The 57,671-nt window shown below is 73.1% G+C and carries 43 protein-coding genes, 1 pseudogene and 1 riboswitch; of the genes and pseudogenes, 20 read left to right on the top strand and 24 right to left on the bottom strand.

Features of this window, described 5'->3' with window-relative positions; genetic code table 11:
• Positions 1-87 precede the first annotated feature (87 nt).
• Positions 88-786 carry a hypothetical protein gene (locus ACIBJE_RS03135; protein WP_396742162.1) on the top strand — a complete coding sequence of 233 codons (699 nt, stop codon included), beginning with the start codon at positions 88-90 and terminating at the stop codon, positions 784-786.
• A 136-nt stretch (positions 787-922) separates the two neighbouring features.
• Here the strand turns inward: ACIBJE_RS03135 and ACIBJE_RS03130 are convergent, their stop codons facing one another.
• The 4 genes from ACIBJE_RS03130 to ACIBJE_RS03115 form a co-directional block, all read right to left on the bottom strand.
• Complete coding sequence (locus ACIBJE_RS03130) at positions 923-1,345, bottom strand: hypothetical protein (protein ID WP_396742160.1); 423 nt, start codon at positions 1,343-1,345, stop codon at positions 923-925.
• 52 nt (positions 1,346-1,397) lie between these two features.
• On the bottom strand, positions 1,398-1,823 hold the full coding sequence (locus tag ACIBJE_RS03125) for a hypothetical protein (RefSeq protein WP_396742158.1): 426 nt from the start codon (positions 1,821-1,823) through the stop codon (positions 1,398-1,400).
• Between the two features lie 143 nt (positions 1,824-1,966).
• Complete coding sequence (locus ACIBJE_RS03120) at positions 1,967-4,000, bottom strand: family 10 glycosylhydrolase (RefSeq protein ID WP_396742156.1); 2,034 nt, start codon at positions 3,998-4,000, stop codon at positions 1,967-1,969.
• A 79-nt stretch (positions 4,001-4,079) separates the two neighbouring features.
• The gene (locus ACIBJE_RS03115) at positions 4,080-5,126 is read right to left on the bottom strand and encodes an App1 family protein (protein ID WP_396742154.1); all 1,047 of its coding nucleotides are present in this window, start codon (positions 5,124-5,126) and stop codon (positions 4,080-4,082) included.
• 137 nt (positions 5,127-5,263) lie between these two features.
• Between ACIBJE_RS03115 and ACIBJE_RS03110 the strand changes: the two genes are divergently transcribed.
• The 4 genes from ACIBJE_RS03110 to ACIBJE_RS03095 all read left to right on the top strand — a co-directional run bounded on the left by ACIBJE_RS03110 (position 5,264) and on the right by ACIBJE_RS03095 (position 9,918).
• Entirely contained in the window at positions 5,264-6,859 is a 1,596-nt protein-coding gene (locus ACIBJE_RS03110) for an ArnT family glycosyltransferase (protein WP_396742152.1), read from the top strand.
• Between the two features lie 57 nt (positions 6,860-6,916).
• Positions 6,917-7,714 (top strand): peroxide stress protein YaaA, encoded by a 798-nt coding sequence (yaaA, locus tag ACIBJE_RS03105; protein WP_396742150.1) that lies wholly within the window; start codon positions 6,917-6,919, stop codon positions 7,712-7,714.
• 153 nt (positions 7,715-7,867) lie between these two features.
• On the top strand, positions 7,868-8,542 hold the full coding sequence (locus ACIBJE_RS03100) for a hypothetical protein (RefSeq protein ID WP_396742148.1): 675 nt from the start codon (positions 7,868-7,870) through the stop codon (positions 8,540-8,542).
• A 413-nt stretch (positions 8,543-8,955) separates the two neighbouring features.
• Positions 8,956-9,918: a TAXI family TRAP transporter solute-binding subunit gene (locus ACIBJE_RS03095; protein WP_396742146.1), complete on the top strand. Its 963-nt coding sequence runs from the start codon at positions 8,956-8,958 to the stop codon at positions 9,916-9,918.
• A gap of 80 nt (positions 9,919-9,998) precedes the next feature.
• On the opposite strand, the gene ACIBJE_RS03090 is transcribed toward ACIBJE_RS03095, so the two are convergent.
• Entirely contained in the window at positions 9,999-11,516 is a 1,518-nt protein-coding gene (locus tag ACIBJE_RS03090; RefSeq protein WP_396742144.1) for an ATP-binding protein, read from the bottom strand.
• 7 nt (positions 11,517-11,523) lie between these two features.
• Positions 11,524-12,180: a response regulator transcription factor gene (locus ACIBJE_RS03085; RefSeq protein WP_396742247.1), complete on the bottom strand. Its 657-nt coding sequence runs from the start codon at positions 12,178-12,180 to the stop codon at positions 11,524-11,526.
• Positions 12,181-12,493: 313 nt separating this feature from the next.
• Here ACIBJE_RS03085 and ACIBJE_RS03080 point away from each other — a divergent pair, with 313 nt between their 5' ends.
• A complete protein-coding gene (locus ACIBJE_RS03080; protein WP_396742142.1) occupies positions 12,494-13,027 on the top strand; it encodes an acyltransferase in 534 nt (177 codons plus the stop codon).
• Between the two features lie 126 nt (positions 13,028-13,153).
• On the opposite strand, the gene ACIBJE_RS03075 is transcribed toward ACIBJE_RS03080, so the two are convergent.
• From ACIBJE_RS03075 to ACIBJE_RS03065, 3 genes are read right to left on the bottom strand one after another with little or no spacing between them, the layout of a single operon-like run.
• Positions 13,154-14,437, bottom strand: coding sequence for a nucleotide sugar dehydrogenase (locus ACIBJE_RS03075; RefSeq protein WP_396742140.1), 1,284 nt, complete (start codon positions 14,435-14,437; stop codon positions 13,154-13,156).
• Between the two features lie 5 nt (positions 14,438-14,442).
• Entirely contained in the window at positions 14,443-15,999 is a 1,557-nt protein-coding gene (locus ACIBJE_RS03070) for a glycosyltransferase family 2 protein (protein WP_396742138.1), read from the bottom strand.
• On the bottom strand, positions 15,996-17,582 hold the full coding sequence (locus ACIBJE_RS03065; RefSeq protein WP_396742137.1) for a glycosyltransferase family 4 protein: 1,587 nt from the start codon (positions 17,580-17,582) through the stop codon (positions 15,996-15,998). The genes ACIBJE_RS03070 and ACIBJE_RS03065 overlap by 4 nt, the downstream gene beginning before the upstream one ends.
• A 298-nt stretch (positions 17,583-17,880) precedes the next feature.
• Between ACIBJE_RS03065 and ACIBJE_RS03060 the strand changes: the two genes are divergently transcribed.
• Positions 17,881-19,077, top strand: coding sequence for a hypothetical protein (locus tag ACIBJE_RS03060; RefSeq protein ID WP_396742135.1), 1,197 nt, complete (start codon positions 17,881-17,883; stop codon positions 19,075-19,077).
• Between the two features lie 154 nt (positions 19,078-19,231).
• Here the strand turns inward: ACIBJE_RS03060 and ACIBJE_RS03055 are convergent, their stop codons facing one another.
• The 4 genes from ACIBJE_RS03055 to ACIBJE_RS03040 all read right to left on the bottom strand — a co-directional run bounded on the left by ACIBJE_RS03055 (position 19,232) and on the right by ACIBJE_RS03040 (position 25,949).
• Positions 19,232-21,094: a hypothetical protein gene (locus ACIBJE_RS03055; RefSeq protein WP_396742133.1), complete on the bottom strand. Its 1,863-nt coding sequence runs from the start codon at positions 21,092-21,094 to the stop codon at positions 19,232-19,234.
• Positions 21,095-21,179: 85 nt separating this feature from the next.
• On the bottom strand, positions 21,180-22,436 hold the full coding sequence (locus ACIBJE_RS03050) for a nucleotide sugar dehydrogenase (protein WP_396742131.1): 1,257 nt from the start codon (positions 22,434-22,436) through the stop codon (positions 21,180-21,182).
• 140 nt (positions 22,437-22,576) lie between these two features.
• Positions 22,577-24,187 carry a glycosyltransferase gene (locus ACIBJE_RS03045; protein WP_396742129.1) on the bottom strand — a complete coding sequence of 537 codons (1,611 nt, stop codon included), beginning with the start codon at positions 24,185-24,187 and terminating at the stop codon, positions 22,577-22,579.
• 82 nt (positions 24,188-24,269) lie between these two features.
• Positions 24,270-25,949 carry a glycosyltransferase family 1 protein gene (locus tag ACIBJE_RS03040; RefSeq protein WP_396742127.1) on the bottom strand — a complete coding sequence of 560 codons (1,680 nt, stop codon included), beginning with the start codon at positions 25,947-25,949 and terminating at the stop codon, positions 24,270-24,272.
• 409 nt (positions 25,950-26,358) lie between these two features.
• Between ACIBJE_RS03040 and wecB the strand changes: the two genes are divergently transcribed.
• From wecB to ACIBJE_RS03025, 3 genes are read left to right on the top strand one after another with little or no spacing between them, the layout of a single operon-like run.
• Positions 26,359-27,462, top strand: coding sequence for a non-hydrolyzing UDP-N-acetylglucosamine 2-epimerase (gene wecB, locus ACIBJE_RS03035; RefSeq protein WP_396742125.1), 1,104 nt, complete (start codon positions 26,359-26,361; stop codon positions 27,460-27,462).
• The gene (locus tag ACIBJE_RS03030; RefSeq protein ID WP_396742123.1) at positions 27,459-28,895 is read left to right on the top strand and encodes a glycosyl transferase; all 1,437 of its coding nucleotides are present in this window, start codon (positions 27,459-27,461) and stop codon (positions 28,893-28,895) included. The genes wecB and ACIBJE_RS03030 overlap by 4 nt, the downstream gene beginning before the upstream one ends.
• Positions 28,895-31,012 (top strand): glycosyltransferase, encoded by a 2,118-nt coding sequence (locus ACIBJE_RS03025; protein ID WP_396742121.1) that lies wholly within the window; start codon positions 28,895-28,897, stop codon positions 31,010-31,012. The genes ACIBJE_RS03030 and ACIBJE_RS03025 overlap by 1 nt, the downstream gene beginning before the upstream one ends.
• A 72-nt stretch (positions 31,013-31,084) precedes the next feature.
• Here the strand turns inward: ACIBJE_RS03025 and ACIBJE_RS03020 are convergent, their stop codons facing one another.
• From ACIBJE_RS03020 to ACIBJE_RS03005, 4 genes are all read right to left on the bottom strand, one after another.
• Complete coding sequence (locus ACIBJE_RS03020; protein ID WP_396742119.1) at positions 31,085-32,680, bottom strand: glycosyltransferase family 4 protein; 1,596 nt, start codon at positions 32,678-32,680, stop codon at positions 31,085-31,087.
• A 138-nt stretch (positions 32,681-32,818) separates the two neighbouring features.
• Positions 32,819-33,835: a Gfo/Idh/MocA family protein gene (locus ACIBJE_RS03015; RefSeq protein ID WP_396742117.1), complete on the bottom strand. Its 1,017-nt coding sequence runs from the start codon at positions 33,833-33,835 to the stop codon at positions 32,819-32,821.
• 37 nt (positions 33,836-33,872) lie between these two features.
• The gene (locus ACIBJE_RS03010) at positions 33,873-34,982 is read right to left on the bottom strand and encodes a DegT/DnrJ/EryC1/StrS family aminotransferase (RefSeq protein ID WP_396742116.1); all 1,110 of its coding nucleotides are present in this window, start codon (positions 34,980-34,982) and stop codon (positions 33,873-33,875) included.
• 83 nt (positions 34,983-35,065) lie between these two features.
• A complete protein-coding gene (locus tag ACIBJE_RS03005) occupies positions 35,066-35,701 on the bottom strand; it encodes a TetR/AcrR family transcriptional regulator (RefSeq protein WP_396742245.1) in 636 nt (211 codons plus the stop codon).
• A 190-nt stretch (positions 35,702-35,891) separates the two neighbouring features.
• Between ACIBJE_RS03005 and ACIBJE_RS03000 the strand changes: the two genes are divergently transcribed.
• The 4 genes from ACIBJE_RS03000 to ACIBJE_RS02985 all read left to right on the top strand — a co-directional run bounded on the left by ACIBJE_RS03000 (position 35,892) and on the right by ACIBJE_RS02985 (position 40,994).
• Positions 35,892-36,788: an ABC transporter permease gene (locus tag ACIBJE_RS03000; RefSeq protein ID WP_396742114.1), complete on the top strand. Its 897-nt coding sequence runs from the start codon at positions 35,892-35,894 to the stop codon at positions 36,786-36,788.
• Positions 36,781-37,590 carry an ABC transporter ATP-binding protein gene (locus ACIBJE_RS02995; protein ID WP_396742112.1) on the top strand — a complete coding sequence of 270 codons (810 nt, stop codon included), beginning with the start codon at positions 36,781-36,783 and terminating at the stop codon, positions 37,588-37,590. Before ACIBJE_RS03000 ends, ACIBJE_RS02995 begins: the two co-directional genes overlap by 8 nt.
• Positions 37,591-37,718: 128 nt before the next feature.
• A complete protein-coding gene (locus tag ACIBJE_RS02990) occupies positions 37,719-39,245 on the top strand; it encodes an SDR family NAD(P)-dependent oxidoreductase (protein WP_396742110.1) in 1,527 nt (508 codons plus the stop codon).
• 45 nt (positions 39,246-39,290) lie between these two features.
• Positions 39,291-40,994 (top strand): CDP-glycerol glycerophosphotransferase family protein, encoded by a 1,704-nt coding sequence (locus ACIBJE_RS02985; RefSeq protein ID WP_396742108.1) that lies wholly within the window; start codon positions 39,291-39,293, stop codon positions 40,992-40,994.
• A 110-nt stretch (positions 40,995-41,104) separates the two neighbouring features.
• Here ACIBJE_RS02985 and ACIBJE_RS02980 read toward each other — a convergent pair whose 3' ends face one another.
• The 4 genes from ACIBJE_RS02980 to ACIBJE_RS02965 all read right to left on the bottom strand — a co-directional run bounded on the left by ACIBJE_RS02980 (position 41,105) and on the right by ACIBJE_RS02965 (position 44,989).
• Positions 41,105-41,956 carry a C39 family peptidase gene (locus ACIBJE_RS02980; RefSeq protein WP_396742106.1) on the bottom strand — a complete coding sequence of 284 codons (852 nt, stop codon included), beginning with the start codon at positions 41,954-41,956 and terminating at the stop codon, positions 41,105-41,107.
• 195 nt (positions 41,957-42,151) lie between these two features.
• A riboswitch (cyclic di-AMP (ydaO/yuaA leader) is annotated at positions 42,152-42,291 on the bottom strand.
• Between the two features lie 330 nt (positions 42,292-42,621).
• Entirely contained in the window at positions 42,622-43,398 is a 777-nt protein-coding gene (locus ACIBJE_RS02975; protein WP_396742104.1) for a hypothetical protein, read from the bottom strand.
• 159 nt (positions 43,399-43,557) lie between these two features.
• A complete protein-coding gene (locus tag ACIBJE_RS02970; RefSeq protein ID WP_396742102.1) occupies positions 43,558-43,698 on the bottom strand; it encodes a hypothetical protein in 141 nt (46 codons plus the stop codon).
• Between the two features lie 10 nt (positions 43,699-43,708).
• Complete coding sequence (locus ACIBJE_RS02965) at positions 43,709-44,989, bottom strand: acyltransferase family protein (protein WP_396742100.1); 1,281 nt, start codon at positions 44,987-44,989, stop codon at positions 43,709-43,711.
• Positions 44,990-45,188: 199 nt separating this feature from the next.
• Here ACIBJE_RS02965 and ACIBJE_RS02960 point away from each other — a divergent pair, with 199 nt between their 5' ends.
• Entirely contained in the window at positions 45,189-45,797 is a 609-nt protein-coding gene (locus ACIBJE_RS02960) for an alpha-ketoglutarate-dependent dioxygenase AlkB (protein ID WP_396742243.1), read from the top strand.
• A 135-nt stretch (positions 45,798-45,932) separates the two neighbouring features.
• Entirely contained in the window at positions 45,933-47,252 is a 1,320-nt protein-coding gene (locus ACIBJE_RS02955) for a uracil-xanthine permease family protein (RefSeq protein ID WP_396742098.1), read from the top strand.
• Between the two features lie 57 nt (positions 47,253-47,309).
• Here ACIBJE_RS02955 and ACIBJE_RS02950 read toward each other — a convergent pair whose 3' ends face one another.
• Together ACIBJE_RS02950 and ACIBJE_RS02945 are read right to left on the bottom strand one after the other, a co-directional pair.
• Positions 47,310-49,799, bottom strand: coding sequence for a DNA topoisomerase (ATP-hydrolyzing) subunit A (locus ACIBJE_RS02950; RefSeq protein WP_396742097.1), 2,490 nt, complete (start codon positions 49,797-49,799; stop codon positions 47,310-47,312).
• 29 nt (positions 49,800-49,828) lie between these two features.
• A pseudogene (locus tag ACIBJE_RS02945) lies at positions 49,829-52,099 on the bottom strand (type IIA DNA topoisomerase subunit B).
• Between the two features lie 101 nt (positions 52,100-52,200).
• Here ACIBJE_RS02945 and ACIBJE_RS02940 point away from each other — a divergent pair.
• Positions 52,201-53,457 (top strand): hypothetical protein, encoded by a 1,257-nt coding sequence (locus ACIBJE_RS02940; RefSeq protein WP_396742095.1) that lies wholly within the window; start codon positions 52,201-52,203, stop codon positions 53,455-53,457.
• A 75-nt stretch (positions 53,458-53,532) separates the two neighbouring features.
• Here ACIBJE_RS02940 and ACIBJE_RS02935 read toward each other — a convergent pair whose 3' ends face one another.
• Positions 53,533-53,964, bottom strand: a complete 432-nt coding sequence (locus tag ACIBJE_RS02935; RefSeq protein ID WP_396742093.1) for an RrF2 family transcriptional regulator — start codon at positions 53,962-53,964, stop codon at positions 53,533-53,535.
• Positions 53,965-54,088: 124 nt separating this feature from the next.
• Between ACIBJE_RS02935 and ACIBJE_RS02930 the strand changes: the two genes are divergently transcribed.
• The 3 genes from ACIBJE_RS02930 (at position 54,089) to ACIBJE_RS02920 (ending at position 57,552) form a co-directional block, all read left to right on the top strand.
• On the top strand, positions 54,089-55,345 hold the full coding sequence (locus ACIBJE_RS02930) for a globin domain-containing protein (RefSeq protein WP_396742091.1): 1,257 nt from the start codon (positions 54,089-54,091) through the stop codon (positions 55,343-55,345).
• A 227-nt stretch (positions 55,346-55,572) separates the two neighbouring features.
• Positions 55,573-56,790, top strand: coding sequence for a glycosyltransferase (locus ACIBJE_RS02925; RefSeq protein ID WP_396742089.1), 1,218 nt, complete (start codon positions 55,573-55,575; stop codon positions 56,788-56,790).
• 117 nt (positions 56,791-56,907) lie between these two features.
• On the top strand, positions 56,908-57,552 hold the full coding sequence (locus tag ACIBJE_RS02920; protein WP_396742087.1) for a hypothetical protein: 645 nt from the start codon (positions 56,908-56,910) through the stop codon (positions 57,550-57,552).
• The last annotated feature ends 119 nt before the right edge of the window (positions 57,553-57,671 follow it).

Here is a 57,671-nt window from a genome sequence, read left to right as displayed (position 1 = left end):
TGTCTCGTGGATCAGTGCGAGCCGAGGCGACGTCTGGGCCCGCCGCAGGCCGCGCACTAATCTGCATAGATGGGCATAAGGTCGTGGGTGCGGCGTCGGCGTGTGCTGCGGAGGTTCAAGCCGTGGACGCGGCCGGGGTCGATGGCCGGGGACAAGGCCGAGCAGGGCATCGAGCTCTTGACCCGAACCCTCGGCCCCTGGCACACCGACACCGTGGACGCCCGCAGGAAGCTGCGGTTCTGGCTGCTGAAGGAGGGCGACCCGGCCGCCGCGATCCGCCTCGCCCAGACGGAGGTCGCCGACCGGACGGCGGCACTTGGCGCGGACCATCCCGACACCCTGGCCGCTCGCTGGGAACTGATCTCCCTCGCTCCGAAGACTCTCGGCTGGCCCACAGTGATCGCCGAGACCCGGCGTCTCGCCGATGACAGGGCCCGGGTGCTCGGCCCGTACCATCGCGACACGCTCCTCGCGCGGCGCTCGGTCGGCTACTCGCTGAGGGACAGCGGGGCGAGCGCCGAGGCGATTCAGGTGTTCACCGATGTCCTCGCCGAACTGGAGGCCCTGGAGCGGCCCTCGGAGGAGCAACTGCGCGAGACCTGGCAGGGCCTGGCCTACGCGCTGGAGCGTCACGGCGACGTCAAGCGTGCTCTCTTCTTCGTGGAGAAGGAACTCGCCGCCGAGCGGCGCACCGTCTACCCCGAGGACGAGAACCTCGGACAGCACCACCTGAAGATGCTGCTGGAATGGCGCGACCGGTTGCGCGGCAAGCAGGCCGCGCGCTAGGTCCTCCCTCCCGCCACTGGTCACCCGGCAGGACTGCACCGGCAGCAGCGGCGGCAGCACAGCCGGTCGCGACTCGTCAGATCCCCTCGTGCCACACGCACCTGACGAGCGAGATCCATGATCCGCGAGGCGGAACCTAGCGACGACGGTGGGTGGATTTCTGGCGGGTGCGAGGTCGGGATCGGGTCAGGTTTGCCAGGCTCTGCACCGGATGGTCGAGATCGGCCTGGGTGAGGACAGGGCGCTCCAGCCGGTTCGACAGCCATCGGCGCTGATAGTCGTTCAGGTCGTTGACGAACACCACGGCGTCGACGTCCCTGCTCGAGCAGGTGGCAGCGATCTCCTCCAGCTTTCCCCGACGGACGAGGAAACGGCGCGACAGTGGGGTCGTCATCAGCCGGACGCCGCCGTCGGAGACACCTCTGCGCTGAGCGTACCGACCCAGGACCTGTCCTCCCAGCGCCGTCACCCGCGCTTCCAGGGCGTCAAGCCGGGCCTGGTAGTCACGGTCCTTCGCGGAGAACAAGCCCACCAGGACCACGGACTGGAGGACGGTCACGTGGACAGCATCCCAGGTGCGCGAAGTTCTTCCACGGATCTCGCCTCGTACGTCACTCGTCAGACACCGAAGACTGGCGCGCACCGGCCCGCGCACACGCTTCGCCGATCTGGCGCACCGTGTCGTCCCGGTAGGGCGTTACCGGCTCTTCCGACGACCAGATGAAGGCCGGGCCGGTCGGCAGAACAATCCGCACGGAGACGGTGCGCCCGGACATCGTCCTGATCCTGATCCCCGCCCGGCCCACCGGCTCGACGGTGGCGACGTCCCGCAGGTCGACCCACCGTCGCAGCACCGCACGCTCGCCGAACCCGGGGACTTTCAGGAGCCGTACCGGGGCGAACAGCAGTCGGACGTCGGTGAGGACGAGCAGCACGCCGACGAGGGCCAGACGGGTGCCTGGAACGGGGAAGTAGGCCCGCTGGGTGAAGAGCGGCCGTTCCCAGGTGAACAGGGGCGGCATGGCGTACGTCGGCACGGACCTCACCTTCCTCGACCGGCCGTCGCCGGCCACGCTTCCGCATCCGGGCCACTTCCCCGTGGTCGCCGCAACGGTATCGCCGAGCCGGTCGCCGATTCGCGTCCCCGCCCGTTTCCGGGTACGACCTGGTACCTGGACGGTCAGAGGCGGGTGATGCGGATGGCATCGGCGACGACGTAGCCGGTGGTGGCGGTCCACCGGCTCACCCCGACCACCTGGCGGGTGCCTGCAGCCAGGGAGTAGTTGCCGAGCGTCCGCCACTGGCCGCCGCCGCTGCGCTGGTCGACGGTGACCGTGACGTTCCCGGTGCTGGTCGCCACCAGGTGCGGGGTGGCGCTGTTGTAGCCGGGGTCGGCCGGGTACCAGACCTCCACCCGGTAGGTGCCGGCGGCCGGGATCGCCGCGCTGAACCAGGCCACGTCGCTGACCGACTGCGGGTTGGCGAACCGGTAGTTGGTGCCGTGCCGGGTGGTCAGGAAGGCCGAGGTGCCCCAGTTGGCGCTGGCGGTGAAGCCGCCGGTGGTGGCGTTGTCGGCGATCACGCTGAAGGTGCCGCTGCCGTCGCCGGGCACCGTCCGGGCCGCGCTCGGCGCGCTCTCGTGGTGCAGCCGGTGCACCGCGGTGACCAGGTACCGGTAGGTGCTGCCGGCCGCCGCCGTGGCGTCGAGATAGGTGCCGGTGGCCCCGTTGGCACGGACGGTGGCCAGCAGGTGCCGGCCGTCGGTCAGGGCGCAGGCGTCCACCGGTCCGTCGCCGGGCAGCCGGTACACCGCGTACCCGGTGGTCGTGCCCGTGGTCGGGCGCTGCCAGGTCAGGGTGACCCCACCGCTTCCCCGCGTCGCGGCGGTCAGGGTGGGCGCGCCGGGCGCGGACCCACCCCGGGCCAGCGGTACGGGCAGCAGCGCCGGACGGCTGTAGTGGTCGGCGACCACCCGGGCCATCGCGCCGATCCGGTTGGCGCGGACGTCCTTGGCGCTGAAGTGGATGTCGCCGACCACCTGCGGGTGGCTGCGGTTGAGCGTGAAGTGGCCGGTCAGCTCGCCGACCTTCTGCCAGGCCGGGTCCTGGCCGGACGCGCCGGACCGGTAGGTGGCCTGCCCGACGACGAGTTGCACGTTCGTCCCGGTGGTCACCTGTGACCACCAGCGCACGAGTTCGGCGTAGTCGGCGGCGGGGTGCCCGATGTGCCAGTAGATCTGCGGGGCGATGTAGTCGACCCAGTTCTGCTTGACCCAGCGCCGGGTGTCGGCGTAGATCGCGTCGTAGGACTGGAGGCCGGTGGTGCGCGAGCCGAGCGGGTCGGTGCCGGCGTTGCGCCAGATGCCGAACGGGCTGATCCCGAAGGAGACCCAGGACTTCGCGGCGTGGATCTTCTGGCTCATCTCCTGCACCAACAGGTTGACGTTGTTGCGCCGCCAGTCGTGGATGCTGCTGAACCCGGCGCCGTACTGGGCGAAGGTGTCCTGGTCGGGGAAGCTCACCCCGCTCACCGGGTACGGGTAGAAGTAGTCGTCCCAGTGCACGCCGTCGATGTCGTAGCGGCGGACGGCGTCCATCATGGCGTCCTGCACGAAGGCCCGTACCGCCGGAATGCCCGGGTTGTAGTAGAGCTGGCCGCCGTAGCTCTCCACCCAACTCGGGTTGCGCCGGGCCGGGTGGGTGCTCACCAGCCGGCTCGGGTCGTTGTGGTTGGCGACCCGGTACGGGTTGAACCAGGCGTGGAACTCCAGGTTGCGGGCGTGCGCCTCGGCGACCATGAACGCGAGGGGGTCGTAGCCCGGGTCCCGGCCCTGGGTGCCGGTGAGCCAGTGCGACCACGGCTCGTGCGGCGACGGCCAGAAGGCGTCGGCGGTGGGCCGGATCTGCACGACGACCGCGTTCATCCGGTTGCGGACGGCCAGGTCGAGCCAGGACCGGTACTCGGCCTGCTGGTTGGCGACGCTCAGCCCGGTGCGGCTGGGCCAGTCCACGTTGGCGACACTGGCGATCCACATGCCCCGGAACTGCCGCTTCGGGGTGGCCGGGTCGGCCGGGCAGGCCGCCTGCACGGCCACCGGGACCGCAGCGGTCGGCGTGGACGACGGCTGGGGTGCCTGCGTGAGCAGACCCGCGCCGACGAGCAGCGCCGCCACCAGCGTGGTACGGACGAGGGTCGGGATGCGCACAGCCGCCATGAAGAAGATGTTCATCTATGCGGCGAGCTCGCGCAAGTATCCTTCAGTGTCGATGACACCGCCGAACGTGACGGGCCGCTCAGACCAGGCCGGTCTGGCGGAGCAGCTTCCACAGCCCCGCGCCGTCCGGGGCGGAGAGCCACTTCTGCCCCACCGGCCCGGACGACGACTCGTGCCCGGCCAGCGGCGCCGGGAGCGTACCGGCGAGCACCGACTGGGTCGGCGAGAGGCGGCGGATCGCCACGGCCGCCACGTTGCCCGGGTGGCCGGCGGCGAACTCCCGGTAGATCTCCTGGTCGTGTTGGCCGTCGTCGCCGACCAGCAGCCACTTGACGTCGGGGAACTCGGTTGCCAGCCGGGCCAGGGTGGCGCGCTTGTGCTCCCGCCCGCTGCGGAACCACCGGTCGTGGGTGGGACCCCAGTCGGTGAGCAGCAGCGGTCCGGCCGGGTAGAGGTGCCGGGAGAGGAACCGGGTCAACGTCGGCGCGACGTTCCACGCGCCGGTCGAGAGGTAGAAGACCGGCGCGCCGGGGTGTGCGGTGACCAGGCGTTCGTAGAGCACCGCCATGCCGGGCACCGCGTTGCGGGCGTGCTCGTCGAGGACGAAGGTGTTCCACGCGGCGAGCAGCGGTCGGGGCAGCGCGGTGACCATCACGGTGTCGTCGATGTCGGAGAGGATCCCGAACCGGACCTGTGGGTCGAGGATGCGCACCGGCGCCTCCACCGGCTCGGCGTCGGCCATGGTCAGCCGCACCGACCCCCACCCCGGGGGCAGGTCGGCCTTCACCACCGTGTTGACGAAGCCGCTGCGGTCGGCACACGCCTCGTGGCGGACTCCGCCGGCCTCGATCGTGACGGTCACCCGCTTCGCCGGCAGCGTGGTGAAGCTGCGCCAGCCGCGTACCTTCTCCAGCCGGCCCTTCTTGCGGTTGTCGGCCCGGCCGAGCAGCACCCGGCACATCACCCGCACCCAGCCCGGGGCGCCGTACCCGGTGTAGGCGATGATGTTGGTCTGCCAGCCGGTGCGACGCAGCCGGCGCTCCACCAGCCGGTGCACGGCGTCTTCGATCCGGGCGGCGCGGTGCAGGCTGGGTACGGCGAGCTGGCCGGCGGGAGGCGTGGACACGCTGACACCCTGCCACACCCGCCGTCAACCGGCCACGCGAGCGATCAACCGCGCCCCCACCTGCGCCGATCCGCCTCCCCCGCCCCGGCTCCCGTGAAACACTTTCCGTCGCAGGGCGGCGACGGGGGCGTTCGGCGATGGCGACAGGCGTACGACGGTGGGTTCCGGCGCTGGACCGGCCGGCCCTGGTCGCCCTCCTGCTCGGCACCGCCGGGGTGGTCTACCGGCTGGTGCTGACCCTGCACACCGTTCCCGCCGGCAACAGCGACGAGGCGACCTTCGGGCTGGTCGCACTGCACGTCGCGCAGGGACGCGCGCACCCGGTCTTCCTCTACGGGCAGCGGTACATGGGAGTGCTCGAGTCGTACCTCGCCGCACCCCTGGTCGCCGTGGCCGGGCCGTCCTGGGTGGCGCTGCGGCTGCCCCTGCTGGCGCTCTACGCCCTGTTCGTCTGGCTGATGTACCGGTTGACCCGCCGGGCCTTCTCGCCCTGGTTCGCGGTGCTGGTGGTCGGTCTGCTGGCGCTCGGCACGGAACGGGTGGTCCGGGACCAGATGACCGCAGTGGGTGGGCGGCCCGAGGTGAAGGTGGCGGTGGCGGCGATGCTGCTGGTCGCGGTCGGGCTCGCCGAGCGCACGGTCCGGCACCGCCGGCTGGCCGTGGGTCTGTTCGGGCTGCTGGCCGGGGTGGCCACCTGGTCGGACTGGCTGATCGTGCCGTACCTGGCGGTGGCCGGTCTGGCGCTGGTGTACGCGCTGCGCCGGGAGCTGTTCGGGTGGGCGGCGCTGCTGCTGGTGGCCGGTTTCGCCGTCGGGGTGTTCCCGATGCTCTGGGACAACCTCACCGCCCCACCGGGGCAGGGTTCGCTGTCGGTGTTCCGCCAGGTCGACGCGACCGGCGGTCCCCCCGGCCCGCTGGTCGGGCGGGTCGTCGGCGGGTTCACCGAGGGGGTGCCGCTGGCCAGCGGGCTCTGCCCGGCGGGGGGCTGCGCCCGCTGGCAGGAGTGGTTCGGGGTGCTCTACCCGGTGCTGCTCACGCTCGCCGCCGGGCTCGCGCTCGCCGCGCTGCGCCGCCGGGCCACCCACCCGGTCCGGCCGGTCGTGTGGCTCGCCCTGGTCGCCGGGGCGGCGTTGACCCTCGTCGGGTACGTGCGCAGCCCGCTGGCCGCCGCCGACCCGCTGTCCAGCGCCCGGTACCTGTCGGTGCTCCAACTGTCGCTGCCGGCGGTGCTCTGGCCGCTGTGGGTGGCGGCGGTGGCCTGCTGGCGGGGCACGGCGGGGGCGGCCGGGCGGCTCGCCGGGGCCACCGCCACCGCCGTACTGGCCGCGCTGACCGCCACCGCGCTGGTGGCGACCGGCCTGTTCGCCGTCGGCACCGCCGGCATCCGCGCCGAGGAACGCCAGGCCCGCCGGATCGCCGAGGTGCTGCGCGCCACCGGCCCCCGCCACGTGTACGGCGACTACTGGACCTGCCACCGGCTGACCTTCACCACCGCCGAGGAGGTGCTCTGCGCGGTGCTCGACGACCGGCTGCACCCGGGGCAGAACCGCTACCCGGCGTACTGGCGGGCGGTGGCGCGCGCCGAGCGGCCCGGGTACGTGCTGCGGGCCGGCTCGGCGGCCGAGCGACGGCTGACCGAACTGCTCGCCGGGGACGACATCCCGGCCACGGTCACCGAGGTCGGCGACTACCGGGTGTACCACCCCACCACCGCCGTCCGCCCCTGGCGGTGAGCGCCCAGATAGGCTCGCCCGGCCAGCGTCCCACCGGCCCGTGAGGGGTGCCTCCCGATGCTCATCCTGTTGCCGCCCTCCGAGCGCAAGGCCGACGTCCGCGCCGGGCGGCGGCTCGACCTGACCCGCCTCAGCCTGCCCGAGCTGAACCCGGCCCGGGAACGGGTGCTGGACGCGCTGGTCGCCGTCGCCACCACGCCGGACAACGACGTCGTGCGGGAGGTGGTGCTCACCAGCGCCCAGCGGGAGGACATCGCCCGGAACGCGCGGCTGCGCCGGGCCGCCACCGCCCCGGCTGCGTCGCTCTACACCGGGGTGCTCTACGAGGCGCTGGACCTGGCCACGCTCCCCGCGCCGGCCCTGCGGGCGGCCCGCCGGCAGGTGCTGGTCGCCTCCGGGCTCTGGGGCGCGGTACGCCTCACCGACCGCATCCCGCCGTACCGCTGCCCGATGCCGCTGACCCTGCCCGGCCCGGGGGCGCTGGGCGCGTACTGGAAGCGGGCGCTGGCACCGGTGATGGAGTCGGCGGCGGCCGACGGCCCGGTCCTCGACCTGCGCTCCGCCGCGTACGCCGCCACCTGGACGCCCCGGGGCGAGGTGGCCGGGCGGACGGTGACCGTGCGGGTGCTGCACGAGCGGGAGGTCGACGGGGTGGTGACCCGTTCCGTGGTCAGCCACTTCAACAAGGCGACCAAGGGCCGGCTGGTCCGTGACCTGCTCACCGCCGGGATCCGCCCGCGTGGCGCGGACGAGTTGGTGACCGCCCTGCGCGACCTGAAGTACACGGTGCTGGAGGAGGAGCCCGTCGCGCCCGGCCGGCCACGCCGCGTCGACGTGGTGGTCACCCGGCTCTGACCGGCGACGCCCCGCGACCCGGACGGGTCGCCGGTGGGTGCGTCCGGGGGCACGGCAACGCAAATTTTGCTCAAGGCTTGCGCCGATCGGTACCGCGCGGGCCCCGCACCGTCCACGGTAGGGATACCCCGACGAGTGGAGGAGCGGTCCCCGATGGAAACCACCCTGCTCGACCGGCCCCGGACCACGGCGCACCCACCGCCGTTGGACTGGCCGACCGTGGCCGACGCCTTCGAGGTCGCCTGCCTGCTGCGCTGCATGCCCCTGCCGGCGGGTCCCCGAGGCCGGCATGCCGGTGAGCCGTACCGGAGCACTGTCGAGTTCAACCGCGAGGACGCGGCGCTGCGCATGCGGCAGTTGCTCGGCCGGCTCGGCGTCCCGGTCGAGCACGAGATCACCGTCGGCGGGTTGCGCCGCCGCTTCGAGCTGCACCGGCTGCGGGTGCCCGCGTCGGGTCGGGCCGCGTACACGACGCTGCTGGACAGCGGGTGGCGGCAGGGCCGGCGGGAACTGCTCGGCGGCCCGGTGCCCGGCGCGTCGGCGGCCCGGCGGGTGTGGCGATCCCGACTGGCCGCCGCCGCCTGGCGGTCCGCCCTGCTGGCCGGTGGTCGGCACGTCCGCCGGCACATCCTCGGGGTCCGCCTCACCGACCGGGAACTGGCCGCCGTCCTGGTCCGGGGCGCCGCCCTGCTGGAGGTTCCGGCCACGCTCCGCCCGGGAGCCGGCTGCTTCGTGGTGAGCGTCGCCGACGGGGCGGACCGCAACCGGATCCTGGAGAGCGCCAGCCTGAACCCCGCCCCGCCGGTGCCGCCCACGGAGGCGTCCTAGCACTGCGACGGCAGTGCGACGGCAGTGCGAGGCCTACGTCCCGGGCCGCGTGGTGGTCGCTCCTAGCGCCCCTTGCCGGGGGCCTTGTGGAAGGTGACGATCCGCCAGGTCTTGTCGGTTCGCGCCATGTCCTGCCGCAGACCTGGCCTGGGTAGCCAGCTCGTCGGGCGTGTAGCGCTCGGTGTTGAGGACGGCGAAGTGGGCGTCGCCGTAGTCGAAGGACCAGACGTTGAGGGAGGAGTCGGTCGGATCAGCGGCGGTGATCGCGAACTCGATGGGTGAGGAGAAACTGGTGAAGTCTCGTAGACCCCGTTGACCAGAGTCGGCGGCTTCCCTGCGGCTTCGGGCCATGGGCGGGCCCGTGAACGGCGGCGGGTTGCCAACCGGGGGTGTCCCAGCGCAGAGTGCTGCCTGTGAACGGCGTGCGCTCCACCTCCGGCCGCCGACGGGCCGCTGCCCTCGCGCTGCTGGCCGTGCTGGTCGGGGCGGCCGTGCCGGCGTTGGCCGCCTGCCGCGACGAGCCGGTCGAGCCGGTCCGCATCCGGATCGCCACCGGCAGCCCCACCGCGGTCTACCACGCCTTCGGCGAGTCGCTGGCGACCATCCTGAACCGGGAACTGCCCGGGGTGCGGGCCAGCGTGGTGGTGACCGCCGCGTCGGCGGAGAACGTCCATCTGGTCGCGACGGGCTCGGCGGAGCTCGGCTTCACCCAGGCCGACGTCCTCTCCGGGGCCCCGAACGCCCATCCCGGCGTGGTGGCGGTGGCCCGGGTCTACGACGACCTGCTGCACCTGGTCACCACCGCCGGCTCGCCGGTCCGGACGCTGGCGGACCTGCGCGGCCGGCAGGTGTCGGTGGGTGCCCCCGGCTCGGGCACCGGGATCACCGCCGGCCGGCTGCTCGACGTGGCGGGGCTGGACGACGGCGTGGTGCGGCGGGAGCGGTTCGGCCTGGACGACTCGGTGTCCGCCCTGCGTGAGGGGCGGATCGACGCATTCTTCTTCTCCGGCGGCCTGCCGGTGCGGGCGATCGAGCAGCTCGCCGGCAGTACCGGGATCCGCCTGGTCGACCTGGGCGAGTGGACCGAGCCGTTGCGCCGCAGCCACCGCGAGGTCTACGTCTCCCGGGACATCCCCAGTTCGGCGTACGGCGCGGAACCGGTGACCACCGTGGCGAACCCGAACTACCTGGTGGTCGGGGCGGACGTGCCGGAGTCGCTGGTGCGGGAGGTGACCCGGCTGCTGATGGAACGCCGGGAGGAGTTGGCCGCCGCGCATCCGGCCGCCGGCCGGATGAGTGCCCGCTCGGCCATCGCGACCGTTCCGCTGCCCCTGCATCCGGGTGCGGCCGCCTGGTACCGCGCGAACAAGCCCTGACCCGATCGGCGCGACAGCGCCCAGCCGGACCTGGGAGGACAGCCCGGCCCGGTGCGTGACGGGCTCGGGACGCGACCGGTTCAGGGCACAGGCGACGCCCGGTCCGGCCGGTCCCCGACGTCCGGCGGGCCGGTCCCGCTCGGCGGGCCGTCGCCGCTCGCGGGCTCGGCCCCGATCGCGGGCTCGTCGCCGAGCGCGGGCTCGTCGCCGAGCGGCGGACCGTCGGCAGCCGGCGCGGCGGGGAACCACAGTTCCGCGACCAGGCCCCGGGGCTCGCCCCGACGCATGGTGAGATGCCCACCGCAGGCGTCCACCAGCACGGCCACGATGGTCAGCCCCAGCCCGGCCCCCTCGACGTTCTGCGCGTCCGGGGCCCGCCAGAACCGTTCGGTCGCCTGTTCGAGCTGGCTGTCGGTCATCCCCGGACCGGTGTCGGCGACCACCACGGTCACCCCGTCCCCGGCCGGCTCGACGCCCACCGTCACCGCGCCGCCGGGACCGCTGAACTTCACCGCGTTGTCGATCAACGCGTCCAGGGCCTGGTCGATGGCGGTGGGCACGGTCCGGGCGTACCGGGGACCGGCAGCGGCGGTCAGGCGCAGCGTGACCGCCCGGCGGCGGGCCAGCGGCTCCCACGCGGTCACCCGGGACGCGGCCACCGCCACCGCGTCGACGGTGACCAGGCGGTTCTCCTCCCGTTCCGCCCGAGCCAGGGTGAGCAGCGCGTCGAGCACCTGGGCCAGCCGGTCGGTCTCCTCCAGGGCCAGCTGGTGCTCGGCCCGCCCCTCCGGGTCGGTCAGGTTCGGCCCCAGTTCCTCGACCCGCAGCCGCAGCGCGGTGAGCGGATTGCGGAGCTGGTGGCTGGCGTGCGCGACGAAGGCCCGCTGGCGGTCCATCACGTCGGAGACCACGTCGGCCATGTGGTTGAAACCGGCGGCGAGACGACGCAGCTCCGGCGGGCCGAGCCGGTGCTGCACCCGCGCGCTGCGATCCCCCTCGGCGATCTCGTGGGTCACCGCGTCCAGCTCGATCACCGGGCGTAGCACCCAGCCGGCCAGTCCGAACGCGGTCAGCACGCAGGCCAGCACGGCGAGCAGCCCGATCACCGCGAGCGCCAGCCACCAGGTGGTGACCGCGCGGCGTACCGCGTCGACCGGGCTGGTGGTGACCACCGCGCCCAGCACCTCGCCGCCGTCGTTGATCGGCACCGCCACCACGAGCGGCCCGTCCACCCAGGGCCAGACCGACTCGGTGCCGGTGAACTGCTGCCCGGAGAGCGCGACCCGCAACGCCAGCTCGGTGGCCGGCGACGACCGGTAGCCGGCGGAGACCGCCACCGTCCGCAGTTCCCGGTCGACCACGGCCGCGTCGATGTCGTACAGCTTCTCGTAGCTGGCGAGTTCACCGTCGAGCTGCCCGGTGCCGCCGCCCCGCAGGGCCGGACCGGCGAGCGAGGCGAAGCGGGTGGCGTCGGCGAGCCGGTCCGCGCGGACCCGGTCGGTCTCCCGGTTGGCCAGGGTCACCGCGAGCGGGGTCTCCAACGCCACCAGCACCAGCGCCATCAGCAGCAGGTAGCTGATGACCAGCCGACGACGCACCGGGACCTCACTCGCCCCGGAGCCGGTAGCCGACCCCGCGGACGGTCTCCACCAGGCGCGAGTCGCCCAGCTTGCTCCGCAACGACCCGACGTGCACCTCGACGGTGTGCCGGTCGGCCCAGGTGGTGCCCCAGACGTCGAGCAGGATCCGCTCGCGCGGCACCACCGTGCCGGGCTGCCGGGCCAGCGAGACGAGGATGTCGAACTCCTTGCGGGTCAGGGTGACCGGCCGGTCCTCGACGGTGACCGTACGGGCGGCCACGTCGATCCGGAGCCCACCGGCGGTGATCCGGTCCGGTTCCGGAGCGGCCCGAGCGGCCCGGCGCAGCACCGCCTCGATGCGCGCCTGCAACTCGACCATCGAGAAGGGCTTCACCACGTAGTCGTCCGCGCCGAGGCGGAGCCCGAGCACCCGGTCCCGCTCCTCACCCCGGGCGGTGACCGCGATGATGCCGATCTGCGCGCTGCGTCGCCGTAGTTCCCGGCACAGTTCGGTGCCGTCCCCGTCCGGCAGGGTCAGGTCGAGCAGCACCAGGTCGCACGGCGCGGCGGCCAATGCCGCCGCCACGGTCGCGGCGTGCTCGACCTGGTAACCCCGCCGACTCAACGCCGACGACAGGGCCGCCGCCACCCGGCAGTCGTCCTCCACCAGCAGGACCCGCACCCGCACCCCCTAACCGTTGAGCCCCCGGTCAGCGAATGGTGCCAGACGGGCTGGCCCCGCGACACCCCGACCGGGACAGCGCCGGACACCCGCGTGCCGGTGGGACACCCCGCGCGGACGGCCGTTCGGCGGGTGACCGTCCGGAGCGGGCGGGATCGCCGGTTATGCTTCCCGCTGCCGTGATGCTCCCCGGCGGCGCGCCGGGACCACGGTGACCGAGCACGTGCGACGGTGCCGGGCGGTTCCCTCCCGCCGGTCGCCGGCCGTGCGCCACACCGGCGCGGACGCGCCCTGCGAACTGTGAGTGGAGCCCATGAGCCAAGGAACCGACCAGGTCTTCGTACACCCGACCGCCGACGTCGAGGAGGGCGCACAGATCGGCGACGGCACGAAGGTCTGGCACCTGGCGCACGTCCGGTCCACCGCGCGGATCGGTGGCGGCTGCGTGATCGGCCGCAACGTCTACGTCGACAGCAACGTGGTGATCGGGGACCTCTGCAAGGTCCAGAACAACGTCTCCGTGTACCAGGGCGTGACCCTGGAGGACGAGGTCTTCGTCGGCCCGTGTGCCGTCTTCACCAACGACTTCCGGCCCCGGGCGCAGAACCCGGACTGGGAGATCACCCCGACCCTGGTACGCCGGGGCGCGTCGATCGGCGCGAACGCCACTCTGGTCTGCGGGATCGAGGTCGGTTCGTACGCGATGATCGCCGCCGGTTCGGTGGTGACCCGGGACGTCGCTCCGTACCAGCTGGTCGCCGGCAACCCGGCCCGGCCCAAGGGCTGGGTGAACGAGAAGGGCGAGGTGGTCTCCCGGGACCCGGCCAACCCGCCGGCCCGCGCCTGAGGTGGTAGGAGGGGTCCCCTGTTACCGCTCTTTGTCGTGCAGGGGACCCCTCCTACCACCCGACGAGCGTGGCGTCGTCAGCGTGGCTGGCGTGGGGCGTCGCGGGGCGGAGAATCCGGTGCGGGTTCAGCCGCCGATGACGACGCGCCGGACGTCGGCCCAGCGGGCCGGGTCGGTCACCCGCCGGCCGTCGACCAGTACCCGCACCTCGGGCAGGTCGGTGGCGGCCAGCGAACGGTACTCGGCGTGGTCGGCCTGCACGACGGCGGCGGTGACCCGCTCCCCGGAGTACGGGGGCAGACCGAGCGCGGTCAGCTCCTCGGCGGTGTACATCGGGTCCGAGACGTACGGCCGGGCGCCCCGGGCACGCAGCGCCTCCACCGTCGGGAAGACCCCGGAGAAGGCGGTCTCCTTGACCCCGCCCCGGTAGGCGGCGCCGAGCACCAGCACCTCCGCGCCGGTGAGGTCGCCGTACGCGGCGGCGAGCAGGTCGACGGCGTAGTCCGGCATCGCCGCGTTGGCCTCGCGGGCGGAGCGGACCACGGTGGCGGCCGGGTCGTTCCACAGGTACATCCGCGGGTAGATCGGGATGCAGTGCCCGCCGACGGCGATGCCCGGGGAGTGGATGTGGCTGTACGGCTGGGTGTTGCAGGCTTCGATGACCTTGGTGACGTCCACGCCGACGGTGTCGGCGAACCGGGCGAACTGGTTCGCCAGGCCGATGTTGACGTCCCGGTAGGTGGTCTCGGCGAGCTTGGCCAGCTCGGAAGCCTCGGCCGAGCCGAGATCCCACACGCCGTTCGGCTGGCCCAGGTCGGGGCGCTCGTCGAAGTCCAGCACCGCCTCGTAGAAGCGGACGCCGTGCACGGCGGACGCCTCGTCGATGCCACCCACCAGCTTCGGGTAACGGCGCAGGTCGGCGAAGACCCGGCCGGTGAGCACCCGCTCGGGGCTGAACACCAGGTGGAAGTCCTTGCCGGCGGTGAGCCCGGAGCCCTGCTCCAGCATGGGCGCCCAACGGTTGCGGGTGGTGCCGACCGGCAGGGTGGTCTCGTAGCTGACCAGGGTGCCCGGCTTCAGGCCGGCGGCGATGGCCCGGGTCGCGTCGTCCATCCAGCCGAAGTCCGGCACGCCCTCGGCGTCCACGAACAGCGGCACGACCACGACGACGGCCTCGCTGTCGGCCACTGCGGCGGCGGTGTCGGTGGTGGCCGAGAGAAGCCCGGCGGCGACCACCTCCTTGAGCTTGACGTCCAGGTCGGTTTCCCCGGGGAACGGCACCGCACCGTCGTTGACCAGGTTGACCACCCGCTCGGAGACGTCGGCACCGACGACGCGGTGCCCCTTCGTCGCGAACTGCACGGCCAGCGGCAGTCCGATCTTTCCGAGGGCGACGACGCAGATGTTCATGTCTACTACTTTCCTCCTAGTGGGAGCCTGCGCCGCAGGCGGGCCATCACCCGGCGTGGCGTCACAGGTGCTACGGAGACGATCAGTTGACCCTTGTGGTTGATGGTGGCGGTGAGGACGTGCAGCCGCGTGCCCCGGCGGACCACCACACGCTGGGGCACCGCCCGACGGGGACCACGCAGGGGGGCCGTCCCGGTCGTACCGAACGCGTCGATCCGCGCCTGGATGAGTCGAAGCTTACCGCCGGGGGCCAGATCGGTGAGGAGACCGGCCAACAGGATGCGCGCCCGGATGGTGGTGCCGGTGATGTCCGGGATCAGTTCGGTGGTCTCCGCCGGCACCTCGCCCGCCACGATCTTCAACGCGGAGGCCAGGTGCGGCAGGTCGGGGCGGGGACTGCGGGCGGTCACCACGAGGGTGCGGCTGCCCTCGAAGGCGACCTGGACGGTGTCCAGCCGGGCGATCCAGTCCGCGGCGCTGCCGGTGATCTCGAACCAGTCGTCCGGGATGCCGAGGCGGGGGTCGCGGAAGCCGGGGTAGTCGGCGTACCAACGGTCGTTCTCCACCACCGCCGGCGGGTTGCCCTGGTCGGCGTCCTGGCGGATCACCGCGAGCAGGTCGTCCAGCTCGCCGTGCCAGGCCAGCGCGAGCCGGACCCGGGTCTCGATGCCGAGCTGGTCGCGGATCGTGTCGGTGAGGTACCGCTCGGCCAGCGACCGCACCCCGGCCTGGACGCTGGCCTGGGTGGGCCGGTCCAACGCCAGGAAGTCGTTCTCCAGCAGCCGGGCGACCTCCCACGCGAAGTGACGCAGCAGCACCGCGTCCCGCCGGGGGCCGGCCTCGATCAGCCCGCCCACGAAATCCATGATCGACTCGGCGCAGTGCAGGCGTTCCAGGTGCCGGCTCTTGTAGGTGATGTTGTGGGCGTTGAACCGGCGGACCGCGAAGTAGTAGTCGTAGTCGGCGAGCACGGAGACCCGTCGGGCCCGGTAGCACGCCTCGATGGTGAACGGCTGGTCGCTGCCGACCGGCATGTCCTCCGGGTAGCGCAGCTTGTGCCGCTCGATCAGGTCCCGCCGGAAGAGCTTGGTGTTCGACAGCGAGAACGGCAGCGCGGAGGTGAACAGGTCCACGTCCGACTGGGTCGACTCGAAGATCGCCTGGTGGATGTACCGGCTGTTCACCCCCACCATCCGGCCCAGCACCACGTCGGCGTCGTACCGGTCGCCGGCGGCGACCAGCCGCTCCAGCGCCTCCGGCCCGAGGTAGTCGTCGGAGCCGATGAAGAAGACGTACCGTCCGGTCGCCACGTCCAGCGCCCGGTTGCTCGGGCTCGCCGGGCCACCCGAGTTGGCCTGGTGGATCACCTTCACGGTGCCGGGGTACGACCGGGCGAACCGGTCCAGTTCCCGGCTGCTGCCGTCGGTGGAACCGTCGTCCACCGCGACGATCTCCAGCCGCTCCAGGCCGATGGACTGCTCCACCAGCGAGGTCAGGCAGCGGGTCAGGTAGGGCATGGTGTTGTAGACGGCGGTGATCACCGTGACGTCGGGGACGGTCACGTGGCGACCCCCACCGCCGGGCGTGCCGCCCCGGCCCGGTCGTCCGCTGTCTCCGGTGGGTCCGTGGCCGCTGTCGGTCCGGCCTGTCCGGGCACGAGTCGGCGGTACACCCCGTCCAGCACCTCCGCCTGCGCCTCCCAGGTCCAGCTCTCGAGCAGCCCCGGCCGGTCGTACGCGGCGCGGTAGCGCTCCGGGTCGCCGAGCACGGTGGTGACGGCCCGGACGAAGTCGGTGACGTCCTCCGCGCGGAACACCTCGCCCTGGCCGGTGGAGCGGACCGTGTCGGCCATCGTCCGCACGTCGCTGACCACCAGCGGCAGCCGGGCGTGCGAGTACTCGAAGAACTTGGTGATCAACGCGATCTCGTGGTTGGGCCAGTGGTGGATCGGGATCACCCCGACGTCGGCCCCGGAGAGGAAGGGCACCACCTGCCAGTGCGCCACGTACGGCAGGACGTGCAGCCGGGCCGCGACGCCGAGCGCCTCCGCCCGGTCCCGCAGCCCGCGCACGTACTCCGAGTCCGGCTTGTTGACCACGAGGGCGACGTGCGCCGCCGGCAGGTGCGGCAGCGCCTCCACCAGGACGGCCAGCCCGCGCTTCTGGGCGGCGACGCCGCTGTAGACCAGCAACGGCACGTCGGGGCCGATCCCGCAGGAGGCCCGGATGTCCGGCACCGGCCCGTCCCCGGTGGCCATCTCACCCAGCGCCGGGGCGTTCAGCACCACCGCCGGGCGCTCCGCCAGCCCGTGCTCGGCCTGGAGCATCTCGGCCAACGCGGCGGAGACGGTCATCGCCGCGTCGGCGTACGGGACGTACTCCCGCTCGTGGGCGACGTTGCCGGGCAGCCAGCGGGCATTGTCCCGCCACGGCTGCACACCCGGCAGGTACTCGTGGGCGTCCCAGACCAGGGCGACGCGCCGGCCCTGGGCCGCGGCCCGCACCTTGGCGCGCGCACCGACGCCGATCATCCGGAAGTCGTTGGCGTGGATCAGGTCCGGAGCGAGTTCGTCCACGACCGGGCCGAAGGCCAGCTCGTAGTCCCACAGCCCGGGCTCCAGCCGGCGCCAGGCCCGCACACCCAGCACCCGCTGCCAGAACAGCGTGTAGGCCCGGTCCCACGGACTGGTCAGCCGGCGTCCCCGGCGGGCCCGGGTGAGTTCCCGTCGCCGGCCGGAGACCCAGAGCCGCAGCAGTCCGGCGGTGAGTTCCTGCGCCCGTAGCGTCCGCCACTGCCACGGGGTCGGGCGACCGGCGCCACCGGCCCGCGCGGCCAGGGTGAGGGCGGCGCGGCGCACCTTCAGGTCGGCCTGCCAGGCGCGGATGGCGTGGGCGCGGTGGGCACCGATGCCGGTCGGCGGGTACGCCAGCGGAGCGCGCAGCCAGGCCCGCCGGAACTCGTGCCGGCGGGTCGCCAGCGGGTCGGGCATGGGCAGCAGCCGTACCTCGGCCCGCCCGATCGTCCAGGTTTCGGGCTTGCCGTACGGTGCCCGCCCCAGCAGGACGACCTCCCACCCGGCCTCGGACGCGGAACGAGCGGCCTTCTGCACCCGCGAGTCGCCGTGCACGCCGTTGTCGACCAGCATGACGACCCGCCTCCGCGTACCGGTCACCGCAGCCGTGCCGTCAGATCCCATTACCGCCTGTCTCCGTCCGCCCATACCGGTCCCTAGAGGATCCCGGCGAGTCTACGGTAAGCCGGTTCCCGCGCCCCGGCGCGCACCGGTGCGTTCCCCGTGCGGACGGAGCCCGTTGCTACGCTGACGCGTGTCTCACCGGCGGTGGGCGCGCCCACCCGGCGACCCCCGGCGGATCGGACATCTCCGTCATCATCAGAGCGACCAGCGGCGTCCCGCCGTCCGCTCACCGCGAACGGGATCAGACATGGACGTGGTGACCCACAACGAGCACGGCTGGTCCCGGACGGAACCGGCCACCGCGTCGGACACCGCCGGGCCGGACACCGGTCGCGCCAGCGTGGCGCGGCGGCTCGGTGCCGCCTTCCGGTACGCCCTGCCGGCCCTGGTCGGATACGCGGCGGTGCGTCTGGTGGCGTTCGTGACCCTGTACGTGTGGGCGCGCAACACCGGCCGCCGCCCCTTCGCGCTGCTCGCCGAGTTCGACGGAGACTGGTATCTGGGCATCGCCCGCGACGGCTACGACGCGGTCGAGGCGCTGCGCAGCAACATGGCGTTCTTCCCGCTCTATCCCGGCCTGACCGCTGCGGTCGAGGCGGTGTCGCCGTTGCAGCACCGCAACTCGGCGCTGCTCGTCGGCTGGCTGGCGGCCGGTGCCGCCGCCTGGGGGCTGTTCGCCGTCGGCGACCACCTGCACGGGCGGCGGGTCGGTGTGGTCCTCGCCGTGCTCTGGGGCGTGCTGCCGCACTCCCTGGTCCAGATGATGACCTACAGCGAGGCCCTGTTCACCGCCCTGGCGGCCTGGTCGCTGTACGCGCTGCTGCGCGGGCACTGGCTGACCGCCGGGTTGCTGTGCCTGCTCGCCGGCCTGACCCGGCCGACCGGCACCGCGCTGATCGCCGTGGTCGGCCTGGCCGCGTTGATCGCCGTGGTACGCCGGCAGGACGGCTGGCGGCCGTGGGCGGCGATGGCGCTGGCACCGCTGGGGTGGCTCGGCTACCTCGCCTGGGTGGGCTGGCGCACCGGCCGGATCGACGGCTGGTTCCACATCCAGGGTGCCGGCTGGGGTTCCCGCTTCGACTTCGGGGTCAACACCTACGAACGGGGCCAGCAGGTCCTGGCCCACGCCTCGGCGCTGGAGTTCGCCGTGGTGTCGCTGGTGGGCCTGTTGGCGGTCATGTTCTTCGTGCTGTCGGTGATCGACCGGCAGCCCTGGCAACTGTTGCTCTACAGCGGCCTGCTGCTGGTGACCACGCTGGGCGCCGCCGGTTACTACCACTCGAAGGCCCGGTTCCTGCTGCCCGCGTTCCCGCTGCTGCTGCCGGCCGCCGTCGCCCTGGCGCGGGCGGGACGGGCGCGGGCGGTGACCGTCCTCACCACGCTCGCGGTCATCTCCGCCTACTTCGGCGGCTACCTGCTCCTGATCTGGAAGTTCTCGCCGTGACCCGCGTCCGGTGGGGCCGCGCCGGCCCCACCGGACGCGAGGGCATTCCCGCGCCGGACCGGGCACGGCACCGCCAACACCACCACCAGCAACACCAACCGCACCGGCCGACGCCCGGCGGCGGGGTGCCGGGAGCGGCACCCCGCCGGGTGGTTCAGCGGGTGTACGGACGCACGTCCCAGAGCCACACGTCGTCGACCTGGCGACCGGGGCCGTACAGCGCGTCGAGCACCGTCCGCAGCTCCGCCTGCCGGCCGTACCGGACCGGCAGCGCGAGGGCGTCGGCCTTCCAGTGTCGGACGTCGGCGAGCGCCTGCTCCCGCTCGGCGGAGCTGACCTCGGTGCCCCGCTCCCCCTTCGACACGGCGAGGAGCAGCGTCGAGGTCGGCTGTGGCGCGACCCCCCACCGTCCGGTGGAGTCGTCGTCCGACACCGGGCCGAGGAAGTAGCCCTGGGGCACCGCGAAGCCGACGAGTCCCGCCGAACTCCAGTACAGCGACCGCATGTCCGCCAGCGGTACGGGCACCAGCGTCCGCCCCGGCGCGACGTGCTCGCGCCAGGCGCCGGAGGTGACGAAGTCCGGCACCGGCTCGCGGCCCCGGACGGCGAGCGGGGTGGGCGCGACGGGCAGCAGCACGGCGGCCACCGCGACGGCGGCCAGCCCGGTGAGCACCCGGCCGGCGGGCCCCTGACCGGCGGCGACCGTGCTGATCCGGTCCCCGGCGACCGCCAGCAGCACTCCGGCGACCGCTGTGGTGATCAACGCGAACCGGGCCACCACCACCGAGTCGAAGATCGGCAGGTCCTGGAACAGCCAGAACGGTGCCGGCACCTCGGTCCGCCGGGTGCCCCAGGTCCAGGTGGTGCCGATCGACAGCACCGCGAAGGCGATCCCGGTGATGGCGAGGACCTGCACGAGCAGTTCGCGGCGCAGCCACAGCACGATCCCGGCGAACAGCACGAGCAGCGGCCAGCCGTAGAAGCTGGCCTGTTCGGTGGTGTTGGCCACCAGGCCGCGGGCGCTGGTCGGGCTGCCGGCGAGCGACTCGGTGGCGTACGCGGCGAACGAGCCCAGCTTGAGGGCGTAGGCGTCCGGCGTGCCCGGGTGGCCGACCCGGTGCTGGGGGCCGGCGAACTGCATCCAGAGCGGGTACGCGCTGACGACGAGCACCACCACGCCGGTGACGGCGAGTCCGCCGAGCAGCGGCTTCGCCCGGCGCAGCGCCTCCCGGGGCCGGACGACGAGCAGTGCGACGACGCCCATCGCGCAGCCGAGGGCGGCCAGGAAGAGGATCTCCAGACCGACGAAGAACTGCGCCGAGACCAGGGCGCCGAGGATCAGCCCGTCCCGGAGCACCGCACCGCCCCGGGAGAGCTTCACGACCCGCCAGACGATGAACGGCACCAGCCACTGGGCGGTGATGTGCGGGTGCCCGTTGCTGTGCGAGATCAGCGCGGGGGCGAAGGCACAGAACAGGCCGCCGGTGAAGGCCGCCGCGCGGGACCCGACCACGTGCCGGGACAGCACGTGGTACCAGGCGTACGCGGTGCCGGCGAGGTTCGCGGTGATGAAGAAGAGATACGAGAACGACGCGCCGAAGAGCAGTGTCAGCGGGCTGAGCAGGAGACCCGGCAGCTGCATCCCGACGTTGGTCATCAGGTTGACCCCGTCCGGGGCGTTCTGCAGCGTGGTGAAGAACGGGTTCTCCAGGTGCGTCACGGCGTGTGCCGCGTACGCCAGCATCCACTCGTTGAAGCCCTGGTCGTTGGGCCGGGTGCCGAGCAGCCGCCCGGCCGGGTCCAGCCAGCCCCGCCCGGTGACGAAGACCGCGCCGACGACGTAGACCAGCGCGACCAGCAGGTCCACCGGCACCCGTCGCCGGGGCGCCGTCCCGGCCCCGGGGTCCGCCGTCGGGGACGGCGCGGGCTCCGGGGCTTCAGGTGGCGCGTCGGCCGTGGGGGCGTCGTCCGTGGGGTCCTCGCGGGCGCTCAGCGCACCCGGCCGGGAGGCAGTCATGAGCCAGGATTCTACGAAAGCGCCCGCGCCGGTCTCCGACGGCAGTGCCGGGGCCGTCCGACGTGTCGGCCGACCCCGGCGGGGGTCAGAGCCGGTGGGCGGTGTCGCCCCGGGTGACGCCCCGGGTGTCGAAGAAGCGCCGGGACCGGCGGGCGAGGTCGTCCGCGTCGTAGGCGGCGTGGTTCTGCACCAGGATGACCAGGTCCGCCTCGGCGACCGCCGCCTCGGCGTCGTCGACCCGGGGGATGCTGCCGCCCAGCGCCTCCCAGTGCGGCACGTACGGGTCGTGGTAGCTCAGCTTCGCGCCGAGCCCGTGCAGCAGCCGGGCGAGCGGCACCGCCGGCGACTCCCGCTGGTCGGCGATGTCCGGCTTGTAGGTGACCCCGAGCAGCAGGACGCTGGAGCCGTTGGTGGCCAGCCCGGCGTCGTTGAGGATGTTCTGCGCCCGCCGCACCACGTAGTCCGGCATGGTCGCGTTGATCTCCTGGGCCAGCTCCACGAAGCGGAACGGGTAGCCCAGCTTGGCGCGGACGTTGTGGCTGAGGTAGTTGGGGTCGATCGGGATGCAGTGGCCGCCCACGCCCGGTCCCGGGTAGAACGCCTGGAAGCCGAAGGGCTTGCTGCTCGCGGCCCGGATCACGTCCCACAGGTCGATACCGAGCTGGTTGCAGAACCGCGCCATCTCGTTGACCAGGGCGATGTTGACGTGCCGGTAGGTGTTCTCCAGCAGCTTGGCGGTCTCCGCCTCCCGGGTGCCCCGGGTGCGCACGATCGTCTCCACGAACCGGCCGTAGAACTCCGCCGCCCGGTCGGCGCAGGCGGGGGTGTGGCCGCCGACGACCTTCGGGGTGTTCCGGGGGCCGAACTCCCGGTTGCCCGGGTCGATCCGCTCCGGGGAGAACGCGAGGTGGAAGTCGGTGCCGGCGCGCAGCCCGGAGGTCTCCAGGATCGGACGCACGATCTCGTCCGTGGTGCCCGGGTAGGTCGTGGACTCCAGCACGACGAGCATCCCGGGCCGCAGGTTACGGGCCACGGTGGCGGCCGCCGCCTCGACGGCGGTGAGGTCGGGCCCGCCGTCGTCGGACAGCGGCGTCGGCACGCAGATCACTGCGGTCGCCGCCGAGGCGATCTCGGTCTCGTCCACGGTGGCCCGGAAGCCGGCCCGGCGCATCTGGGCCACGTCGTCGTCGGAGAGGTCGTCGACGTGCGACCGGCCGGCGTTCAGCGCGTCGACGACCCCGGACTTCACGTCGAATCCGAGGACCGACGCGCCGGCGCGGGTGGCCTCGTGTGCCAGGGGCAGACCGACGTAGCCCAGACCAAGAATTACGACATCTGTCATGATTAGTCCCTTATGCCGAGGTGAATCGTGGCGTAGCGGGCTGACGCGCCGCCCTCGACGACTGTGCGGATGCTACCGGAGTCGTCGGCGGGGGCCGGGCCACGAGTGGGCCGGCGCGAGCGCGCCGGCCCGTCCGCGGGTCAGACCGGAAGTGCCGACTCCGGCACCTCCGGACCCGGCGCCGCCGCCGGCTCCCGGTCGACCGGGTGGCGGTCGGCGGGCACCAGCCGCCGGTAGATGCCGTCCTGGACCCGCGCCTGCACCTCCCAGGTCCACGCGGCCAGGTCCATCGAGTCGTACGCCTTGCGGTACCGCTGGGGGTCGGCGGCGATCGCCCGCACCGCGGCGACGTACTCGGTTACGTCGTCGACCCGGAACACCTCGCCCTGGCCGGTCTGGCGGACCGTGGCCGCCATCGTCTCCACGTCGCTGCTCACGATCGGCAGGCGCGCGTGGGAGTACTCGAAGAACTTGGTGATCAGCTGGATCTCGTGGTTGAGCCAGTGGTGGATCGGGATCACGCCCATCGTCGCGGTGGACAGGAAGCCGACCACCTCCGCCGGGGCCACGTACGGCAGCACGTGCAGCCGGTCGGCGACCCCCAGTTCCTTGGCCCGTGCCTTGAGGCTGTTCAGGTAGGGGCCGCTGGGGGCGTTGACCACGAACGCCACGTGCACCCCGGGGAGCTGGGGCAGCGCCTCGACCATCACGCCCATGCCCCGGTGGGCGGCGGCGGCGCCGCTGTAGACGACCAGCGGGGTCGTCGCGTCCAGGCCGCACGTGCTCCGGATGTCCGACCCGTCGCCCGCGTCGAGGCGCAGCGCGTCGGCCGCGTGCGGGGAGTTCAGCACCACCGACGGCAGCTCGCGGAGGTGGTGGTCCCGCTGGAGCAGCTCGGCCAGCCGCGTCGAGACGGTGATCACCGCGTCGGCGTAGGACGCGTACTCGTGCTCGTGCGCCTGGTTGGCCACCATCCACCGGGCGTTGTTCGTCCGCGGCTTGACGCCGGGCAGGTACTCGTGCACGTCCCAGATCAGCTTGATGTCCCGGCCCTTGACGCGGGCCCGGATCTTGGCGCGGGCCCCGACCCCCAGCATCCGGAAGTCGTTGGCGTAGATGATGTCGGGCTTGAGCTGGTCGACGACGTCGGCGTACGCCAGCTCGTAGTCCCAGAGCTGCGGCTCCAGCTTGCGCCAGGCCCGGCGACCGCGCAGCCGGAGCTGGGTCCAGGTGTAGGCGCGGTCCCACGGCCCGCCCAGGTGGCTGCGGTGCTCCTGCGCCCGGGTCAGCATCCAGTGCCGCAGGGAGACCCACTTGCGCAGCGCCTTGGCGCTGGCCTCCTGCACCGGCAGCGTGTACCGCGCCAGCGCCGGGACGGCCTTCCGGTCGCCGGCGGCGAGCAGTGCGCGGTTCACCCGCAGGTCGGCCTGCCAGGCCCGCACCTCCTGCTGCCGGACCGCGGCGATGCCGGTGGGCGGGTACGCCAGCGGCCCGACGAACCACCGACGACGGAACTCGTGCCGGCGCTGCTTGAGCGGGCTGGGCATCCGGACCAGACGCACCGTGGCGTCACCGAGCTTCCAGCTCTGCGGCTGACCGTTCGGCGAGCGGCCGAGGAGGATCACCTCCCAGCCGGCGTCGGCCGCGGAGCGGGCGGTCTTCTGCACCCGCGAGTCCCCGTGCACGCCGTTGTCGACGAGTATCACGATCCGGGCAGGTGCCGTCGGCACACCCTCTGCCGTCCTGGCCATGGGTCTTCTCCTCTTCAGTGACGCCCCGCGTGACCAGCTCGGCCCGGTCGCGGGGCCTCAGGACATCGAACGATCGGCGGCGCTAGCGGTCGCCGGACGGCGTGCCTACGACGCTACCCGAGACCACCCGGTCGAAGTCGTGTCGCACCCGCTGCCAGCCCCAGCTCGCGACGGCGTGCGCGGCGGCCTGGTCGCCGGCTGTCCGCCAGGACTCCTCGCTGGCGGTGACGGCGAGGATCCGACGGGCCGCCTCCTCCGGCGTGTCGACCACCCAGTCCGCCGGGAACAGCGTCCGGGCGCTGGTCGGTCGGCCGGCGAAGAACGGCCAGTCGCGGACCACCGGGACGGCGCCGCTGGCCGCGCCCTCCACCAGCCCGCAGTGGAAGCTCTCCCGGACCGAGCTGCTGAGGATGACCCCGACGCCGGTGAGGGCACCCGGCACGTCGTCGACCTGCCCGGGCCGGAGCACGGCGCCGGTCGGCTCCAGCTCGGCCACGTCGGCGAGGAAGGCGTCCCAGTACCGCTGGGCGTCCGGGCTGGCCTTGGGGTCCAGGTCCCGACCGAACAGGGCGAGCCGGTAGCGGTCGTCGTGGGCCCGCAGGTGCCGCAGCACGTCGATCGCCCAGCGCGGGTCCTTGGCCACGGCCTTGATGCCGACCAGGCCCAGGGTGAAGCGCGCGTCGGGCTCCTTGGGGCGGGCGTACGCGCCCAGGTCCATGGCGTTGCTGATCACGTGCAGCCGGGTGTCCGCGGCGGCCAGGGCGGGCACCGCGGCGACCGTGAGGTCGCGCAGGTGGTCGGACACGAAGATCATGTCGTCGACCCGGGAGAAGTCGACCAGGTGCGGCCACACCGCCCAGGTCTCGAAGCTGTGCAGCCGCACGATCATCCGGGTGGAGCCCGGGTCGACCATGCTGAACAGGACGGCGAGCGCGGCGCACCAGTCGACGAGGACGACGTCCGCCCAGTCGACCTCCGGCTGGAGCCAGTCGGCGACCCGCTTCCCGTACGCCGACGACCCGGTCAGCAGGTGACTCATCATGTGCCGCAGGTTGTTCATCAGCGGGACGTGGGTGCCGCCGTCCTCGCCCGGGTCCAGGAACCGGAGTTCGACGTCGGACCGCTCGGCGAAGTGCCGGCGGATGAGGTCGAGGAAGTTGTGGTTGCCGTAGGTGGCGATCAGGAGCCGCAGCGGCCGGTCGGTCGGCGCGGGGCCGGCGACGCCGGAGCGGCCACGGGGGGCCGAGAGCGCCCGGACGGCCGCGCTGGCGTGCCACGGGGCGAGGAACCCCTGCGGGTCGTCGGCGAGCGGCGACGTCAGGCGGTCGAAGTGCAGCCGGCGGTGGAACACCTGGCGCTGCGCGGCGTGCACGTGGTCGACCGCCTTGGCCACCTCCCGACGGGCCAGCCGCTGGTCGGCCAGGGCCAGCTCCGCGGCGATCGCGGCGGGCAGGCTCGGCGGGGTGCCGCTCTCCAGCTCCGCGGCCACCTGGCGCATGAGCATCTCGGCGCGCAGCCGCGGGTCGCGCAGCCGGCGCAGGGCGGCACCGGAGATCCGGGCGGCCCGCTCCGGGCGACCCGCGCGCACCAGACCGGCCTGCACCGCGTCGGCGAGCCGGCTCCGGGCGCCGTCGGGCACCCCCGGCGCGGCCAGGGCGGCACTCCAGGCCCCGGAGACCACCGGCGACCGCAGCGCGGCGGGCGACGTGGTCACGCGCAGCACGGCCCGGACGGCGCGTCGGGCGGGACGGGGAAGGCTCACGGCTGCGCCTTCCCGGGACGCACGCCGTCTACCGGAGAAAGGAAAACCATTTTGGGCGAGGCCCCCTGACGCCTGGATGTTCGCCGTACCTCGTGCAAGGAGGAAATCGCGCCGAGTGTGCCACAGTGGCCGAAGCACCGGCAACCTCCAAGATCAATTACGCGGACCAGGACCGGCACGCTTTTTTGATCCCCCGGGTCCGGCGGGCCCACCGGCACACAACTCCCCAGACCCGACGAAACACGGCAAGGGGGCCACTCGCGTCCTGCGCGGGCGTACCGGGCCGGCAGCTAGACTCCTACGGCCGGTTCCCGCGCTGGCCCACGGCCACCGACCGGTCAGGTCCGACGTCCCGACGGCCGAAACGACACACAGTCGCAGGCCACGAAGCGAAGGTCGTAACCACGAAGTGAAGATCGTCAGTATCGTCGGCGCCAGGCCCCAGTTGGTCAAGCTCGCGCCCATCGCGAGCGCCTTCGCCGAGACCGAGCACCACCACGTCATCGTCCATACCGGGCAGCACTACGACGCCGACATGTCGGACGTGTTCTTCTCCGGGCTCGGCATCCCCCAGCCCGACGTCCACCTCGGCATCGGCTCCGGCACCCACGGCGCCCAGACGGGGCGGATCCTCGGCGCGCTCGACCCGGTCTTCGAGGCCGAGCAGCCCGACTGGGTGCTGGTCTACGGCGACACCAACTCCACGCTCGCCGGAGCCCTGTCCGCGGTGAAGATGCACCTGCCGGTCGCCCACCTCGAGGCCGGTCTGCGGTCGTTCAACCGGCGGATGCCGGAGGAGCACAACCGCGTGCTCACCGACCACGCGGCCGACCTGCTGCTCGCCCCCACCGAAGAGGCGATGCGCCACCTGGCCACCGAGGGGCTCGCGCGCCGCTCGGCGCTGGTGGGCGACGTCATGGTCGACGTGTGCCTCCAGGTCCGCGACGCGGTGGTCGCCGCCGGCGACCCGCCCGCCGGCCTGCCCGAGGGCGTGGACGCGCGGACCCCCTACCTGCTCGCCACGCTGCACCGGGCCGAGAACACCGACGACCCGGAGCGGCTCGCGGCACTCCTGGACGCCCTCGCCGCGTTGCCGGTACCGGTCGCGCTGCTGGCCCACCCCCGCCTGGTCGCCCGGGCCGCCCAGCACGGACTGGAGTTGGAGCGCGGCGCGATCCGGGTCGGCCGTCCCCTGCCGTACGCGCAGATGGTCGCCGCCGTGCTCGGCTCGACCGGCGTGGTCACCGACTCCGGCGGCCTGCAGAAGGAGGCCTACCTGCTCGACCGGCCCTGCACCACGCTCCGGCCGGAGACCGAGTGGACCGAGACCCTCGCCGACGGCTGGAACCACCTGGTCGCCGACCCTCGGGAGATCGGCGTGGAGGCGTGGACGCGGATCGCCACCCGACCGGCGCCGGACGCGACCCGGGGCACCCCGTACGGCGACGGGCGCGCGGCCCGCCGTGTGGTCGAGGTCCTCGTCGAGCGGCACCCGGGGAAGGAGCGTCGGTGACCCCGGTCCGCGACCTGCTCCCCGCTCCCCTCGCCCGGCTGGCCCGGGCCGGCCGCCCCCAGCCCCGTCGCGGCGACCGACCCCACCTCATCTACCTCGCCATCGGCTTCCCGCCGGCCGCCAAGAGCTCCGCCTACCGGCTGCGCGAGACGGCCAACCAGTTCTGCGCCCAGGGCTGGGACGTCACGGTCATCACCATCTGCCAGGAGGCGTGGGAGCGGGAGTACGGGCTGGACCACAGCCTGTCCGAGACCGTGGACCCCCGGATCCGCGTCGTCGAGCTGCCGCTGGCCCGCGTCGACCTGGAGACGGACATCCGCAAGTTCTCCGAGGCCCGGTCGCTGCGCCCGCGCCAGTGGGTCGAGCAGCAGCGCCGCAAGGACCTCCAGGTGTTCCCGGAACCGGTCTTCGGCGGCTGGCGGTTCGCCCTGGAGAAGGCCGTCCTGGCCGAGCACCGCGCGCGTCCGGCGGACCTGCTGCTCGCCAGTTGCGCCCCCTACGTCAACCTCGCCCCGGCCTGGAAGTTGTGGGAGGAGCACAAGGTCCCGTACGTCATCGACTTCCGGGACGGCTGGTCGATCGACGTGATCAACGGGGAGTCCGCGTTCACCGAGTCCTCGCCGGCGGGTCGCTGGGAGAGCAAGGTCCTCGCGCAGGCCCGCGCGGTCTGGTGTGTCAACGACCCGATCGCCCGGTTCTACCGGGAGCGGTACCCGGCCATCGCGGACCGGGTGCAGGTGGTGCGCAACGGCTTCGACGAGGACGGCATCCCCACCCTGGCGCACCGGCCGGACCCGGAGCGCGGCCTCACCTTCGGCTACCTCGGCTCGATCAACTTCGCGCCCAGCCTGCTGGAGGGGGTCCTCACCGGCTGGCGGCTCGCCCGCAAGGCGGACCCGGTCGTGGCCCGCAGCAGGTTCGAGGTACGCGGGCACATCGGCGCGGGCGCCCTGCGCGAGGCCAACGCCCACATGGAGCTACTGACGGCCGCCGAGGGCGACGACGTCGAGTTCGGCGGCCCGGTGGCCAAGGCGGAGGTGGCGGCGACCTACGGCCGGTGGGACGCCCTGGTGCTCATGCTGGTCGGCGGCGCGTACGTCACCTCCGGCAAGGTCTACGAGTACGCGGCCAGCGGGCTGCCGGTGCTGTCGGCGCACGAGGTCGAGCACGACGCGGCCACGGTGCTGGCCGGTCATCCCCTCTGGACCGGCGCCGTCGGGCTGGACCCGGCCCGGCTGGCGGCCAGCTTCTCCACGGCGGCCCGGCTCGCCCTGACGGCGGACGAGGCCGACCGGGAGGCCGCCCGTGCGCACGCCCGACAGTTCACCCGGGGGGCGCTGCTCGCCCCCGCCGTCGCCGCGGCCAGCCGGCTGGCGGGCATCACGAGCGGCGACGACACCGGTACGACGGACACCGGAGGTAGGCGGTCCTGATGGTCAGTGTGCTCATGGTTGCCGGCGCGGTGCCGCAACAGGAGGCGGTGCTGGTCGAGGCGCTGCGCCGGTTCCGGGAGCAGGGCGTCCGGGTCCGGTTGGTCTGCAACTTCAGCCTGGACCTGCTCACCCTGGAACCGGGGCTCGTCGAGGCGCACAGTCTGGGTGACACGCCCGCGCCGGGCGATCCCAGCCGGGCCCTCTGGCTGCGCGCCAAGCGCGACCGGGTGGTGCGGGCCTGGATGCGCGGCGTGGACGTGCTCGTCTCCCTGGACGTGCTCGCGGTCTACACGGTCTGGGAGATGGCCCAGCGCCACCTCCGGGCCGACGCCTGCCAGGGCCTCGGCCCGGCGACGCGGGCGGTCCAGGCCCGGCTGGACGGGACGCGCCGGGGACGGCTGTCGCTGGGGACCGCGCTGGGTGCCCGGGCCGGCGTCGTCGCCCGGGGCACCCGTCGGGGGGCGGTGACCGCCGCCCGCAAATCGGTGAGCGCGAGCATGTCGACCCCGGTCATGCGGACCGGCGTCGGCGCCGCCTTCTGGCAGACCGTGGCGGCCTCGCCGGGCCTGCCGGACCGGATCCGCGTCGGCCTCACCCACCAGGTGCACGTCCGCCTCGTCCAGGCGGACCGCCCGCAGCAGGCGGCGGCGACGACGGCCCGGGCGATCGCCCGGCTCAAGGACCGGCAGGCCCGGATCGACCTGCTGGCCCGGGAGGCGAAGAGCGAGCTGGCGAAGGGCCGGATCCCGATCGGCCTCCGGGAGACGGTGACCGCCCAGCTCGAACTGGCCGACACGTTCCTGACCAAGAAGAACCCGCATCGGGCCACCCAGTTCGGCTACCAGGCGATCCGCCTGCTGTTCAACCGGGTGCCCCAGCTCGACCAGGCCACCTCACCGCTGCTCGACCCCGCCGGGGACTACCTGACGCCGTTGCGGGACAGCGCGGTGGGCCGGGCCCTGGCCACCCCCCGGGGCCGGGCCGTCCCGGCGGCCACCCCGCCGGGCGACCGGGCGCTGCGACTGCTGCTGGTCACCCGCAGCGAGGAGCAGGACGCCGACGTCGACGAGATCCGCCGACGGTACGGGACGCTGCCCGAGGTCGAGCTGCGCCACCTGCGGCTCAGCGACGAGGCGACCACGGAGAAGCTGGCCCGCAACGCGCCCGGCATGGTCGAGCACAAGCTCAGCGGGGAGGCGACCTCGTACGGCAACCGGGTGGCCGAGTGGCTGGCCCCCCACCTGCGGTGGGCCGACACCGTACTGGTCGACTCCTGCCCGGCCGCCGCGCTGGTCACCCTGACCGACCCGGGCGACACCCGGATCGTCGTCCGGGTGCACGACGTCGACGTGGTGGACTTCTGGGGCCAGCTGGTCGACTTCTCCCGGGTGGACGACGTCGTCTTCGTCTCCGCGCACCTGCGCGACCTGGCGATCTCGGCCGTGCCCACGCTGACCGGTGACCGGGTGCCGACCACGCACGTCCTCCCGCACGCGATGGACCTGCGGGCGTTCGCGCGGCCGAAGGTCCCGGACGCGCGGTTCACCCTCGGTGTGATCGGCAGCGACACCCCGGACAAGGACGCGTACTGGGCCATCGAGGTGCTGCGCCTGCTGCGTGCCCAGGACCCTCGCTACCGGCTGTTGCTCGTCGGCGCCGAGCCGGAGGCGCTGACCGGCGCGGTGTACCGCCGTCACCTGGAGGACCTGACCCGGCAGGTGGCCGCGCTCGCCCCGGCGGTCAGCCACCGCGCCGGCGTCGCCGACGTGGCGGAGGTTCTCGGCGAGGTGGGCGTGGTGCTGAGCAGCTCGACCCGGGAGACCTTCCACCGGGCGCTGGTGGAGGGGACGGCGACCGGGGCGGTGCCGGTCGTCCGCGACTGGCCGTTCTTCGCCGGTTTCCCGCACGGTGCCCGGGACCTGTTCCCCGCCGAGTGGCTGGTGGAGACGCCCCGACAGGCGGCGGACCGGATCCTGGCCACCACCGGCGACGCCGCCACCTGGTCGGCGGCCGGCACCGCGGCCAGCGCGCACGCCCTGGCCACCTGGGACTGGTCGGTCGTCCAGCAGCGCTACGACGAGTTGCTCCGGGTGCCGGTGGTCGATCCGGTCGGCTGAGCCGCAGGAGGTGCACGAAGGCCCGGTCCCCCACGTGGGGGACCGGGCCTTCGTTGTAGGTCGGGTGCCCGGTCAGGACGGGACGGCCGCCAGCGGGGCCGACTCGGCCGCCGGCGCGACGTCCGGCCGCAGCCGCCGGTAGACCCGGTCCAGCACCGCCGACTGCGCCTCCCAGGTCCAGTTCTCCAGCAGGCCCGGCCGGTCGTACGCCGCCCGGTAGCGCTCCGGGTCGGCCAGCACCTGCCGGACCACCCGGACGTAGTCGGTCACGTCCTCGGCCCGGAACACCTCGCCCTGGCCGGTCGAGCGGACCGTGTCGGCCATCGTCTTCACGTCGCTCACCACGATCGGCAGGCGGGCGTGCGAGTACTCCAGGAACTTGGTGATCAACGCCAGTTCGTGGTTGGGCTTGTGGTGGATCGGGATCACCCCGGCGTTCGCCGGGGCGAGGAAAGCGGAGACCTGCCAGTGCGGCACGTACGGCAGCAGGTGCACCCGGTCGGCGACACCGACCTCGGCGGCCTGGGTGAGCAGTTCCTCCGACGGGGCGTTGTTGCCGCTGGGGTGCAGGGTCACGAACGCCACGTGCACGTCCGGCAACTGCGGCAGGGCCGCGACCATCAGGCCGAGCCCCCGCGACGGGTTCACCCCGCCGCAGTACACGAGCAGCGGCGTGTCGGGACCGATGCCGCACAGCGCCCGCAGGTCCGGCGGCGCGGCGTCCGGCTGGCCGTCCTCCGCCGACCGGGACGGCGCGTTGAGCACCACCTCGGGGCGCTCCGGCAGGTGGTGCACCTGCTGGAGCAGTTCCGCGAGGGTCGGCGACACGGTGACGACGGCGTCGGCCTGTGGCGCGTACTCGGCGGTGTAGGCGATCTGGGCGGGCAACCAGCGCGGGTTGTTGGCCCGGGGGCTGACTCCGGCGACGTACTCGTGCGCGTCCCAGACCACCTTGAGGTCGCGGCCGCGGACCCGCGCCCGGCGGGCGGCCCGGGCGGCGATCCCGGCCATCCGGAAGTCGTTGGCGTGGATCAGGTCGGGCTTGAGCTGGTCGATGACCGGGCCGAAGGCGAACTCGTAGTCCCACAGGCCCGGGTCCAGCCGGCGCCAGCTCCGGTCGCCCATGAGGCGCTGCCAGAAGCTCATCGACAGCTTGGTCAGCAGGGTGTCGGCGCTCTGTTGCGCCTGGCGCAGCCGGCGCAGTTCACCGGCCCGGAACCTCGCCCACCGGTGCAGCACCTTGGTGGTGGCCCGGGACGGCAGCAGGGCCACCGTGCCGAGCAGGACACCGGCTCCCCCCCGGCCCTCACGCCGGGCGATCTCCAGCGCGGCCTGCTTCTGGTCGAGGTCGATCCGCCGGGCGCGCAACGAGTTCTGCCGCCAGGTGCCGTACTTGCCGGGCCGGTAGGCCAACGGCCGGCGCAGCGAGCGGCGGTGGTTCAGCGGATGCTGACCGAGCGGGCGCGGCACCGTGAGCAGGCGTACCTCGGCCCCCCCGATGGACCAGGTCTCCTGCGGGGACGTCGCCTGCTTGATACCGAGCAGGATGACCTCCCATCCTGCCTCGGCCGCGGAACGGGCCGTCTTCTGGACCCGGGAGTCACCGTGCACCCCGTTGTCCACCAGCATGACGACCCGCCCCCGCCGGGGTGCGCTGTCGCGGTCCATGTGTCCCTTCCTGATCTGCTCGTACGGTGGGGTTCGGGGCCGGCGGCCCCGGTGACCGGTCGGCGGGATCCGGGCCGACACCGGACGCGTGGTACGGGACGCACGGTCGGCCGACGGTGCGTCCCGTACCGGCTGTCGTCAGACTCCGGCGTACGTCCCGGCCGTCACGTCCACCGTGACGCCGGCCGAGGCGGACTCCAGCAGCGCGGCGGCGACCTGGACGGTCCGCAGGCCCTGCCGGAGGGTGACGATGTCGCTCTGCTTGCCCTCCACCGCGTCGCGGAACCGCTCGTGCTCCACCAGCAGCGGCTCACGCTTCGGGATGGCGTAGCGGACCATGTCGCCCTCGGCGACACCCCGGAACGCGCGCAGCGCCTCCCACTCGGTGTCGATGGCGCCGTTGGCGTAGAAGGTGAGGTCGGCGGTGAGCGTGTCGGCGACGAAGCAGCCACGGTCGCCGGTGATGACCGTGGACCGTTCCTTGAGCGGGCTCAACCAGTTGACCAGGTGGTTGACCATCGTGCCGTCGGCGAGCTGACCGACGACCGCGACCATGTCCTCGTGCAGCCGGCCGCTGCGCGAGACGGTCCGGGCCGACACCGACGTGTACTGCTGCCCGGTGACCCAGGCGGTCAGGTCGATGTCGTGGGTGGCCAGGTCCATCACCACGCCGACGTCGGCGATCCGGTGCGGGAACGGACCCTGGCGGCGGGTGACCACCTGGAACACCTCGCCCAGCTCGCCGTTCTCCAGCCGGGCGCGCAGGTTCTGCAGGGCCGGGTTGTAGCGCTCGATGTGGCCCACGCCGGCGACCAGACCGGCCGTCTCGAACGCCTCGACCAGCCGGGTCGCCGCCTCGACGGACTGCGCGAGCGGCTTCTCGATCAGCGCGGACACGCCGTTGGCGGCCAGTTCCAGACCGATCGGCTCGTGCAGTGCGGTCGGGCAGGCGACCACCGCGTAGTCGATGCCGAGCGCGAGCAGGTCGCCCAGCTCGGGTACGACGGGGGCCCGCAGCATGCCGGTGGTGTCACCGGCCGGGTCGACGATGCCGACCAGTTCCACGCCGTCGAGACCGGACAGGACCCGGGCGTGGTTACGCCCCATCGCGCCGAGGCCGATCAGTCCCGCCCGCAGCTTCCGTCCCGCGCTCATGCCGCCGCTCCGCTCTGCGCGCCGGTGCTCCGCCGACTCATCGGGCACCCCCGGCCAGGTTGGCGGCCTCGGCGATCCGCTCGAGGTCGGTCTCGGTCAGCGCCGGGTGCACCGGCAGCGACACCACCTCGGCGGCGGCCCGCTCGGTCTCCGGCAGGTTCCACGGGCCCGGGTTGCCGTCCTCGCCGAGGTACGGCCGGAGCCGGTGGATCGGGGTCGGGTAGTAGACGGCGTTGCCGATGCCCAGCTCGGTGAGGCGCTGCTGGGCGGCGTCCCGGTCGGTGGTCACGCGGACGGTGTACTGGTGGTAGACGTGCCGGACGTTGTCGGCCACCGGCGGGGTCACCATCGCGGTGATCCGGGAGTCGAGGAACTTGGCGTTGGCCCGGCGCTGCTCGGTCCAGTCGGCGAGCTGCCGGAGCTGGACCCGGCCGATGGCGGCGGCCACGTCGGTCATCCGCATGTTCGCGCCGACGATCTCGTTGGCGTACCGCTGCTCCATGCCCTGGTTGCGCAGCAGCCGGAGGGTCCGGGCCAGCTCGGCGTCGGCGGTGGTGACCATGCCGCCCTCGAGCGAGTGCATGTTCTTCGTGGGGTAGAAGCTGAAGCAACCGGCGGTGCCGAACGCCCCGACCGGCTGGCCGTCCAGCATCGCGCCGTGGGCCTGGGCCGCGTCCTCGACCACGGCGAGCCCGTGCCGCTCGGCGATCGCCATGATCTGGCGCATCGCGGCGGGGTGGCCGTACAGGTGGACCGGCATGATCGCGACGGTGCGGGGGGTGACCGCCGCGGCGACCGCCTCCGGGTCGACGCAGAAGCTGTCCGGCTCGATGTCGACGAAGACCGGCTCCGCGCCGACCAGCCGAATGCTGTTCGCGCTGGCCGCGAAGGAGAAGGAGGGCACGATGATCTCGTCGCCGGGACCGAAGCCGAGGGCCATCAGGGTGAGCTGGAGGGCGGAGGTGCCGGAGTTCACCGCGACGCAGTGTCGCCCGGCGACCAGCTCCGCGAACTCCTCCTCGAAGGCGGCGACCTCAGGTCCCTGCACCACGCGTCCGCTGCGCAGGACCCGCACCGCCGCGTCGATCTCGGCCTCGCCGATCACCGGACGGGCTGGTGGGATGAATTCCGCGTTCAGCCCAGACATGGGCTTCCTCCTGTCAAAAGGGAATTCTCGGGTGGGGACTCTAACCGGTTCCGCTGATAGCGGGACGAGGGGCACGGGACGGTTCATGGCCGCCCGGAGTCGGCACTCGGGGCCATGCTAGACAAACTGACGGCCGGATCGGGCCGAACAGCCGGTTGGCATGCTACCTCCAGCGCAGCCGCCACAGCGGCGGCCATCCGGGGCAGTTCCTCCGGGGGCAACGGGGTGCGGGAGATCGCCAGCCGCCAGTAGAGCGGACCGACGATCAGATCGACCGCGATGTCGAGGTCGGTGTCGGGGGCCAGCTCACCCCGGGCGATCGCCCGGCCGATCAGCTGCCCGCCGATGTCCCGCTGGTTGACCCGCATCGCCGACTCGAGAGTCTGCGCGATCTGCGGGTTCCGGGCCGCCTCGGCGAGCAGATCGGGGATGATCTGCGCGGCGACCGGATGACGCAACGCGTGTGCCATGATCATGAACAGCGTTTCGAGATCACTTCGCAGGTCGCCGGTGTCGGGCAACGGGAGACTCCGGCCGGCCGCCGCGGACACGATCTCCAGCACCAGGTCCAGCTTGGAACTCCAGCGTCGGTAGATGGCGGTCTTGCTCACCCCGGCCCGCCGGGCGACCGCCTCGATGGAGAGCCGCCCGTACCCGACCGCGGCGAGTTCCTGCATCACGGCGCGGCGGATGGCGGTGGTTATCTCGCCACGAAGCACCGCCGCGCCGGCCGGAGCACGCCTTTTCTCGGTCGTCACGTGGGACAATGTACCGCAGCGACGGTACGGTTGCGTCCCGACGTGTTTTCCACTACGGTCCACGCAGCGACGGAGCGACGACGGTTCATATCCCGATCACGCTCTCTGCCGTCGCGGGTTCCGTAAAGCCGAAAGATCGGAGCGCCCAACCATGGCCAACACGGCGGTGGCCGACGCCGACTCAGGACTGACCGGGGCGCAGCTCGCCGCCCGGCACGGGCTGAGTGTCGCCGGAGAGAGGCCCACCCTGTCCGCGTACACGCGGCACCTCTGGGCCTATCGGCACTTCATCGCGGCGTACGCCAATGCCCGGCTGGTCGCCTCGTTCAGTCGGGCCCGGCTCGGCCGGATCTGGCAGGTGCTGACACCGCTCACCAACGCGGCGGTCTACTTCCTGATCTTCGGGGTGATCCTGAACACCCGGGACGGGATCGACAACTTCATCGCCTACCTCTGCGTGGGCCTGTTCGTCTTCAACTTCACCCAGTCCGTGGTTCTCCAGGGCACCCAGTCGATCAGCGGCAACCTGGGGCTGATCCGGGCGTTGCACTTCCCCCGGGCCAGCCTGCCGATCGCGGTGACGCTCACCCAGTTCCAGAACCTGCTCACCGCGATGGTGGTGCTGGTCGGGATCGTGCTGGTGACCGGGGAGCCGTTGACCCTGGACTGGCTGCTGGTGCTGCCGGCACTGCTGTTGCAGTCGGTGTTCAACGTCGGGGCGGCGCTGGGCATGGCCCGGTTCGGCTCGAAGGTGACCGACATGAGGCAGCTCATGCCGTTCGTGATGCGGACCTGGATGTACGCCTCCGGCGTGCTCTACAGCGTGGACAACTTCGCCCGGCACCTGCCCGGTTGGGCCCAGGCGATCGTCGAGGCGAACCCGCTGCTGATCTACATCGAGCTGGTCCGGCACGCGCTGATGGAGGACATCCCGCTGACCTCCACCGCGCCCCAGCTCTGGCTGGTCGGCACCATCTGGGCGCTGATCGCCTTCATCGGCGGGTACGTCTACTTTTGGCGCGGCGAGCAGGAGTACGGTCGTGGCTGAGTTCAACCAGGTCGCCCCCGGCGACACCACCGTCGCCAACGAGCGCATCCCCACCGTCATCGCGGAGAACGTGCACCTGGTCTACCGGGTCTACGGCGCCGGCAGCCCCGGCAGCGGCGGCGCGGTGGCCGCGCTCAAGCGGGTCGTCACCCGCACCAACGCGCCGAACGTCCGCGAGGTGCACGCGGTCAAGGGAGTCAGCTTCACCGCGTACCGGGGTGAGGCGATCGGGCTGATCGGCAGCAACGGCTCCGGCAAGTCCACCCTGCTGCGGGCCATCGCCGGCCTGATGCCGGTGAGCCGGGGCGCGATCTACACCCAGGGGCAGCCCTCGCTGCTCGGCGTCAACGCCGCCCTGCTCAACGACCTCTCCGGCGAACGGAACGTGGCGCTCGGCTGCCTGGCCATGGGCATGACCCCGCCCCAGGTACGCCGGCTCACCCCGCAGATCATCGAGTTCTCCGGGATCAACGAGCGCGGCGACTTCGGCTCCCTGCCGATGCGGACCTACTCCTCCGGCATGGCGGCCCGGCTGCGGTTCTCCATCGCCGCGGCGAAGAAGCACGACGTGCTGCTCATCGACGAGGCGCTGGCCACCGGTGACGTCCGGTTCCGTCGGCGCAGCGAGCAGCGGGTCCGGGAGCTGCGCGCCGAGGCGGGCACCGTCTTCCTGGTCAGCCACGCCATCGGCACCATCCGCGACACCTGCGAGCGGTCGATCTGGCTGGAGTCCGGCGTGATCCGGATGGACGGCCCGACCGACCAGGTCATCGCGGCGTACAACGAGTTCATGAAGAAGTAGCGTGCGGCGGCCTGCCCCCCGGTGAACACCGGGGGGCAGGCGCGTGCGGCGGCGGCGCTAAGGTCGTACCGCGTGCCCGCCGGAGGAGTCGGGCACGGACGACGGCGCGTGGATCAGTGAGGATCGCGATGACGCAGGACCACCCCAACGGAGCCGGCACCGGTACGGAGGACCCGGCACCGTGGCGGCCCTCGCGGACGGTGGCGGTGGTGCTGGCCGGCGGGACGGGTTCCCGGGTCGGGCTGGGCATCCCGAAGCAGTTGGTCAAGATCGCCGGTAAGCCGATCATCGAACACACCATCGCGGTCTTCGAGGCGGCTCCCGAGATCGACGACATCCTCGTGCTGATGGCCCCCGGCTACGTCGACGACGCCCGCGGCATCGTCGAGGCGGCCGGCTTCCGCAAGGTCCGCCAGGTCCTCCCCGGCGGCGGGACGCGCAGCGACACCACGCGGCTGGCGCTGGCGGCGATCGGCCCGGACGACTGCAACATCCTCTTCCACGACGCGGTACGCCCCCTGCTCAGCGGACGGATCGTCCGGGAGTGCGTGAACGCGCTCTGGACGTACCAGGCGGTGGACGTCGCGATCCCCTCGGCGGACACCATCGTCGAGGTGGGCGACGACGACTGCATCACCGGCATCCCGGTGCGCTCCCGCCTGCGGCGCGGGCAGACCCCGCAGGCGTTCCGCTCCGGCACCATCCGGGAGGCGTACCGGCGAGCGGCCGACGACCCGCACTTCGCCGCCACCGACGACTGCGGCGTGGTGCTGCGCTACCTGCCCGAGGTGCCGATCCGGGTGATCGACGGCTCGGACGAGAACATCAAGGTCACCCACCCGGTCGACGTGCACCTGGTGGACAAGCTCTTCCAGCTCGCCGCCGCGCGGGCCCCCGGTCCGGTGGACGAACACCGGTACACCGAGGAGCTGACCGGCCGGACGATGGTGGTCTTCGGCGGCAGCTACGGCATCGGCCACGAGCTGGCCGAACTGGCCCGCCGCTACGGCGCGCAGGTCTTCCCGGTCAGCCGCTCCACCACCGGCACCCACGTCGAGCGGGACACCGACGTGCAGGCGGCGCTGCGCACCGCGTTCGAGGCCACCGGCCGGATCGACCACGTGGTGGTGACCGCCGGGATCCTGGAGAAGGGCGCCCTGGCCGAGATGGACGAGGCGACCATGGACCGCCTCCTCCAGGTCAACTTCGTCGGGCCGGTGACCGTCGCCCGGCACGCGCTGCCGTACCTGCGCCAGACCCGGGGTCAGCTGCTGCTCTACACCTCCAGCTCGTACACCCGGGGCCGGGCCCGGTACGCGCTCTACTCCGCCACCAAGGCCGCGCTGGTCAACCTCACCCAGGCCCTCGCCGACGAGTGGGCCGAGTTCGGCGTCCGGGTCAACTGCGTGAACCCGGAACGCACCGCCACCCCGATGCGCACCCGCGCGTTCGGCGCGGAGCCGGAACACACCCTGCTCGCCGCCGCGACGGTGGCCCGGGCCTCACTCGACGTGCTCCTGTCCGACCTCACCGGTCAGGTGATCGACGTCCGCCGCTCGGCCGACGATCCGGTGGTGCCGGCCCAGGCCGGACCGGCTCCCTCCACCGGGCCGGCTCCCTCCACCGCGCCGTCGGCCGCTCCCTCGGCCCGCTGAACCCGCGTCCCCACAACCCACGCGACAGGCAGGAGAGTCAGCGAGATGCGTGGCACCCTGGTCCGGAAACTGCTCGCCCGGTGCCTCACCGTGGGCCTGGCGGTCCTGGCCTTCCTCCTGGTCGCGCTCACCGGGGCGACCCTGCCCGGACTGCTGCTCGCGGTCGCCGCGCTGGCCGCCGGGCTGTGGGAACGCCGGGTCCGTCCGGGCGCGGACGTGGTGGCCGAGTCGGTCCTGGTCGCCGCCGGCATCCTGGTCGGGTACGCCCGCCGCCTCGACGCCGGCTTCGACCTCGCCCTGGTGGCGACCGCGCTGGTGGTGCTCGCGCTGGTGCTGCTCGACGGCCCGCTGCGGGACGCCGGGGGGCTGGAGATCCGGACCGCCAACCTGCCGGTCCGGCCCGGGCTGACCACCGCGCACGTCGGCACGGCGATCCCGGTGCTACTCGGCGCGGTGGCGCTCGGCGCGCTGCTCGCCCTGCCCACCTGGTACGCCCTGGTGGTCAGCCTGCTCGTCGGCGGCCTCGCCGGGGTGGTCGGGCTGCGCCTGGCCCGGCGGCGGTTCCGCCCGTCGACCGCGGCCAGCCCGGTGGCCCGCGCGCTGGCCCGGCACCAGCCGGAGTTCCTGCTCTACTTCTCCGCCCCGCCCGGCTCGGAGTACCAGGTCACCATGTGGCTGCCGTACCTGGAGCGGATCGGCCGACCGTTCCTGGTGCTGCTGCGCGAGCCGGAGTTCCTGGCCCCGATCGCGGCGGCGACCCGCGCGCCGGTGGTGTACTGCCCGACGCTGAAGGCGATCGACGAGGCGTTGGTGCCCAGCCTGCGGGTGGCGTTCTATGTCAACCACGGCGCGAAGAACGCGCACTGCATCCGGTTCACCCAGCTCACCCACATCCAGATCCACCACGGCGACAGCGACAAGGCGCCGAGCGCCAACCCGGTCTCGGCGATCTTCGACCGGAACTTCGTGGCCGGGCAGGCGGCGATCGACCGGTACGCCCGCGCCGGGGTGCACATCCCGGCGGAGAAGTTCGTCGTCGTCGGCCGCCCCCAGGTGGAGGCGATCGGGGTACGCCGGCCGCCGGTGCCGATGCCGGCCCACCCGACCGTGCTCTACACGCCCACCTGGACCGGGCACCACGCGGACGCGAACTACTGCTCGCTGCCGGTGGCCGAGGCGGTGGTCGGGCGGCTGCTGGCCCGGGGCGCGACGGTGATCCTGCGGGCCCACCCGTACACCGCGCAGAACCCGGAGTCGGCACGGCAGCTCGCCCGGGTGGAGGAGCTGCTCGCGACGGACCGCTCCCGCACCGGCCGGCAGCACGTCTGGGGCACCGACGCGAGTCGGGCGATGAGCCTGGTCGACTGCGTCAACCGCTCCGACGCGCTGATCTCGGACGTCTCCGGGGTCATCTCCGACTACCTCTACTCCGGCAAGCCGTACGCGGTGACCGACATGGGCGTGGACGGCGACGCGTTCACCGCACGCTTCCCGCTGGCCCGCTCCGGCTACGTGCTGCGCCGGGACCTGGCCGACGTCGACGACGTGCTGGAGCGGCTGCTCGGCACCGACCCGCTGGCCGAGGCGCGCTGGGCGATGCGCACCCACTACCTGGGCGACTTCCCGGTCGAGTCGTACGCCGAGGGCTTCCTGTCGGCCGCCCGGGCGCACCTCGCGCCGGCCGCCGTGCCGGCGACCCACCCCGGCCACGCGGACCGGCCGGTCGGGGCGGAGTCCGTCACCGGCTGAACTCGGCTTCGCCTGTGGTGGTGTGGTGGTAGGAGGGGTCCCCTGTTACCTCATTTTGAGGAGCAGGGGACCCCTCCTACCACAGCGGCGGTTACTCCCCGCGCGAAGAATCAGGCGGAGTAGCCACGGGTGGCGGCCCAGTGCGCCAGGCCGATGGTGGTCATCCAGTACGAGCCGGCGGCGGCGTTCGCCGGGTCCGCGATCTTGACGGTCCGGCCGTTGTCCCGGTAACCGACCACGGTCAGGTAGTGCCCGCCGGGGTAGGAGTGCCAGCCACCGGCGACGTCGGTGGCCGAGCCGGCGATGTTGACGACGACGGCGTACCCGTTGCCGACGGCCCGCACCACGTCGGCCTGGAGCCGGTCCATCTGGGCGGGGGTGGCCGCGTTGCCGGGGATCGTCCGGGTCCGGTAGACGTCCCGGCCGACCAGGTCGTTGAGGACCCGGGTGGTGTCGGCGGCGGAGTTGGTGCCGGACTGGGTGGTGTTCAGCCGCTGGGCGAGGTCGTCCTGGCTGCGGACGACGTCCCGGGCGGTCAGCGCGATCCGGGTGGCGGCCGGACCGCAGTAGTAGAAGGTGGTCTGCTCCTGGTACTGGATGTCGAGCACCTTCGACGCGGGCGGCTTCGGCGGGGTGGGGCTGGCCGTCAGGTCCGGGTTCGGCGACCGGGTGGCGGCGGGCGACGCGGACGGGGTGGTCGGCGGGGTGGTGGCGACGGCGGACGGGCTGGCCGGGGCCGCGGTGGCGCGGTCGTGCTGCCGGGAGGCGGCGGTCGACCGGTCCGGCTCGGCCGCCGTGGCGACGGTGTCCTCCCGGTGTACCGGGGTGCCGGGGTCGACGAGCAGGACGCCGGCGGTGGACGCCGCCACCACGACCGCCGCCGCGGCGGCGACCTGGTACGACCGGCGGGCTCGGAACAGGTTGAACGGTCGCGGGACCGGGTACTTCACGGATTCCTCCACGTCAAGACAGGGGTGGAGAGCGGCGCACCCGGTCGACGCAGGGCGGACCGTGCGTGGGGTCGACGATGGCGCGGGGTGCCCGCTCGGACGGCGTCTGAGGGCGGACGCCGGAGTCAGTGCCGGCGGCGCGGACGGACGGCCGGCGGCACCTGGGCACCGTGGAGGAGCCGGGTAACGGGGGCGTGCAGCACGAGCTACTCCTTCCGATACCGCCTACCGGGTTAGCTGACGGATTCGGGCGGGAAAGATCGCCCTACCACGGGTCGGCCCCGCGGATTCACCCCGGACGTACGTGGGTCCCCGGCTCGTTGCGCACGATTAGGCGGGCCGGCGCGGTGTCACCCTTTGCGACCTACGACCGCGCCAGACGGGCCGACACTACTGATACCTCAATCCCCTGCCAACCCCCGTGAGCTGGGCAAACCGCACGGCACACCCGGAAGTCGGGCACATTAACGGGCTGACGTCGCTCAATCGGACGACCGGTTTTCCGAGTACCGTCGGGCGATTTCCGGACGGCATCGGCACAACCGCTCGCTCGCACTCGACGCGGAACGGGACGACCGGTGTCGAAGGTGCCGCGCGGCAGGGCGTGGCCCAGGTCACGTCACGATCCGGTCACGCTCCCGGCCAGCGCACCGCCCGAGGGGCGGAACCGGCCCCGCTCAGCCCACCCGCGCCGGTCGCCACCGGGCGGCGAGGCGGACCGCACCCGGCACGCGCCGGGGCTCGACCATCGTCCGGCTGCTCGCCCGGAGACGTTCCGCCGCGAGGGACGCCTCCTCCGCCAGGGACCGTGCCGCCGTCGCGGCGACCTCCGCCTGCCGCCAGGCCACCCGCTCCCGCTCGGCCGCCGTCCGGTACTCCCCCCGCCGCAGGTCGCGCACCACCCGGTGCAGGACCGCCTCCTGCACGACGGGGTGCAGCCGCGGATTCCACCCGCCGCGGCGGGCGAAGACGTCGCTGAGCTGCCCCACCGACAGGTCACCCCGCCAGTACGCGGCCATCGCGGCCCGGTGCAGGAACCGTTCCCGGGCGACGTACTCGGCCGGGGTGCGGGGCGTCCGGGGAACGGGCAGGGCGGTGGCCCCGGCGAAGCGGCGGGCGGCGGTCTCCGCCTCGTCGTACGCCCGCCAGGCCTGGTCGACCCGTTCCTGCGCGGTCAGCCACCGCTCCCGGCGGCGACGGGCGGTCTGCGCGGCACCGGCCGCGGCGACGGCCACCTCCTCGGCGTACCGGCGCAGGTCGGCCGGATCGGGCACGGCGGGGTGGAGGGCGGCCGGGTCCCCGGCGGGCGCGGGCGGGGCGAGCGTCGACTCCCGATCCCGCTCGGGGCGGGCCACCAGGACGGTGAGCACGGTCAGGGCGAGCACGAGCAGGGCGGACCAGATCGCGGCCGCCCGGGGCACGTCGACCAGGAACTCGTAGAGAACGACGTCCATCGTCGGCACCTCACGGGACACGGGAGCGGGCGGGGGTCGCACGCCTCGGGCACCGGCTCCGACCGTCGGCGGAGCCACCGGGACCGCCGTCGGCGGGTGCGGGGTGAGGTTCGTCGGATCAGCTCCCACGCCGGGGACGGGACACCCGGGGTGGACGGATCAGCGACGCGGTGGGGCCCGGGAGGAGACCGCGCCGACGTCGGTGCCGGCCAGCGGCCGGACCGGACGGCGACCGGTCGGTACCGGACCGGCCACCGCGACCGGCGTCCCGCCGGCCGGGCCGGCCACGACGAGAGGCACGGGGAGCAGATTACCCCGAACGTCGGGCACCCGCGTCGATGCCGGCCGGGTCGGATCCCACGGCCTGGTCACCGGCCGGGACGTCGGCGTGTCCGTCCCCGCCGACGCCGTCGGCGACCCGCTGCCGGGGCGCGACGGCCGCCGACGGTCCTCCGGTCGTGGACGCTCCCCCGGTCGTCGTGGCGGGACTCCCGGCCGGGGCGGGGCGTTTCCGGCTCGGCGCGAGCAGGCGCATCATCGGGGTCTCCACCCACCGGTACAGCAGCCAGGCCAGCAGGAGGTTCAGCAGCAGGAGGCCGACCACCACCAGCGGACCCGTCCAGCCGGTGAAGCCCACGCCCCGGTCGCCGGTGAGCCGGAGGATGGTGACCATCACGAAGACGTGCACCAGGTAGAAGGCGAAGGAGACCTCGCCGAGCCAGACCAGCGGCCGGGAGCGCCACGGCGAGGGCAGGCCCCGCACGTCGGCCCGGGCCGCCGAGGTGATCACCAGGATGTACGCGGCCGACAGCAGCGCCGCCCAGAACTCGGCACGGATCCACTCGCCGGCCACCGCCCAGGTGACCACGAAGATCAGGGTGGCCAGCGGCAGGCCCGGGCCGCGCCAGTGGCCGCGCCGCATCAACTCGGCCGCGGCCACGCCCATCCAGAACTCGGTGGAGCGCACCAGCGGGAAGATCTGGGTGAACCACCACCGACTCTCCTCCGGCACCAGGAGCTGACCCGGCCAGAGGGCGAGGATCACCAGCGGCACCGCCACGACGACGACCCAGAGCGCCGCCGACGGCGTCCGGCGCAGCGCCGGCAGCACGAACGGCAGACAGAGGTAGAAGAACAGCTCGCAGGAGAGCGACCAGCTCACCGTGTTCACGCTGTAGAAGTAGCCGGGGGTGGGGTTCCAGGCCTGCACGAGCAGCAGGTTCTGCATCGCCGCCGAGGGGTTGACCGGGTCGGCGAACCAGAGCCCGACCAGCAGCACCACCGCCCACATCAGCAGGTGGTTCGGGTAGATCTTGGCCAGCCGGCGGCGCCAGAACGCCCACTTCGTGTCCTGCTCACGGGCCGACCAGACCAGCACGAACCCACTGAGGATGAAGAAGAACTGCACCCCGGACAGGCCCAGGGTGAACAGTTGGTCCACCACGGCCTTGAACTCCGGCTCGACGATGATCCGCATCGTCCCGACGTGGAAGCCGAAGACCAGCATCGCCGCGATCCACCGCAGTCCGGTCAGGGAGGGCAGGCGGGACAGGGACCGGTCGGCCCCGGCCGTCGGGGTGAGGCTGGTCATGACGCCCGCGCGTACGGCTCGCGGATCGGCATGCGGGTTCTCCCGTCGGTCGGCCGGCGTACGCCGGACTGGTCACATCGGGCGGAACCGGTCGGCGCCACCCCGCCGGGCACCCTACCCCGACCACCCGCCTCTCGTACGTGTGTACGACACGGTGGGTAGGATCGGCCGGGTGGCCGACATCGCGTACCAGCCCTCGATGCTGGACCTCACCGACCAGGGCCCCGCCCTGGAGCCGCTGGCCGGGCGGGTGCGCCGGCACGAGTTGGGCCGGGGCGCCTGGGTCGACCACCTACCCGGCTGGGTGCGTGGCTCCGACCCGGTCCTCGCCACCCTGCTGCGGGAGGTGCCCTGGCGGGCCGAGCGCCGCCGGATGTACGACGCCGAGGTCGACGTGCCCCGGCTCCTCTGCTGGTACGCCGCCGGCCGGCCGCTGCCCCACGCCGTGCTGACCGAGGCCCGTGACACCCTCAACCGGCACTACGCCGCCGAACTGGGCGAGGAGTTCGTCACCGCCGGCATGTGCCTCTACCGCTCCGGCCGGGACAGTGTCGCCTGGCACGGCGACACCATCGGCCGGGGCGCGCACGCGGACACCATGGTGGCGATCGTCTCGTTCGGCACACCCCGCCCGCTGCTGCTGCGCCCGCGCGGCGGCGGGACCGGCCCGCGCTTCCCGCTCGGCCACGGCGACCTGGTCGTGATGGGCGGCTCGTGCCAGCGCACCTGGGAACACGCCGTTCCGAAGACCAGCCGCCCGGTCGGCCCCCGGGTCAGCGTGCAGTTCCGCCCCACCGGCGTCGCCTGAGTCGCGTCCCACTCCGACCCCGTCCGCGCCGCCCGGGACCGGTCCGGCGGACCGGCCGCCGCCGGCACTCTGCTACAAACGTCCAGGGTCACCACCGCCCCACCATGTCCCACCGACGTGAAGGGCAGTGCGCCGATGACCCCACCCTCCACCACGACGCCGCGCCGGACACCCTGGCGGCTGCACGGCGACGGCCGCACGGTGCGCCCCGGCGACGTGGTCGCCCCGGACGAACGCCTCTCCTGGTCGCGCACCGTCGGGATCGGCGTGCAGCACGTGGTGGCGATGTTCGGGGCCACCTTCACGGTGCCGCTGATCACCGGCTTCCCGCCGGCCACCACGCTGTTCTTCTCCGGGCTGGGCACCCTGCTGTTCCTGGTGATCACCGGCAACCGCCTGCCGTCGTACCTCGGCTCGTCGTTCGCCTTCATCGCACCGGTCATGGCGGCGAAGGCCGGCGGTGACATCGGTCCGGCGCTCGGCGGCATCGTGGTCGCGGGCGCGGCGCTGGCCCTGGTCGGCCTGGTCGTCCAGGTGGCCGGGACGCGGTGGATCGACGCGCTGATGCCCCCGGCGGTGACCGGCGCGATCGTCGCGCTGATCGGGCTCAACCTCGCCCCGGTGGCCTGGGACGGCAACGGCAGCGGCACCGGCGTCAAGGCGCAACCGCTGGTCGCGGCGGTCACCCTGGCCGCGATCCTGCTCACCACGGTGGCCTTCCGGGGCTTCGCGGGTCGGCTGTCGATCCTGCTCGGCGTGGTGGCCGGCTGGCTGTTCGCCGCCGCGACGAACGGGCTCGACCTGGCCACGCTCACCCGGCTGCGGGAGGCGGCCTGGGTGGGGCTGCCCGAGTTCCACGCGCCCAGCTTCAGCGTCCAGGCGGCGGTGCTGGTGATCCCGGTGATCCTGGTGCTGATCGCCGAGAACGCCGGCCACGTTAAGGCGGTGGCCGCGATGACCGGCCGCGACCTGGACCGGGACATGGGCCGGGCGTTCCTCGGTGACGGGATCGCGACCGTGCTCGCCGGGTCGGCCGGCGGCTCCGGCACCACCACGTACGCGGAGAACATCGGCGTGATGGCGGCGACGCGGGTCTACTCCACCGCCGCGTACTGGGTGGCCGGGGTGGCGGCGGTGCTGCTCGGGCTCAGCCCGAAGTTCGGGGCGTTGATCCTGACCGTGCCGGCGGGGGTGCTCGGCGGCGCGACCACCGTCCTGTACGGGCTGATCGCCGTCCTCGGCGCGCGGATCTGGATCGAGAACCGGGTCGACTTCCACAACCCGGTGAACCTCTTCACCGCCGCGGTCGCCCTGATCATCGGGGCCGCCGACTACACCCTCACCGTCGGCGACCTCTCCTTCAACGGCATCGCCCTGGGCACCGCCGCCGCCCTGGTCACCTACCACGCCATGCGCGCCGTCGCCCGCCTGCGCTCCCCCCGCGTCCCGACCTGACCCGCGTCCGGTCCACCCGGGGTCCGACCGACGTGCGGTCGGACCCCGGACGAACGGTCACTCGCGGGTCTGGTGGTGGCCCAGCAGGGTGGGGCCGAGCATCACCGCGAAGCCGGACCCGTCCCGGCGGGGATCCTCCGCCGGCAGTTCGACCGGCTCCCCGGTGGCGGTGGAACCCACCGGTCGGGAGCCGACCCAGGCCACGACCAGGTCCGTCTCCCCCTTCAGCAGGCGTTGGGCACGCACCCCGCCGGTCGCCCGCCCCTTGGCCGGGTACGCCGCGAACGGCGTCACCTTGACCGTGGCGCCGGTCGAGGTGACCACCATCGGCTCCCCGTGCACCGGGTCGTCGGTGCGCACCGCGCCGAAGAAGACCACCCGCGCCCCGGCCGGCACGTTGATGCCGGCCATACCGCCGCCCCGGATGCCCTGCGGCCGGACCAGACCGGCCGCGAAGCGCAGCAGCGACGCCTCCGAGGTGACGAAGGTCAGCGTCTCCGCCCCGTCGGTCAGCCAGGTCCCCCCGACCACCTCGTCCCCCTCGCGCAGGGAGATCACCTCGAACTCGTCCGAGCGGACCGGCCACTCCGGCGCGCACACCTTGACCACACCCTGCCGGGTGCCCAGCGCCAGACCGGGCGACCCCTCGGCGGTCGGGCCCAACGGGGCCAGGGTGACCACGGACTCCCCCGCCTCCAGCGGCACCAGCTCGGCGACGGACATCCCGCCGCTGAGCGACACCGTGCCGGACTGCTGGGGCAGGACGGGCAGCGGCAGCACGTCGACCTTGAACGCCCGCCCGGCGCTGGTCACCACGAGCACCCGGCCCCGGGCGGTGGAGTGCACCAGCGCGCGTACCGCGTCGTGCTTGACCCGACCACGGCGTCCGCGTCCCTCGGCGGCCTCCTCCGACTCGGCCGCGGTCCGGGCGATCAGCCCGGTGGCGGAAAGGATCACCTGGCACGGGTCGTCGGCGACCTCCAGCGGCCCGGCCGGCACGGACGCCGCCAGCACCTCCTTCAGGTCACCGTCGACCAGGGTGGTCCGGCGGGGACTGCTGAACTGCTTCGCCACCGCGCCCAGTTCGTCGGAGACCAGCTTCTTCAGCACCTTCTCGTCGTCGAGGATCCGGGACAGCTCGGCGATCTCGCCGCGCAGCTTCTCCTGCTCGGCCTCCAGCTCCAGCCGGTCGTACTTCGTCAACCGGCGCAGCGGGGTGTCCAGGATGTAGGTGGCCTGGATCTCGGAGAGCCGGAACCTCTGCATCAGGCCGTCCTTGGCGGCCTGGGCGTCCTCGCTCTCCCGGATCAGCCGGACCACCCGGTCGATGTCGAGCAGGGCGACCAGCAGGCCGTCGACCAGGTGCAGCCGCTCCTGGCGCCGACGCCGCCGGTACGAGGTGCGCCGGGTCACCACGTCGTACCGGTGGGCGAGGAAGACCTCCAGCAGGGCCTTGAGCCCCAGGGTGCGCGGCTGCCCGTCGACCAGGACGAGGTTGTTGACGCCGAAGGACTGCTCCAGCGGGGTGAGCCGGTAGAGGTCGGCCAGGAGCGCCTGCGGGTTGACCCCGACCTTGCACTCGACGACCAGCCGGGTGCCGCTCTCCCGGTCGGTGAGGTCCTTGACGTCGGCGATGCCGGTCAGCCGCTTGGTCTTCGTCACCTCGTTGGTGATCGCGGCGATGACCTTCTCCGCGCCGACGCCGTACGGCAGCTCGACCACGGTGATCGCCTGCCGGCCCCGGCTGCCCTCCACCGGGCCGATCTCCACCCGACCGCGCATCCGCACCACGCCCCGCCCGGTCTCGTACGCCCGGCGCACCTCGTCCAGGCCGAGCAGCAGGCCACCGGTGGGCAGGTCCGGGCCGGGGACGAACTCCATCAGCTTGTCGAGCGTGGCGTCCGGGTGCCGGATCAGCCAGCGGGCCGCCGCGACCACCTCGCCGAGGTTGTGCGGGATCATGTTGGTGGCCATCCCGACGGCGATTCCGGACGCGCCGTTGACCAGCAGGTTCGGAAACGCGGCCGGCAGCACCGTGGGCTGGGTCAGCGAGCCGTCGTAGTTCGGCTCGACGTCGACGGTCTCCTCGCCCAGCTCGCCGACGAGCAGCATCGCCTCGCGGGACATCCGGGCCTCGGTGTAACGGGCGGCGGCCGGGCCGTCGTCCGGGGAACCGAAGTTCCCGTGCCCGTCGATCAGCGGGACGTTCAGCGAGAAGTCCTGGGCGAGCCGGACCATCGCGTCGTAGATGGCGGTGTCGCCGTGCGGGTGGTAGCGCCCCATCACGTCGCCGACCACGCGGGCGGACTTGACGTGCGCCCGGTCCGGGCGGAACCCGGACTCGTGCATCGAGTAGAGGATGCGGCGGTGCACCGGCTTCAGGCCGTCCCGGGCGTCCGGCAGGGCACGGGAGTGGATGACCGAGAACGCGTACTCCAGGTAGGAGTCGGAGACCTCGGTGACCAGCGGATTGTCGAAGACCCGCGCACCGGCCCGGTCGAACGCGGACAGGTCGACCTTGTCGCGGGTTTCCTTACGGCGTGCCATGGTTGCGCTCTCTCCCGTGACAGGGGTGGTCAGGCGTCGATCGCGTCGCGGTCGACGCGGTCGGCGGACTCGATCAGCCAGTTGCGGCGCGGTTCGACCTTCTCCCCCATGAGCAGTTCGAGGATCCGCTCGGCGGCCTCGACGTCCTCCAGGGTGATCCGCCGGACCGACCGGGTGGCCGGGTTCATCGTGGTCTCCCAGAGTTCGTCGGCGTCCATCTCGCCGAGGCCCTTGAACCGGGGGATCGGGGTGACGATCTGCTTGCCGGCCTTCTCCAGCTTGCGGACCGTCGCCTCCATCTCGGCCTGGGTGTAGGTGTAGACGGTCTGCGGGTTGCGCCCCCTCGTGGTGATCTTGTGGAGGGGCGGCATCGCGGCGTAGAGCCGTCCGGCCTCGATCAGCGGTCGCATGTAGCGGGCGAAGAGGGTGATCAGCAGGGTCCGGATGTGCGCGCCGTCCACGTCGGCGTCCGCCATGATCAGGACACGGCCGTACCGCAGGCTGGAGAGGTCGAAGGTCCGCCCGGAGCCGGCCCCCAGCACCTGCACGATCGCCGCGCACTCGGCATTGTCCAGCACCTGCTGGAGGTTCGCCTTCTGCACGTTGAGGATCTTGCCCCGGATCGGCAGGAGCGCCTGGTACTCGGCGGACCGGGCGAGCCTACCGGTCCCGAGGGCGCTGTCGCCCTCCACGATGAACAATTCGCTTCTTTCGATGCCCGAGGAGCGGCAGTCGACCAGCTTCGCCGGCATCGCCGCGCCCTCCAGGGCGGTCTTGCGCCGGGCGGCGTCCTTCTGCTGCTTCTGGGTCAGGCGCACCCGGGCCGCGTCGACGATCTTCTGGAGGACGGTGCGCGCCTCGGCCTTGGACCGGCGGTCCTCCAACCACGCCTTGAGGTGCTGCTCCACCAGGGACTGGATGACCTTGGTGATGCCGGCGGTGGAGAGCTCGTCCTTGGTCTGCGAGGTGAACTGCGGCTCGGGGATGCGCACGTGCACCACGGCGGTCATCCCCTCCAGGACGTCGTCCAGGGTGGGCGGGTCCTCCTTGGCCCGGAGCAAACCGCGGGTGTTGCGGACGGCCTCGGCGAGGGTCCGCGTCAGCGCCCGCTCGAAGCCCTTGCGGTGCGTGCCGCCGTGCGCGTTGCGGATGGTGTTGGTGAAGCACTCGACGGTGCGCTCGTAGCCGGTGCCCCAGCGGAAGGCCACCTCGATCTCGGCGCGGCGCTGCACGTTGGACTGCATGACGCCGTTGGCGTCGGCGGCGTTCTCCCGGTAGGTGCCCTCGCCGGTGACCAGCAGGGTGCCGGAGACCGCCCGGTCGCCGGCCGGGGCGAGGAACTCCACCATGTCGGTGAGCCCGTTCGGGTAGTGGAACTCCTCCCGGGTCGGCTCCTCGCCGGTCTCGTCGCGCAGCAGGTAGTTGACGCCGGGCACCAGGAAGGCGGTGTTGCGCAGTTTCATCCGGACCGCGTCGACGTCCAGCCGGGCAGCGGTCTCGAAGTAGCGCGCGTCGTGCCAGTACCGGATCGAGGTGCCGGTGCGCTGGCCGCGCTTCGTCGCGCCGACCACCTGGAGCCCGGGGCCGGGGGTGAAGGGGTCGTCCGGGCCGGGACCGTCGAAGATGCCGGGCACCCCGTGCCGGAACGACATGGCGTGGACCTTGCCATCCCGGCGGACGGTCACGTCGAAGCGGCGGGAGAGCGCGTTGACCGCCGAGGCGCCGACGCCGTGCAGGCCGCCGGAGGTCTTGTAGCCGGAGCCGCCGAACTTGCCGCCGGCGTGCAGCCGGGTCAGCACCAGCTCGACGCCGGAGATGCCGGACTTGGCGTGCACGTCGGTGGGGATGCCCCGGCCGTCGTCGTCGACCTGCACCGAGCCGTCGGCGTGCAGCACGACCTCGATCCGGGTGGCGTGGCCGGCGACCCCCTCGTCGGTGGAGTTGTCGAGGATCTCGTTGACGAGGTGACCCACGCCACGGCTGTCGGTCGAGCCGATGTACATGCCGGGGCGTTTGCGGACGGCGTCCAGCCCCTCCAGGTGGGTAAGGTCGTCGGCCCCGTAGAGAGGCTCAAGCTCTGCGGTCAACTTGGTCGTACTCCCAGGTCTCGGCGGTGCGGGGCCACCTCCGGCGAAGATCGCCGGTGGACGGCACGCCGCAGCGAGCCTAGCCGGATGCGCCGACATACCGCCGCCGCCCCGCGCCGGGGCCATCCGCACGGACCAATCGTGAGCAGGGCGACGGACCTGCGGCGCGGGGTCGGGTCGGGCCCGGCCGACCCCACAGAGCGCGAAGTCCATCGATCGAAACAGCGGCGAACCGTTGACGCCCGCGAGACGGGCGTGATGTGATCGCGACCTCAAAAGACTTTCTCACATTTCCATCGATGGATGGAGGTCCGATGTCCGTGTTCCGTCGTACCGCGCTCGCGGCGGCACTGGTCGTGGCCTCGGCCGGGCTCACCGCCACGGTCGCGTCCCCCGCCCCGGCGACCGCCGCGCTCCCCACCGCCGCGGTGGCGCTCGGCGACAGTTTCATCAGCGGCGAAGGCGCCGGCGCGTACGCCCCGGTGGTCGACGTCAACGGGGTGGCCCAGGGCTTCCCGGGCTGGTCCGCGCCGAACAACAACGCGTACTTCTGCCACCGCTCGGCGAACGCGTCCCTGCACCGGGCCAGCCTCCCGGGCATCCAGGACCGGTTCAACCTGGCCTGCTCGGGCGGGCAGCCGTACGACATCGGCGCCGCCTCGGCGGCCCGCGCCAAGGGCCGGCAGGTGACGTCCCAGCTCGACCAGCTCCGCGCGGTCGCCCGGACCCACGACATCGACCTCGTCCTGATCGGGCTCGGCTCCAACAACAGCTCGTTCACCTTCGGCTCGGTGGCGGAGAAGTGCGCCAACCGGTTCATCGCCGACGCCTGGACCGGCTGGTGGGAGTTCTGGGCGTACCTCGGCGGCCCGGTCCCGCAGGAGCCGTGCAGCGACGCCGACCTGGCCACCCCGGCGCAGCTCGCCGCGGCCACCGGGGAGACCACCTCGGCGGTCCGCCAGATCCTCGCCACCCTCGCCCAGGTCGACGCCGACGGCCAGCACCGGGTGGTGTTCCAGGACTACACCAACCCGCTGCCGTTCGACCTGTACCCGACCTTCCACGAGCAGGACGGCCGGGCCGACGACCGGGACAAGTTCCGGGACCTCGGCGCCGAGCGGTACGCGGCCGGCTGCCCGATCCACCGGGCCAGCCTGGCTCCGGGGCACCGTTTCTCCGCCAGCCTCGGCACCATGGTCCGCTCGACCCGGGACACCCTCGCCGCCGAGTTCCCCGGCGCGGACCTGGTCTACCTGAACGTGCAGCGGGCGTTCGACGGCGCCCGGCTCTGTGAGTCGCCGAACAGCCCCACCGGCACCCTGGCCACCCCCATCCGGCTCCAGGACGGGCCGTCCGGGGTCTTCGTGACCAGCCTCGCCGGCAAGGACAAGCTCGATATCCAGGACATCGCGAACACCTGCGTCACCTACTTCCAGACCTGCCAGGAGTCGTGGCACCCGAACGCCACCGGACACCAGGTGCTCGGCCAGTGCCTGACCGGGGCGGCGACCGCCACCGCCCGTAGCGTGGCCTGCGTACGGGCACCGGACGGCAGCGTCACCGTCTCCTGACCGACCCACCGTCGACGGACCACCGGGACCCCGCCACCTCGGGCGGGGTCCCGTTCCGTGCGGGCACACCCCCGGTCAGGTCGTCCGGCCACCGAGGGTGAGCAGCACCGGGCCGGCCGAGCCGGCGACCAGGTCACCGAGGCGGACCCCGTCGAGCACGTCGAGGAACGCGTCCTGCGCGCGGCGCAGCTCGCCCCGCAGGCGGCACGCGGGCACCAGTGGGCAGGCCGGACGGTCGCAGTCCACCACCTCGTCGTCGCCCTCGAACGCCCGGACCATCGCGCCGACGGTCAACCCGGTCGCCTCCTCGGCGAAGACCACCCCGCCGGCGCGCCCTCGGATGGTGACCAGCACACCGAGCCGCTGGAGGCGTTGGACGACCTTCGCCACGTGGTTGCGGGGCAGGGCGAGCTGGACGGCCAGCTCGTCCACGGTCGTCCGGCCCGGTGACGCAGCGGTCAGCATGGCGATCCGCAGCGCCATGTCGGTGGACCGGTTGAGCTTCACGCCACCGACCCTAGCCAGCGGGTCGGGCGGGCGGTCACCGCCGGAGGTCCCGTCGGGGTGTGATCCGTTCGACCCGGGATCCGGGACCTTCGACCCTGAAGAAGTATTTGATCTACCTGTTTAGTTGGGCGCGCTCGACCGGACCAGTGACCAGAAGGAGAGAGTCGTGCTCACGGAGTCATCAGCAGCGGTGGTCAAGGCGACCCTGCCGGCCGTACAGGCGCACGGGGAGGAGATCACCGGCCGGTTCTACCAGCGGATGTTCGAGGCCCACCCGGAGCTGCTCGACATCTTCAACCGGGGCAACCAGGCGACCGGACGGCAGCGGGCTGCACTCGCCGCGGCCGTGGTCGCGTACGCCGAGCACCTGGTCGGGGTGGGCAACCTGCCGTGGGGACCGGTCCTGGACCGGATCGCGCACAAACACGCCTCGCTCGGGATCACCCCGGCGCAGTACACGATCGTCGGCCGGCACCTGATGGCCGCCGTCGGCGAGGTGCTCGGCGACGCGGTCACCGCCGAGGTCGCCGCGGCCTGGGACGAAACGTACTGGCTGCTCGCCTGCGAGCTGGTGGCCCGCGAGGCGCGGCTCTACCACACCGCCGGCATCGGCGAGGGCGAGCCGGTGTGGCGCCCCTGGCGGGTCGACCGGCGGACCCCGGAGACCGCCGACGTGGTCTCCCTCACCCTCGTCCCGGCCGACGGCGGCCCGGTGCCCGACTTCGTACCGGGGCGGTACGTCTCGGTCGCCGTCGACCTCGGCGCGGGGCGGGGCCAGCAGATCCGGCAGTACAGCCTCTCCGGCCGCCCCGGCGCGGACCACTGGCGGATCACCGTCAAGCGGGTACGCGGCACCGGCGGCGCCCCGGACGGGGCGGTCTCCACCTTCCTGCACGAGCGGGTGGCCGTTGGGGACACGCTGCGGCTCAGCCCGCCCTTCGGCGAGGTCGCCTCGGCTCCCGGGGAGGGCCCGCTGCTGCTGGTCAGCGCCGGGATCGGGGTGACCCCGGCGATGGCCGCCCTGGAGCACCTGGCCGCCACCTCGCCGCACCGGCCGGTGACCCTGGTGCACGCCGACCGGGCCGGCGGCACGCACGCCCTGCGCGACCAGCTCCCCCGGCTCCGCGCCGCCCTGCCCCACCTGCGCCTGCAGCTGTGGTACGAGGAGGACGGCGACCTGCTCGACGGGCTGTCGGCCGAGGTCAGCGCCGGCCGGGTGGACCCGGAACTGATTCCGCTCACCCCCGACGCGCACGTCCACCTCTGTGGACCGTTGCCGTTCATGAACCTGGTCCGCGGCGGGTTGCTGCGCCGGGGCGTGCCGGCCGGGCGGATCGCGTACGAGGTGTTCGGACCGGGCATGCTCCGCGACGACGCCTGACCGGAAGTGCCGGACGTGACCCGATCGGTTGGTTAGGCCGGACGGCTCAGGGTAGGGACCCTGCCATGCGGGTCGGGCGTCGGCTCCAGCCGGAACGGCACGGGCGCGTCCCGGTCGGTACGCACCGACCGGGACGCGCACCACCGACCCGCGACGAACGCGGAACGGCACGTGACGGTTCGGCGGTCGTTCCCGGGGCGACGGGACCGGCTGATGGAGGAGGAAGCATGCGCATCGCGATGATCTCGGAGCACGCCAGTCCGCTCGCCGTACCGGCCGAGCCGGATGTCGGCGGCCAACACACGCACGTCGCGGAGCTGGCCGCCGCACTCGTCGGCGCGGGCCACGACGTGCGGGTCTACACCCGCCGGGACTCCACCGCGATGCCCGACGCCGTGCCCACCGGGGACGGCTACCTGGTCTGTCACGTGCCCGCCGGGCCGCCCGAGCGGCTGGCCCGGGACGAGCTGCTGCCCTACCTCGGCGAGTTCGGGCGCTGGCTCGCCGGAGCGTGGCGGGACGGGGACTGGCGGCCCGACGTCGCGCACGCGCACTTCTGGATGAGCGGTCTGGCCACCCTGCACGCCGCCCGCCGGACCGGGGTGCCGGTCGTGCAGACGTACCACGGGCTCGGCACGGTGGCCCGGCGGCAGCTCGGCAACCGGGACACCAGCCCGCCGGGGCGGATCGGCTACGAACGGGCCATCGGCCGGGCCGTCGACCGGGTGGTCGTGCAGTGCCAGGACGAGGTCGCCGAACTGCTCCGGCTGGGCGTGCCCCGCTCCCGGATGACCCTGGTCCCCGTCGGGGTCGACGAGGAACTGTTCCGCCCCGAGGGGCCGGTCGTGCCCCGGAACCCGGCCCGGCCCCGGATCCTCACCGTCGGTCCGCTGGCCGCCGCGCAGGGTCTGCCGGACGTGGTCCGGGCGCTGCCGGGCGTACCGGAGGCGGAATGCGTCGTGGTCGGTGGCCCCTCCGCCGACCTGCTGCCCACCGACGGCACGGCCCGCCGGCTGCTGGCCCTCGCCACGGCCTGCGGCGTGGCCGAGCGGGTCCGCCTCGTCGGCGCGGTCCCGCGTGCGGAACTGGCCCGCTGGTACCGCTCCGCCGACGTGCTCGTCGCCGCGCCCTGGTACGCGTCGTTCGGCCTCGCGCCCCTGGAGGGCATGGCCTGCGGGGTGCCCGTGGTCGGCACCACCGTCGGCGGGATCACCGACACCGTGGTCGACGGGCTCACCGGCGACCTCGTCCCGCCCCGCGACCCCCGGGCCCTCGGCACGGCCGTCCGCCGGTTGCTGCGGGACAACGTCCGCCGCTTCTCGTACGCCACCGCGGCACTGGACCGGATCCGCAGCCGGTACTCCTGGAAGCGGGCCGTGGAGCAGCTCGGGGCGGTGTACGAAACGGTCGCCAACATCGGCCGGCCGGCCCCGGCGGTCGCCTGACCACCGCGCGGGAGATGGTGCCGTGACAGTTCACCGCCGCCGCTGCGACCGGCCGGGCGGGAATAGCCGTCCGGAGGGTGGGTATGCCGCAGCGCCCACACGGCGGAAGGGGATCAGATGTCCGAACGGCACACCGTACTGCGCTCGATGCACGACCTCGGCCTCGCGGCCTGGTTCGGCGGCTCGTTGATGGGCGCCACCGGGGTCAACGGCGCGGCGGCGCAGATCAGCGACAGGACCCAACGACTGCCGATGGCCTCGGCGGGCTGGGCCCGGTGGACCCCGGTGAACGCGGCGGCCATCGGGGCGCACCTGGCCGGCGCGGTCGGCGAGATGGTGACCGAGAGCCCCCGGGTGCTCACCCAGTGCGGGGTCGGTCGGATGAGCGCGGTCAAGACCGCGTTGACCGTCGCGGCCCTGGCCGTCACCGGGTACAGCCGGATGCTCGGCATGCGGTTGGAGAAGGCGGGCCAGCCACCGGTCGCCGGGGTCACCGAACCCCAGCCCGACACCCCGCGCGCGGTCGCCACCTCGCAACGGCAGATGAAGGTGCTCCAGTGGGCCGTCCCGGCCATCACCGGAGCGCTGATCGTGGTCACCAGCTACGCCGGGGAACAGCAGAAACCCGGTCAGGTGTTCCGGGGAATCCTCGGCCGTGCCGGCGGCATGATGACCGGGGGTGGAGCGAAGAAGGGGATGGGGATGGGCATGCTCGGCGCGAACGGCAACGGCCGGACGCACCGGATGATGGCCCACCACTGACGGTGGGGGGGGGGGGGGGGGGGGGGGGGGGGGGCGGGGCGGGGGGGGGCGCCCCCCCCCCCCCCCCCGCCGCCGCCCCGGCGGCGGGGGGGCGGCCCCGCCCGCCCCCCGGCCCGGGG

The organism is Micromonospora sp. NPDC050187 (assembly GCF_044459745.1).
Taxonomy (GTDB): domain Bacteria; phylum Actinomycetota; class Actinomycetes; order Mycobacteriales; family Micromonosporaceae; genus Micromonospora.
This window is presented reverse-complemented; position numbering and strand designations above follow the sequence as displayed.

Bases quoted from the DNA above. Each gene is read 5' to 3' on its own strand.
- ACIBJE_RS03120 (WP_396742156.1), bottom strand. From the start codon at position 4,000: ATGGCGGCTGTGCGCATCCCGACCCTCGTCCGTACCACGCTGGTGGCG.
- ACIBJE_RS03110 (WP_396742152.1), top strand. From the start codon at position 5,264: ATGGCGACAGGCGTACGACGGTGGGTTCCGGCGCTGGACCGGCCGGCC.
- yaaA (WP_396742150.1), top strand. From the start codon at position 6,917: ATGCTCATCCTGTTGCCGCCCTCCGAGCGCAAGGCCGACGTCCGCGCC.
- ACIBJE_RS03100 (WP_396742148.1), top strand. From the start codon at position 7,868: ATGGAAACCACCCTGCTCGACCGGCCCCGGACCACGGCGCACCCACCG.
- ACIBJE_RS03080 (WP_396742142.1), top strand. From the start codon at position 12,494: ATGAGCCAAGGAACCGACCAGGTCTTCGTACACCCGACCGCCGACGTC.
- ACIBJE_RS03075 (WP_396742140.1), bottom strand. From the start codon at position 14,437: ATGAACATCTGCGTCGTCGCCCTCGGAAAGATCGGACTGCCGCTGGCC.
- ACIBJE_RS03065 (WP_396742137.1), bottom strand. From the start codon at position 17,582: ATGCTGGTCGACAACGGCGTGCACGGCGACTCGCGGGTGCAGAAGGCC.
- ACIBJE_RS03060 (WP_396742135.1), top strand. From the start codon at position 17,881: ATGGACGTGGTGACCCACAACGAGCACGGCTGGTCCCGGACGGAACCG.
- ACIBJE_RS03055 (WP_396742133.1), bottom strand. From the start codon at position 21,094: ATGACTGCCTCCCGGCCGGGTGCGCTGAGCGCCCGCGAGGACCCCACG.
- ACIBJE_RS03050 (WP_396742131.1), bottom strand. From the start codon at position 22,436: ATGACAGATGTCGTAATTCTTGGTCTGGGCTACGTCGGTCTGCCCCTG.
- ACIBJE_RS03045 (WP_396742129.1), bottom strand. From the start codon at position 24,187: ATGGCCAGGACGGCAGAGGGTGTGCCGACGGCACCTGCCCGGATCGTG.
- ACIBJE_RS03025 (WP_396742121.1), top strand. From the start codon at position 28,895: ATGGTCAGTGTGCTCATGGTTGCCGGCGCGGTGCCGCAACAGGAGGCG.
- ACIBJE_RS03020 (WP_396742119.1), bottom strand. From the start codon at position 32,680: ATGGACCGCGACAGCGCACCCCGGCGGGGGCGGGTCGTCATGCTGGTG.
- ACIBJE_RS03015 (WP_396742117.1), bottom strand. From the start codon at position 33,835: ATGAGCGCGGGACGGAAGCTGCGGGCGGGACTGATCGGCCTCGGCGCG.
- ACIBJE_RS03010 (WP_396742116.1), bottom strand. From the start codon at position 34,982: ATGTCTGGGCTGAACGCGGAATTCATCCCACCAGCCCGTCCGGTGATC.
- ACIBJE_RS03000 (WP_396742114.1), top strand. From the start codon at position 35,892: ATGGCCAACACGGCGGTGGCCGACGCCGACTCAGGACTGACCGGGGCG.
- ACIBJE_RS02990 (WP_396742110.1), top strand. From the start codon at position 37,719: ATGACGCAGGACCACCCCAACGGAGCCGGCACCGGTACGGAGGACCCG.
- ACIBJE_RS02985 (WP_396742108.1), top strand. From the start codon at position 39,291: ATGCGTGGCACCCTGGTCCGGAAACTGCTCGCCCGGTGCCTCACCGTG.
- ACIBJE_RS02975 (WP_396742104.1), bottom strand. From the start codon at position 43,398: ATGGACGTCGTTCTCTACGAGTTCCTGGTCGACGTGCCCCGGGCGGCC.
- ACIBJE_RS02965 (WP_396742100.1), bottom strand. From the start codon at position 44,989: ATGACCAGCCTCACCCCGACGGCCGGGGCCGACCGGTCCCTGTCCCGC.
- ACIBJE_RS02960 (WP_396742243.1), top strand. From the start codon at position 45,189: ATGCTGGACCTCACCGACCAGGGCCCCGCCCTGGAGCCGCTGGCCGGG.
- ACIBJE_RS02955 (WP_396742098.1), top strand. From the start codon at position 45,933: ATGACCCCACCCTCCACCACGACGCCGCGCCGGACACCCTGGCGGCTG.
- ACIBJE_RS02950 (WP_396742097.1), bottom strand. From the start codon at position 49,799: ATGGCACGCCGTAAGGAAACCCGCGACAAGGTCGACCTGTCCGCGTTC.
- ACIBJE_RS02940 (WP_396742095.1), top strand. From the start codon at position 52,201: ATGTCCGTGTTCCGTCGTACCGCGCTCGCGGCGGCACTGGTCGTGGCC.
- ACIBJE_RS02925 (WP_396742089.1), top strand. From the start codon at position 55,573: ATGCGCATCGCGATGATCTCGGAGCACGCCAGTCCGCTCGCCGTACCG.
- ACIBJE_RS02920 (WP_396742087.1), top strand. From the start codon at position 56,908: ATGTCCGAACGGCACACCGTACTGCGCTCGATGCACGACCTCGGCCTC.